A 57671-nucleotide genomic window follows, 5' to 3' on the forward strand; every position below is an offset into this window, starting at 1 on the left:
TGCATTGCTAATTGTTCAATCTCCTGCTCAAGTACGTTGAGAAACTCTCGATGTTGAAGAAGCATTTGAATATACATTTTTAGAGTAACTAAATGGCTTTGATACAGTGTTTTCTTAAATGGGTTCCGTTCTGCTGCCTCTTTTAACTTCAAAGCCTTTTCGCAAAACCAACCAAATGATCTTCTACCTCCTAGACTATGCATCTCCTTAGCTATTTCATCAGTTCGTATTTTCAATACGTCATCTGAAGTAGGGTAAATGAGTAAAGTCTTTAATGATATAGGGGAATATAAATTACTAAAAACCCCTTTATATTCAGGGAACACTTGATCAAGAATGGTTTGAAATTGTAATTTAAGTTGAACATAATTACGTGTTAATGAATCGTGTTGCCTACACAAATTTCTCAAGTTCATCGTTTGAACACTTTTTCTGTGAAAGGCTACTAAGTCTTCTTTGTAGTACAGTTCACACAAATGTTTCGCATCAGCTGGGTCTGACTTTACTTTTCGTAGGCTACTTTTTTTCGTTTCGTAAGAAACAACGGGATTAACTAAGTAGTAAGTAATCCTTCTCTCCTCAAGATACTGTAAAATCGGTTCGTGGTAATGACCTGTAGATTCAAAAATGATGACAGGTTCAGCGTCAGCGTGCCGTTCTACCTCCTTGTAAAATACATAGAAATTTCGCAGTCCATAAGTATCATGTTTAAACTTAAAGGTCTTTCCGAAGGGGCGCTTTCTTGCCAGGAAAGCTTGAACTTGGCTTTCTCCTTTTGCGACATCCAGGCCAATCACTGGATCCATAGTCTATCACATCTCCAATTATTAGATTTGTCGGTAGCCCCTGTCTATCTAATATAATCACAGGTAAAGTTCAGGACTATATTACTGAGTATGCATTAAATTTTCATACTAGTTCATAATAATTAAAAAGCTCGGAATGAATAGAGAGGGATTTAGTTATGAATACTGATATATCAAATTTAACATCAGGAGAGATGGGAAAGCTTTGGGCAACTTATAATGGGAATACTATGGCAAAATGTGTACTTAGTTATTACCTAAAAAATGTGGAAGATGAGGATATTAAAAAAGTTTTAGAATATGCTTTGGATTTGGCTAAAACTTTTGTAAAAGAAATAGGTGAGATTTTTAAACAAGAGAATTTCCCTATACCAGTAGGATTGACTGATGAAGATGTGAATTTAGATGCACCAAGACTGTTTAATGATGAATTTTACCTTTATTATTTACAATATGCAGGAAAAGCTGGAATGAGCATTTATTCTGCTGCAATCTCCATCGTAACTAGAAAAGACATCAGGGATTTTTATGTTAAAGCTCTTAGTGGTGTTGTCAAATTGATGACCGAAACATCTGACATGTTAATATCAAGAGGAAAGTTAATGAACTCTCCAACAGTTCCTAACCCAAAAGAAGTTTATTTTGTTAATAATCAAAGGTTTTTAAATGGTTATTTAGGTGATGTTAGACCACTTCATGGACTTGAAACTGCACATTTATTTGACAATATTAACAATGACATCACGAGTAAAGCACTCATTATTGGATTTAGCCAAGGAGTACAAGATAAAAAGGTAAGAAAGTTTTTAGAACGTGGTAGAAATATCAATAAAAAGCATATAGAAATGTTATCAAAAAAACTAAATGAGGATAATTTGCCGTCGCCTTCTCTTTTGGACCACATAGTAACATCATCTACCATTCCACCATTTTCTGACAAACTAATGATTTTACATAAGATAGATATGTTTTCAATGAAAATAAGACAATATGCAAATGGGGCATCATTAAATGGAAGAAGAGATATTGGAGCATTGTATGCTCGATGTTTAATGGATGTTTCTTTATATGTAGAGGACGGTGCTAATATTATGATTGAATACGGATGGATGGAACAACCGCCAATTGTGGTTAACAGAAATAAACTGTCTTCAAGAGACCAATAATTAAAGATAGATATATTTAAAAACAGATATCGTTTTAACAAACGGTGGCTTATGTAGAAATAAGAAAGACGAAAAAATAATAGAGTCATTTGCTACACAGTACAAATATACTATTCATTTAAATGAATATTCCACCATTGGGCGCGATCCAGGAACAAGGATAAGCGCTCATTTTTATGTCGGCTCTAGATTAAGAAGAAAAATGAAGGAAACTTACGGCCACGTATTGAATTTGAAATAAGTAGATTCTTTAGGAAAGAGAATGGGATACACTTTTGAGGCTATTCAAAATACGGCTGATAGAAAATAGAAGTTTATCAATTATATAAACAAAGAGTTGAAATTGGGTGAAAGGACTAGAAATCATTTTTAATATGATGATGTACTTATCTTATTCGATGGAGTAAATGCTATTGCAGCAGTTTTTTCTTAATTATTATAGAAAAGGGTATTAATAACTCTTCTTTATTTCACAATCCGGCGCGTTATGGAGGGAGATACTAAAAGAAATTGATCTAGAAATAAACTAATGCATCAAAACTTAACTTGAATCAAAATTTGAAGAGGCACCTGATATTATATCCCTACCTACCTAAATCAGAAATAATTTCCATGTCTATAAAACCTGTGTGAAAGTGGTATAGGGGGCATAAATAAAGTTTTTTTATCATCGGGAGCATTTCTAAAACAATAAATGTGCTCTTCTTATTGAAGCGGACCAATTATAAAATAGTGAAGGGTACCAACAAAGGGAGGATGAGACAAATTGACTTTACTATTAAAAAGTACGGATATAAAAGGTCTACTTTCTCCCCATGAACTAATTGCTGATTTAAAAGAGGGGTTTAAAAAGTACTCCATAATGAGAAATATTGACGGACAACGTGCAAATTCACCACTTCCGAACAATTATTCAAGTTCAATGATTCTTTTTCCTGGTTTGTTAAACGAAATACCCGCATACACAGTGAAAGTTCACGCTAAATTTCAATATCAATCACCATCAATTAAAGGGGTAATCCTTCTTCATGATTTAAATAATGGAGATTTGCTTTCAATCATGGATTCACCTTATTTAACAGCTGTTCGAACCGGTCTCTCTGGAGCACTTGGTACACATATACTTTCACATTCGAATGCTAGTATAGTTACAATCATCGGTTGTGGAGTCCAAGGAGAGTTGCAATTAAAATCATTAACATATTTTCGTAACATCTCGAGGGTGTATGCTTTTGATCTAATCCCGGAAAAAGCTCGTCTTTTCGCAGATAAAATGTGTAGGGAACTAAATATCCCTGTGTTTACTTCTGAAAGTTTAGAAGAAGCTACTAAACAAGCAGAGATTATTATTTCTGCAACCTGGTCTGAAGAACCTTTTCTTTTCCCTAAAATGATACAGCCTGGTACACATATAACTACCCTGGGGGCAGATCAACATGGGAAATGTGAAATCAGCGGCGAACTTATCAAGCAATCGGTTTTTATTTGTGATGACATTAATCTTTCCGAAAAAATGGGTGCTATTGGTGGAGCAGGTCTGACAAGAAAGGATGTAGATCCATATGAACTAGGAGATGTTCTTGCCGGAAATAGACCTGGACGCACCAGTCCCGAGCAAATAACGGTGTTTGGTTCCGTTGGTTTAGCGTTTCAAGATCTAGTTGTTGCATGGAATGTTTACCAAAAGGCAATCGAAAATGGAATAGGAGAAAACGTTGATTTTTACCTATAAAAAGTATGGACTTAATTTGGTTTGTTTTTATTATTCAGCAAAACCAGCTAATAGTTGTCTACAATTTTCATTAAAAAGATGAAAGATTAAATGATATACTAATAATGAGTATGCCAAAGAACCTTCCTATTTCTCATTATTGGAAGGTTTTGTTTTATATTCGGACGGGATCATGTCCCACGGGCGCTACGTTCTACTCAGACTACCGCAATAATAAAACTAAATAAAAAAGTTCAACTTTAGGAAATGCGTCTTTTTTCATTTAAGGGCCATATTGTTTATCAGTATATGTAGATTTAAAAGAAAGTAGTACCGATTAAAGAAAGTTATACCGTTCTTATGTCACAAACTGGGCAGTATAGTTGAATAACGGTTGAATAATTAGTTTGAAATCCTTACTTCAATGCAGTTAGGAAGTCAATAAATTGACAATTTTAAATATGTGAAGTAATATAGTTAAGTAATTTTAATTAAATATACTTAACTAATTGCAAGAAGGAGAGATTATTATGAAGTTACTTGATGAACTTCACTGTTTGACTGAATAGTATTCATTTAATCGTGAGTTTAAAGTTAAGCTATTAATTCTAATTTTATACTGTAATACTTATTAATTGAAGAAAGAGGTTGAACAATGGCTCATACAAAAAAAGAAAATATATTAATATTAGTGGAACTTGAAAATTATAGTTTTGAAGTCATTAAAAGAGGTGTTGACCTTGCAAATTTAATGAATGGTTCTTCATATATTACATTCTTTGCAAGTAAAGCTGATGAATTTAACATTAATCTTTATTTAGCCTTATCGGAATTGGAAAAAGCTGCGAATTTATATAAAGTTGAGGGTTTTTGTGTTGAGTACTATCACCATGAAAAAGGGGTTATTGAAAAAATAAAAAAACAAATCAAAGAATTCTCTATTACTCAGCTTCTTTTAGCAAGAGATATTGAGAGTAGATTTGATGAAATTGTTTATGGGTCTTATTCAAATTTGTTATTAAAAAAGATTCCAAACACTGATTTACATTTTGTTTCTGCTGATACTTCTGAATCTTTTGATGTGAATTATGAAACTGGGATTGCAGGATTTTTGAAAAAAGATATAAAAGGTAGAAATATCGTACACTTTTCAAGTACAGAGATAGGATCAACTAAGGGAATCTTTTTCAAATTAGGTTTTACAGACTTTAACAACGGTCTATTTATAGAATTTACAGATAAAGATTTGGTTTATTATGATGTTGTGGATAATATTGCGACTAAGTCCTCCCACCAAATAGAAAATTATCTTCTATAATCTAATATATTTCTAAGCAAGAAAACTCTTAGTTTTTCTAAGAGGAATAATTAAGACCAGGAAGTTGAGAATATTAATATTGACAATATCAAATATGTGGAGTATATTAGTTAAGTGTTTTTAATTAAAAACACTTAACTAATATAAAGAAGGAGAGATTATTATGAATTTACTTGATGAACTTCATCGTTTTTACTATGACATGACTTTAACAGAGTTGCGACTAATGAATGAAAATAGTTCTAATATCAGTTACCATAGCCTTTTATACCTCGACTTAATATCGTATAAGGATAACTGTACAGTAAGCTACCTCGCAGATATCCTGCATATTTCTAAATCAGCTGTAACTATTAAGGTAAATGAACTAATTAAAAGTGGGCTATTAATAAAAAAACAAAGCACAAAAGATCGTCGAGTATACTATCTTTCTATTGCTCCAAAAGTTAAGGAAGATTATAAACAGCATGATATGCGGGTATTGAATGCGTCAAAGGACTTAGAAATGAATTATACAGATTCGGAGCTAGAGTTATTTAAGAAAATGTTATCTCAAACACGGATGAGTTATCTTAATACTCCAAAATTAAAATAAAAGGGTGTGCAAAACTAGTGAGTTATTTACTTTTAGGAGTTTCAATTATATTGGAAGTATTTGGATCTTTAAATCTCAAACTTTCTAACGGTTTTAAGAAAATTGGTCCAACAGCATTCACACTTATTGGTTATTTTCTATCGTTTTACCTTGTGTCTATAGTATTGAAGACACTTCCTTTAGGACTGGTATATGCAACATGGAGCGGTGCCGGGACTATTTTGACTGCAATGGTCGGAGTAATATTGTTTAAGGAGAAATTAAATAGCAAAGGTGTAATTGGAATTGCATTACTTATAGTTGGATTAGTAATATTAAATACAGCTAAATAAGGAGGATTCATTATGAGAGGTTACTTATTTTTGACAATATCTATAATAATTGAAGCATTCGCTGCATCAATGCTAAAGGTTTCACAAGGATTTACATTAATTGTACCAACTGTTGCTTCATTATTCGGTTACTTTATTGCTTTTGTCTTCCTAGTTTTAACTTTAAAAACACTGCCTCTTTCTAAAGCATATGCAACTTGGGCTGGAGCGGGGACTGCATTAACAGTAATTATAGGTATAGCCGTATTCCAAGAGTCGACATCTTTGCTTAAACTTATGGGAGTAGCTATTATTATTATCGGACTATTCGTTTTAAACAGTTCAAAGGGTGAAGGGGAAGAAATTAAGGAAGAACCTGTTCAACAAGTAAGTTAAAATAATAAAAAGAGGAAAATGATTAGCTTTCGTTTCCTCTTTTTATTATTTTAATTATTATTTCTCATACTAATTAATCTTTTTGAGTCAGTTTACTTCTAATTACTAGGGAAGGATTGTGGAACAAAGAGTTATAAAAATAAGAGGTATTATATGAAAGGACACATCTTTTTTACTTAGTTTGATTGCTGTTTGGCTCTATTTTGATAGGTTGTTCAAATGAAACAGGCACCAAATGGAATGAAAGTGCTTTGTTTGAATCTGGTGGATACCTGATGATTGGAGAAAAGGAACAAATAGGTTTTATCTATGATGATAATGAAGTATCTCGTTTTTACCCAAACACAGAACAAAAATATATGTAGCATCTATGGGGAGACAAAGAGGAATTGACAGGTGGGTTTAAAGTAAGAAAATAATGAGTCTTTCACCTTGCTTGATACCTTAGGAGGTTCAAATAATGGTGCCGACAAACATCTCCCCTCTATGATGTCTCTTCCTGAAAAGTGGGATATGGAAATTAGATGCCTATGTTGATGATAGGTTACACGGCTCAGTTTTTGTAAAGGTTCATGAAGGTGTAAACCAAAATCACTCATCTATCTTCCATTATATAAAGCATTTGTTTAATAAGTTATTAATTGGATCTTCAACAATTGGTAAATGCGTTTATTTCATTTAAAGGGCCAAAATAGTTGAAGTGCATCTTTCATCTTCTGAATAATAGTTGTAAAATAAATATGAACTGGAAAATTGTAGCTAGGGTTCCGCTATCTAGGTAGGTCAGTGTCCGAGGGCTACATCTTTTACAAAAACGTAAAAGGCACCTATTGACATAAAAGGTCCGAGGGGAAAGGTTCAGCGTATTTGCTATGCGTTGAAATCCTATTCCCCTTGGTCCTTTTTTATTATTTTTAGGGAGGTTTATTAAATGAATAGTATTGATGAATTAAAAGCAGGTGTTGCAGTTATTATTTTGAATGGGGAAAAACAAGTTTTGTTACAGAAAAGAGCTGATGTAAAGCTATGGTGTATTCCTTCAGGACATATAGAAATTGGTGAAACAGTTTCTGAAGCAGCTATAAGAGAAGTAAAAGAGGAAACTAACTTAGATATTAAAATAAAAAAACTTATTGGCGTGTACTCTGAACCTAATTCACAGGTGTTTGCTTATCCAAATGGTAAAGTAGTACATTTTATAACAACTTGTTTTCTTGCTGAAATTACAGGTGGTGAACTTAGATGTAATTCTAATGAATCTCTTGAAATAAAATTTTTTGGTCCAAATAACCTGCCGCAAGACTTATTGAATATGCATCCTCGATGGTTAAAGGATGCACTTGCAAATAGTGAATCAGCGTTCATTCGTTAGTGAGTTTTTATTGAGGTAACGCTCATATTTTTTATAATCTTCCATAAGAAAATGCGCCTTTTTTCATTTAAGGGCGCTTATCTAGATTGATATGGGTTTGAAATAAAGTTGAACTGTTTTTAAAAAAATTAAACCGTTTTTATAAAGATGAACCGGAAAATTCTATGTCTATAAAGAAAAGGCCCGAGTGTTGAAGAAAATACATGTTAAAATAAATTTAGATTTTATAAAGTAATTATTTAATATTTCAGGTTGGTGACAATGTATGGCGGAAGAGTTGATTATACTTGTTTTAATTGTACTTGTAGCATCATTGTTACAGACAAGTACCGGCTATGGTTTTTCTATAATTGGTACTCCTTTTTTATTGTTAATTTACCCAGTACATACAGCGATCCAAATTAATATTATACTTTCCATCTGTCTCTCTGCTTTTATGATTTTTAAAATTAGAAAAGAAGTGGATAACTCATTGTTAATTAGATTGATTAAAGGTAGTATCATGGGGTTAGTATTGGGGATTTTTGTTTATCTTTATTTAGATATTCGAGTATTGAAAATGATTGTAGGTGCCCTTATTCTTGTTTTAACGGTACTTATCATTTTTAAATTAACGATGGACCGAACAAGAAATAAGGATTTTCTAACAGGTGGAATTTCAGGTTTATTAACAACAAGTATCGGTGTGCCCGGACCCCCTATGTTATTGTATTTTTCTGGGGCTGGAATAGATAAAACTACTCTCCGTAGTACGACTTTAGCCTATTATCTTTTTGTCTATTTTGCTAGCTTAGTTATGCAAATATCATTTGGTGGAACTAGTAAAGAGGCATGGGTATCCTCTTTTTTGGCTATGCTGCCTCTTTTTGCTGGAATTCTATTAGGACAATTACTTTTTAAATGGATTAGTCAAAAAACGTTTCGAATCATTACGTATGTTATTTTGATATTTACAGGGATTTATTTACTAGTAACTAGCTTTTAAATATGTATGGAATTAAAAATTATTAAGTATACAGACGTGTAAGTGAGTAAAGTTTATTAAAATGATCAAACTTTTTTAAAAATCTCATACTTATCTAAAAAGAGTAACTCCATTTTGATCAATCTATTTTCAAAATGGAGTTTTTGAAGTTGCTGTTAAATAAGGGTTGAGGGATATTTTCTAATCAGTCTTATTCCAAAGCTACATTTGGAACAAAGATAGGGATGGGAATATCAATTTTAGGTTTATTAATTTCAAATGGGAGCTGTTTTACAAAGTTTAGCAAATAGTTTATTCCATTATACCAGCTATCTTTTAAAGGATTAGCGCCATATTCGATTCAGGGTGAGCCAAAATGAAGAATGAAATAATTAAATGTAATTGGAAAAGCATTTAAGCCTAAGATGGTAAATTAGGAGGTACTAATATTTCAAAGGTTCAGCATCTTTTCTTATTTTGGCTAAAGTTAAAAGTGTACAACTTCATACATTAGAATTGTAATTCCTAAACGTATTACCTCTCCATAAAATCGTACAAGCTATCACTAATCCGACAATAGAAAAGGACAAAATGACTAATTGAATATCAAATCCTCTTGATACGAGTAAAGTTACACTTGCATAGGCAAGCGGGTCAAATCCGTTCATTGCTAAGAAGACAATACTCATGACCCTACCCATAATTCGGGGATCAGTATCTTCTTGTGCTGAAGTGAAAAATGGAATGGAAACAAAGGTCATTGTAAATCCAATGAAGAATGCTAATGCTGTCAAAACATACAGATTAGGTATTTGACTAAAAGCTACAGCTACGATTAGTGTTGCAATTAATCCAACAATCGACGTTAATCCCCTACGGCGTATTTTGACCATACCAATTATTGCTGTACTTACAAGCATTCCAACTGCTAAAGCAACATCAATGTAACTAAGATTAATAGGTGTCCCTCCATACGTTTCCACTAAAATAGGGATTGCTATGGATATCGCTCCGAAAGCAAAGAAGTTTAATGTAATTAAAATAAGGATACCTGTCATTAAAAATTTGCTTCCTTTTACATAAGAAAACCCTTCGATGAGATCTTTAAACGGTGTTTGTTTGATTGTATTGTCAACGGCACCTTCTTTTAAGAAAGGTGGAAACATGAATAAGGCAGATAAAAGAACAATAATAGAAGAGACTAAAAAACTAGTTGTCACACCAGAGAATTCCATAACACTTCCAGATATTATAGGACCAATAACAAAACCAATCTGACCTAATCCCTGAATAACGGCATTTGCTTGTTTTATTTTGTTTTTCTGAACTATTTTAGGGATTAATGATGTTCCGGCTGGTCCAGAAAAAGCATCTAATGTTCCAAAAAGGAATCCCAAAATGACTAGGTATACAAATGTTAATTGATTTGCATTGTTCAATAAAAATATGGTTACCAGTAGAATTCCTTGAATGGAACTCGTACTGAACATAATGGTAGTCTTCTTAAATTTATCAGCGAGAACCCCGCCAAATGCCATCATGAGAATACGTGGCACAGTAATGGCAATAAGTATAATGCCCAATGAACTAGCAGAGCCTAAATCAGAAATGACAAACCAAGTTGTTGTCATAAAAAACATAGTGAACCCAATAATCGCCAAGAAACTCCCAATAAATAAAAATATAAACGGGCGATTTCGAAATAATGATTGTTGTTCCATACATAATTCTTCCTCTCACATGTAGTATAGAACCTATCATAAATTGTGACGTTATGTCGTAAGCAAGCTTTTTCTAAAACAAATATTATGATATTAGATTCGTTCATTTATTACTATTGATTGTGACCTAACGTAACAGTATATAATGGAGTAAAGTGGTGTGAATATGGAAGTGACAATTGGTCAGTTTGCTAAATTAGTAGGTTCAACGGTGAGAACACTGAGGTATTACGATAAAATGGGGTTACTTAGCCCCAAAAAACTTAACAAAAATGGTCGAAAAGTATATACAAGATTAGACTGGGAACTATTTCAACAAATATTGATTTTAAAACATTTAGGTCTTTCGTTAAATGAAATTAAAGAACAACTTGCAGATCAGAAGATAAATAATCGAGAGTTATTGCTTGTACACAGGCAATTAATTGAAAAAAAACAAGCAGAATTAAATGAAAAGTTAGACGTCATTAATAGAATGGAGCGTTTGTACAACATCGAAGGTATTTCTGAGGAAGATTTAAATGAATTTGCTTTTATCATGCTTGATTTATTTAGGCGAGAAAAATCACAAATCCAAGCATTGGAAGAACATTTTAAATCTGACAAGCAGCTTATGAAAGAAATAAAGTCACTTCATGATCCAAAATATAAGGAAAAAATGGATAGAGAAACATGGAATTTAATTCAAGCGATTAAAAATGCTACTCAGTATGATAATTCTACAAGTCGAAAAAAAGTACGAGAAACCTTAAACAAAATGGATGAGATGTTTCCTGCGAGTGGGAATTTTTTAAGCCTTATTAATGATGATAACTTTTTCGCAAAGTATAATCAGGAGTTTAATAATTACTTCCCCGAAGACATTGCGACACATATTACTAAAGAATTGGAAACCTATTACGATGATAAAGAAAAAAGTAAAGGTAAAGAAAAGAATAGGAAGAAAGAGGGTAACTGAAGGATATTCTTTAGTGCAATAGATTTCAAACTGACGCTAATCCCAACAAGGGATCAGCGTCAGTTTTTTAGTGTCAGATTGTTCAAGTTCTCTGATATAGATGATTAGAGGTGTGAAGGATTTTACTTAAATGATTCAAGTTGGTAAATAATAGAGAGTTTATATTATATAAATTTTCAATATATGGTATTTTTAATAGAGGAAAAATGATAACTAGAGAATTAACAGAGAAACAAATGCTGGACATAATTGAGCTTTTAAAAAAGCATGAAAAACTAGTAAAAGCTACTATTGAAAAATACTTTTTAGGTTGTATAGAGCTTGCATACTATTTACCTAAAAGAAGGGGTTAAAGAATAGGAAAGAAACTAAGGGAAAAGGCAGAAGTGTTATCTATAGGAGGGATTGTATTGACTCTAAAAGCAGTTTGGAATAATGAAGAACAATATGGTTGCGAGTATTTGAGAATAGTGGAAACTGAGACTAATACTCTGCTAGCAGAACAGTAATTTATGTCGAGGAAAAGGTCTCTAATGCACATGAGGTGAAATATTCAGTTGAGTTAGATAAAAATTGGATTACGAGAAAGTTAAGTATTTTGGTTGATAATCAGAAAAGTTTGGAGTTACGCTCTGATGGTGAAGGAAACTGGTTCAACATGGAAGGAAATTCAATTCAATTTCTTAAGGGAGCAATTGATATAGATATATCAGCTACACCTTTTTCAAACTCTTTACCTGTAAATCGATTAAATTGGAGTGTTAATCAAATAGAGTATTTTGAAATGGTCTACATATCAGTTCCATCACTAGAAATGAGAAAGGTTCAACAATCATATAAGTACATAGGGAATAATGGAAATCAAAGATACTTCACTATTACTGTAATGATTACGAGACAACTATCACTGTAGATTCAAATGGATTCGTGATAGAGTATCCAAATGTATTTAGCAGGAAAGTTTAAGCAACTTCATTTAGTTAACTAGAGCATGTTTAACTAACGCAACATTGGAAAACAAACTTAAGTGAGGGGAGAGAATTTAATAAGAAAAAAGGCTACTTTAAGTAGCACAGTGTGTAGACAAAGGTACATTTTTATTTAAATCCATGCAATTCCCTTGTTGATCGTAGTGGAAGACGCGCAGACTCCTCGAAAATGCTGACACATTTTCTTCGTGCGATGAATGGCTGCTGAAGCCTTCCTTGTCCTGCGGGAGGAAGGGCCATGGGAAACCCCACAGGCGCAGCCCGAGGAGGTTCCCGGATCGCCCGCGGAAAGCGAAGCGTCTGCAACGAAGATCAACAGTTAAATACAAATCTAAAAATAATTTGGGTTTGTCAACAGTCTGAGCTACTTTAAGTAGCATACAGCTTGTAGACAAAGTCTAGTTAATAGACAGGTTTACAAGCATTTTTAGTCAAATAATTATTTAAGTCTGTTTAATTGGAGTTTAAGTTGCTATTGAAACAATTGTTGGAGCGGAGCTATCAGGTTTCAATGATAGCTCTTGCAAGACTCCTATGCCTATTAAAAATTGATAAACAATTAATTTTCCAAATCGACTGAGAGGAACTCAGCCAGTTGTTGTTCATGCTTGTCGAGGATAATCTGCTGCGCCTTAATACCCAGTTCACGCAGTACTTCAATATTCTGTACGAGGAATTCATCACTGCCGACAACATAGTAGAGACCATCTTTATCTACTGTAAGGTTTTTCACTTCTTCATAGTAGTCTATACGGTTATTGACAAACATTGATGTAAACTTTCTATCAGGTGCCGTTACAAAAACATCGGTAAATAAGAATTCATTTGACGATTGGATGTTTAAAGAATGAATTCCATTCACGTTGTCAGCTCGATTAAAATAGTCAAGTACAAGCGGTCTGAAGGTTGCGATTCCAACACCTGATGACAACAGATAAACGTTTTTCCCTTCTCTTTTAAGCGGTACATTTGAATGTGTCTTAAATATTGCAACTTCATTGCCAACTGTAAGATCCCGTAATATTGTTTTGAACTCAGAGCAGTGTTCTTTGATGCGTGTTGTGATCCCGATTGCTTTTTCATGTGGTAAGGTGGAGATTGACATATGGCGAATCAGGCTGCGGTTTGGTTTATCCCCGGTATTAAAACCATCCAGTGCAAAGTGGGTGTGGGAACCTTCTTCCCATGTGAAGTCTTGAGGACAATCGAGCAGGTATGTTCTAACCTCCGTCGTTTCTTGAATAATTTTATTTATTTTAGTCCAATATATTTGCATGTTACATCCTCCTCCATTATATATAGCCGCACCCTCAATTACTGCTTCTGTTTTCTGACTAATAAACAGCTATTGGCCCATAAGGACCCTCTATAATTTCAATCTTCGTTTCAAAAATATCTGTCAAAAGGTCTGGGTCCATAATCTCTTTTACTGTTCCAAATGCAGCAATTTGTCCATCTTTCATCGCACAGATTCTATCAGAATATTTGGCTGCAAAGTTTATATCATGCATAACGGTCAGAATCGTTCTTCCAAATTCATTTGCAACATGTCTCAAATACTCCATCATTTGAACAGAACGAGCAACATCAAGATTGTTAAGAGGCTCATCCAAAAGTACATATTCAGTTTCTTGGCACAAAACCATTGCCACATATGCTCGTTGTCTTTGACCGCCTGAAAGCTCATCTAAATATCGATTTTCTAGTGCAGTCAAGTCTAAAAAATCAATATATTTAGAAATTATCTCCTCATCTTCTTTAGTTAATCTCCCCTTTGAATAAGGAAATCGTCCAAACCCAGCTAGTTGTCTAACCGTAAGCCTCGTTACAAAATGATTCTCTTGCCGCAAAATCGTCACTATTTTTGCTAGGTCATTTGATTTAGAAGAAACATCCATATTTGCCACTTTAATTTGGCCTTCATCCATATCCAATAGTCTTCCAATCATTAATAGTGTCGTAGATTTTCCAGCACCATTAGGTCCAATTAAAGAAGTAAACCCAGCTTTCGGTATTTGAATATTCAAAGGGCCAATTTTTACCTTATCAGTATACATTTTTCTAGCATTCTCAATTTTTATCATAGAGACCTCTTCCTTAAAATTACAATTAAAAACACGATTCCACCAAACAGTTCTATAAAAACGGAAACAGCTTGAGCATTGAATACATGATACATTAAGAAGTATGCACTTGTTAGCACAAAGAAACCGATGGCAAGAGCCATGGGAAAAATATATCTGTGATCATAAGTTGGCGCCGCTTGATAACTCAAAATGGCAACTAAAAATCCAAAGAAAGTAAGAGGACCAACTAAAGCAGTTGAAATGGACATCAACACAGCAACTAATACAAGCGTATAAATGATACTAGTTTGGTATTTAACACCAAAGGTAGTTGAGACATCCTTTCCAAGTGATAGTATATTTAATTTCTTGGAGAAAACAAAAAGTAATAATGCAATGATGATGACCATTGGAATGACAATTGGATAATATGCAGCATCTGCATTATTGACAGAACCAATCAATCTTGTCTGCAAAAGGTCAAATTCTGAAGGTGAAAGAAGTTTTCTCATAAAGGCTGACAGAGTACTCAACCCGGTTCCAATTATTATTCCAATTAATAGCACAAGCTGTAAATTTCCGTATTTTCCTGAAAGTAGCCATCCATAAAGTATTAAACTCATTAAAACCATAAGACTAACTTGAAGAAAAAATGGCCCAATACCACTAAAGCTCACCAATGCACTAGCACCAAATAAAAACATCGTACCCGTTTGGATGGTTGAGTAAAGGGATTCGAAGCCTAACAATGATGGAGTGATAATTCTATTATTTGTAATCGATTGAAAAGCAACGGTCGACAAACTGTGGCAGATTGCAGCTATAAGCATGGCAACAACAGCTACCATTCTTCTTTCAACAACTGGGATAAACGAAGGTGAATCTACTGGAACTGGATTGTTATAAACTAAAAGACCGACCGAAAAAAGAAGGCCTAAAGCAATCAATGTACTTAGCAAAATCCAATAGCGTCTTTCATCTTTCTTAGTACGAAAAGCTCTAGCTGATCTATTTTTGTTATGAGGGTTAAGTTCTATTTTTACGTTTTCTTTTTTTCCATATTCTAAAGCATTCATCTTTGCCTCCTTGGTTTTCTTTGTCTCAATAAAATGGCAATAAATACGACAGAGCCTACTGATCCAAGGATTAAAGAAACAGGAACCTCAAAAGGTATAATAATGGTTCGAGAAATGATGTCGCAAAGCGTAATAGTACCCATTCCGATTAAACATACCCAAGGCAAATTACTTCTAAGATCATCTCCTCTAAACATTGAAACAATATTTGGGACAATTAATCCTAGAAAGGGCAAGTTTCCAATAACAGCTGCAACAATACCAACAGCAACAGCAATAAGACCATTAGCGACAAGAATGAGCGTATTAAAATTTACCCCAAGACTTTTTGCAACATCTTCTCCCAGACCAGCTAAAGTCAACCTATTAGCATAAATAAAAATTAAAAATGTAACGACCACAATAATCCATAAATATTCATATCTTCCAGCTTGAACAGATGAAAAGGAACCAACAAACCAGCCTTCAATAACTTGTGACATTTGGAAAAAGAGGCCCATAAAAGTAGAAACTGCAGAAATGACTGCGCCAAGCATCAAACCAATGATTGGGACAATTAAAGAGGAACGAAGTCTAACCCTTTTTATGAATAAAAAGAAAATCATCGTACCGATAAAAGAAAAAATGATTGCACCAGTCATTCTGAGCACTAAAGTGGGGCCAGGAAATAATAAATAGACAAAAAGGAGACCCAAGCCTGCCCACTCAATAGTACCCGTTGTAGTAGGTTCAACTAAACGATTCTGTGTAATGAGCTGCATAACAAGTCCTGTCATTGCCATAGCAGCTCCGGTAAGCATGAGTGCAACTGTTCTTGGAACACGAGTGATGAAAAACATATCCATGCCATCCTCTTGTCCACGTATATCATAAACTCCAGTAAATAGTGAGACTATCCCTAAACTAATGACAACGATAATGGCTAAAATAAAAGGTTTTGTCCATATTTTATTTTGGTTATAAATCCGGTATTGAGATCCATTCTCAATACCGGGGATGAAATTTTTTTGCACTATGTTAAACTCCTTTATTTACTTAGCTAAAGAATTAGCAATGCTTTCAAATAACTCTATAAAAGTTTGTACTGATTCATTTAAATAAGTATCCATAGGTGCATAAACAATCTGTCCTTTCGAAACAGCCGTTGTATTTTGAAGGGCAGGTGAACTATCAATAACATCTTGCGCAGGAACTTTATCCGTTTCACCAGATATTGGAGCGTCACGGTCTAATACTAAAATCCAATCAGGATTACTCTGTGCAATAGCTTCAATTGAAATTTCATCACCTTGATGATCTGTAGTAGTATTGTCGACTTCTAATGCCGAAGTCCATCCAAAAATATCATATAAAGGTCCCCAAACACGTCCAGAGTGAGGAGCTGAAAAACCAATATCTCCACCAGAAACGATAACACTCATCATTGTATCCGTCCCATTGTAAGCAGACTTTGCTTTTTCAATAGCTTGATCTAGGTCAGTTACGAGCTGCTCAGCCGCTTCATTTTTATCAAAAATTTGCCCCAAAGTAAGTGTCGTTTCTTTAAAACCATTCACTAAATTTTCTCCTGGTGCACTAGTTTCTTCAGAAACATCAACATTTAAATCAATAACAGCAGCATTGGGAACTAATTTTTTTATATCATCGTAATAACCTGAAAATCTTTGACCGATAATAACAAGTTCAGGGTCTACAGCTGCAATTATTTCAAGGTTTGGTTCACGATGATTCCCAACATCTTGAACATTTTCATCCGTTACGTATGGTGAATCTGCTACCATTACTGCCTTTGGAACAGCTGCTAACTCAATGTTCCAATCAGCTAAAGTTTCAAATGTTCTATTATCCAGAGCAACTACATTTTTAGGATTTACAGGTACCGTAACAGTTCCATGAGCATCAGTGACTTCTACTGTTTTAGATTCCGTAGAATTCTCTGTTTGACCACTAGTTTCGGTTTCACTCGTTACATTATTCGAATTTGAACAAGCCACCAAAAGTAAAACAAAAATACCTAAAATGATAGTTAATTTAAAATTCCCCATTCTCTCCTACCTCTTTCCTTATGTATTATAAATTTTAAAAACTAAGTGCTTATTGAATATTGATAAACGAATTATCTCTGGTTTGATTAAATGCTGTTTCATAGTCTTCTATATTTCTTTTTAACATAGTGCAAAACTAAAACGAAACCATTGATAACGATTATCAATATCAATTACAAACAAAAGTATATCAAATATCCAAAAAATATCAACAATAATCTTTATTAATTTTTTTTCATCATTTATGAATTTTAAATAGAAAGGGATTTTTTTGACTACAGAGAAGACCATAGTTACAGTAATTGAGTTAATAAAAATAGAGGGAAGAAGATTGATACTTAGGAAATTTTGAAAGTGATTTTGCTAATTACGGAATAATAATCTTATACAACTGATGGTATCCAATAACTGCCGAGATTACGAATTACATGTTGTAGTAATTGTTAAATGATGAATAATAATTAGTATTAGGTGGACAAAAAGGAAAATTAAAAATAAAAAGCCTGATTTCTTCATTTCTTTGAAGAAATCAGGCTTTTTATATTGCAAAAAAATTAATCTCAAGGTGTAAGCAACTTCCATTTCCCCTCGGAGATAACTTTTACTTCACCATCAATCACTTTAATAGCCGTCTGATCGTCAATTGCGTAACCTGGCACCGAGACTCCGGCTGCCCACTTTTTAGCATTGACCAAGGTATTATCCGGTAACAACTCATGATCTAAGTGTGGAAATATCGCAAAATCCACTAGACCTAATGCTTTATCTTCTCCTGTTGGTGGACGCCATCCTACGAATTCTTCCCCAATTTTAGGAGCCATCACCATGCTTCCAGCGCTCATTCCCACATAAACTGCATCCAGTGATGGCAAGAGTTTTGCTAGACCAGATTCTCGCATCCAATGATACAAGTAGAGGGCGTCGCCACCCGAAACCAATAGGACATCCGACTCTTGAACAAGAGGTACCCAACGATTTTCGTCGATGCTTGGAAGGGCTGTGAGCTCTAAAATACCAACAGATTTCCAGTCCAGGTCGACCATGGGATTATCGGATTTTCAACTAATGAACTGCCATGCTTTGTCGCCGGGACCGACCCAAGGGTGTCCATACATTGCAGTAGGAATGCACAGAGCATTGCATTCAGAAATCGGCTTACCAAGCATGTCAACCAAAGCATTGTGGATAGTGGAGTTATTGACTCCTGCGGAAGTTAGCAAAATTTTCATACCTATATTCAAAGAGGACCTGGAATCCTCCATTGAATGTTGCGACATATGTATTCCTCCTTAGTGTCTAAAGTTCAGTGTTATTTGAATGGTAAGGCATTTTTTTTGATTCACTTCATCGGTGGATAAATCTCTTCTATTTATTTTATCACGTTTTATTAGTGTGAATAGGAAGATGTTTTATGCTGATTATAAGCAATAATTTGTATTTGAAATAATTGATTTATGCACTTTTAATTTTTATATTTTTACTATTCTGGGGGATGTTATTCATGAAGGATAGTATAGGAGGATGTAAAATGAAATATAAAAAGTTTTCAAAGGCATCATTGTTTATCATCATGATTCTACCTTGGTTTTCGCTTCCTCTGCTAGGGAAAGATGCTTTCAAGCGATATTTCCCATCAGGTATATTTATTTCTATCATAGTATTAATTGTGAATTTCATCGCCAAAAAGCGAAGATGGTGGCGGTGGCATGATTTTCTTTCTCCAAAGATAACGTGGGTATATCCCTTTACGTGGGGACAATTCATAGTTGGTTCTATGTGGATTTTAAAATGGACATATGGAAATTTTTTTCGATATATGCTGGTTAATTTAATTGTTGATGGAATGTTTACTTATGGATTATTATATATTTTGAAAAAATTTAACATATTCACTTTAGTTCGAATGGAGAAAATGAAATTAATGTATGTATTTATGTTTGATGCCTTGCTTTTATATGGTTTTCAATATTTAAAAGAAAAGTTATTAGTGAATAAAGGATAGATGCAATTTGGCCATTATCTGTAACATGATAAGCTTCTTTTTTTGTAATATATGGTATGCATTTGAAATAATTTGTCTAAGTAATAGGGCAGGACAGTTTAATAAACTGCCATTAGAAATAAAAAAACTATATGGTATAATTTTCAATAATACTCGGAAGCGAATATTATGTTTAAGGTAAGATTTAAAGAGAAGAAGCACCTAAATTTTCCTTTTGTACTAACAACATATGCTGCGGAGGAACTCCTGATCTATACGGACCTAATATTTTTATTAACTTAGCATTTTTTGATAAAATTTTTCCACTTAAGTTATTTAGAATACAAAAAGAGAGATTCTTGAGTAATAAATATGCTAAATTAAATTTGCAATAATGTACTATATGCCATTTAACTTAATGATGTAATATTCATGGAAAAGCTTGAAAGGAGCTCTCATCATGGATATTACATCTTTTTTATTGTATTGTTTTATCGTTACATTTACGCCGGGTCCAACGAATATCGTCATATTATCCATTGTTCATAACTATGGACCCAACAAGGCAATAGAATATACGTATGGAGCAACAATTGCTTTCGGTTTGTTACTTGGCATATCTGCTATATTAAATGCAGCACTGTTAACGGTTATCCCTAAAGTATTAATAGGTATGAAATTAATTGGAACGATTTATATGTTGTATCTCGCCTATCAAATCTTTAAAATGAATTCATCCAACTCAACAGACTATAAAACTGGCACTTTTATTTCAGGCTTCCTTATGCAGTTTTTAAATCCCAAGGTAGTAATTTTTACATTGACAGTGATACCTAGCTTTGTTTTACCTAACTACACTGACACTTTTGCTGTGACAATTAGTGTTATAGTTATTACTATCATTGGATTACTCGGCTTTGTTAGCTGGGTACTTTTTGGTACATTTCTTAAAAAATTATTACAAAAGCATTCAAGGATCGTTAATTTAATAATGGCTGTAGGTATGGTTTATGCCACACTCATGATCTGGATATAGTGTAGTGATTAAAGAGGTGAGTCAAATGGAAAAATTTATTTATAAAAAATCTGCAGGTATTACTGCTTTATCTGCAAGTATCATGGATTTTAAGTATAAAAAACACGCTCATCAAGAGTATGCAATTGGTGTAACATTACGTGGAATTCAACACTATCACTTGGATGGTAGTTTACAATTATCACACAAAAATGGTGTAATGCTTTTTAATCCTGAACAGGCTCACGATGGAATGGCACATGATAAGGCTGGTCTTGACTATGTGATGCTCTATATTAAGCCACAATTACTATTAGAGGTTACCCAAAAAAAAGATATCGTACGTTTTTCAACGCCTATTGTTTATGATTATAGACTGGAACAAAAAATATTAAGTCTCGCTAATGCAATATTAAGCGATAAAGATGAAGCTTTGTGTAGTGAATTATTCATATCCCTAACAGATAACCTTACTGAAACAGATTATTCAATAGATAACAAGAGTGATAACCTACAAATAAAAAAGGCACGGGATTTAATTCAAGGCAACTTAGAAAGTGTGCTTAAGCTTGACGAGATAGGTAAAGAGTTTAATTTGTCAAAATTTCAGTTTATCAGATGGTTCAAGTCCTACACTGGTATTACACCATACCAATACTTTCTAAACTGCAAGATTGAACATGCAAAGCAATTACTAGAAAAAAACAGGGATATATATGTAGCTGTAGCCGAATGTGGATTTGTTGATTTAACCAATTTAAATAAACATTTTAAAAGTGTATATGGCACAACAGCATTTGAATATATGTCATATTTAAAGAGTACTACCAAATAGTGTTAGTATTGCAAGATTAATAAATATTAAGTCTAACTAAATGGCGCAATCCTAGTATTGATATGCTCCCCTTACGGTAGACAGATTAAAAAATTAAAAATCTGGCTACTTTAAGGGGAGTATTTTTATGTCTACAAGTTCTTACTCTGCGGAGGATAAATACAAGATAATCAAGATGTATGAGGATGGGATATATTCATTAAAGGAAATTAAGTCTAAGTACAAGGTTGCCATTACTACTATTATGAAATGGAAGTATGATTTTGAAAAATATGGTGTAGAAGGTCTCAGGAAGTCCTCGACTTGGAAAAGATACTCGAGGGAATTAAAACTTTCTGCCATAAGAGATTATTTGTCTGGTAGTTATTCCCTTAGAGAAGTTGCTAGAAAGTATGAAATACCGTCTGATACTACACTCAGAAGGTGGATTAAAAAGTATAATAGTCATAGAGAAATCAAGGATACTGCCAAGGGGATGAGCCGATCTATGACTAAAGGAAGAACTACGACCTGGGAAGAACGAATTCAAGTGGTTTTGTATTGTATAGAAAACGGTAAAGATTTTCAGAAAGCAGCTGAAAGTTATGAAGTCTCTTATCATCAAGTATATCTATGGGTTAAGAAGTATGAAAATGGTGGATATGAAGCACTTAAAGATAAGCGCGGAAAAAATAAAACTGAAATAGAACTTTCTCCGGAGGAGAAAGTTAAGCTTGAGATGAAGAGACTTGAAAGAGAAAATGAACGTTTACGTGCTGAGAACGCGTTCTTAAAAAAGTTAGAGGAGATCGAAAGGAGGCGAAGATAAGTCAAATACGATTTGAGGATACGTATATGGCTATACAGGAAATGCACCAGAAAGATGGTTTCTCCATTACGATGCTTTGTTCGATTGCGGGGATTGTTCGTTCTGCTTATTATAAGTGGCTGAAGCGAACCCCATCATTGCGTGAACGTCAAAATGAGGAGATTATGAAAGAAATGATCATTCTTCATGAAAAAGTTAACGGTATTTTTGGGTATCGGCGAATGACTTTAACTATAAATCGCAAATTGGAAAACGACTACAACCATAAGCGAATCTATAGGCTGATGAAGATAGCTGGAATCGAAAGTGTTATTCGAAAAAAGAAAAATCGTTATAAACAGTCCACTCCTCATCACATCGCAGAAAATATATTGAACCGTGAATTCAAGGCTGCCAAACCGAATGAGAAATGGGTTACAGATGTCACGGAACTTAAGTATTGCGGGTTTAAAAAGGCTTATTTAAGTGCAATTCGTGATTTATACGATGGTTCCATAGTTAGCTATGTTTTAGGGCACTCAAACAATAATGAATTAGTATTTAAGACAATGGATCTGGCTATATCTTTTTTAGATACAGATCGTCCTATAATCCATAGTGATCGTGGATTTCAATATACCCATCGAGGGTTTAAACGAAGAATAGAGAAGGCAAAGATGACTCAAAGTATGTCCAGGGTTGGAAGATGTATTGACAATGGCCCAATGGAATCTTTTTGGGGAACGCTCAAAAGTGAAAAGTATTACTTAGAAAAATACAAAACATATGAAGAATTATCAAACGCGATAGATGAGTATATACGTTTCTATAATTATGATCGATATCAAGAAAGACTAAACGGCTTTAGCCCTATGGAATATAGAGCTAAAGCCGCTTAAGTCATTTAATTATTTCCACTGTCTACTTGACAGGGGGCAGTTCATATAAGGATTAGCGCTTAATTTATTGTAAGAGAGAATGAAATATAAATAATTGTAGTATTTTATATATTATGAAATAATTGGTATTAACAGAAAGTTTAAAAAATATGGAGGGAGATAACTATTAAAAGATATGGATTTATCATTATTGTGGCTGTTTTTCTTGTTGGGTGTAACAATGAAAGTGCTTTAGTAAAGAATTTCTTTACCCGATAAGGCACCTGTTAGTGAGGATATAAAGTATGGTCAAAAAATGCTACAAGAAAAAGCTTTGGCTGCGATATCTTTTAAACCTAGACAACTTAGTAAGGATGATTCTCCATTTCCCATTAGAAAGAAATCGGCAGTTCTAAGAAAGTCCGATAAACCCAGTGAAATTATTGAGCTGGATATGGGAGTCACGGTCACAGCATTACCTTGATTGTAGAAAATGTAACAGAATGAAATAAACACCTTCCAGCAAAGTGGGACATCGATACGTGGGAAAATGAAGAAATTGATGCAGAGGAAAAAGGGACAGGTCGTAAATGGCATACAGATTCATATTCTGTTAGGGAGGTTTATAGGTGGGGAATATTGACAATAGAGGACGACTAGATGAAGACCCTTTCAGTTACAGGGTTACCAAAGATAATACGGTTCTTATCGAATATAAAGGAAAACAGGTAAAAATATTGAAGGGTAAAGATGCTGAAAAAATATTAGGAAAAATAAATATTGCTGAAGATGATAAAGCAGTGCAACTGATATTGGCAAAGATTACAGGAAATTTTAAAAGAGGGAATGAACGAATTGTGAACTCAAAAAGAAATGGGAGTTCGTAAATAGATTCTCCAGCAATCCAGTGGAATGTGGAAAATAGATACGTAAGTGAATGATAGATTACAATTCCGACTCGAATCTATGGCGCTTTTCTAAATAAGGAAAGGGTCTATTATTGTATTAAAGTAATAATGGAAAGCGGTAATTAGTAGTTGACCTTTACCCACAGCCCCAACCAACAAGAAGCAGTAGGAAAAACTCCTACCGCTTCCTAATCTCTTCTAACGCTCCAGATCCAAGCAACACTCCTGTCACAATAAAGAACAATCCGACAATGTGTAACGAAGTAATGGTTTCACCAAGCATCATGGCAGATCCGATTAATGTAATAAAAGGTGGTAAATTGAGAAATACAGATGCTTCAGCAGGGCCGATTTTCCCTATGATGAAGTTGTAAGTCATGTGACCGACTGCCGTCGCTAATATAGCAGAAGAAAGAAAGTATAACCAAACTTCTGTTGGTGCTTTTACAAATGTAGATAATCCATTTGGTTCAAGGATGAAACCGATGATGATTAATATAGAGGATCCAATTACTAGCATATAACCAGTTAATAAACGAGGATCAATTGTACGAGCAGCTTTGCTAATGAGTACAAAACTGAATGCTTGCGTTAGGATTGATAGAAACACTAAGATATTTCCTAAAGATACTCCTGAAACACCTTTACTTCCAATCAGGATGGTTAAAGAGACTCCAATACAGCCAAGGACAAATCCAATCCATTTCCACACACTTATTTTTCTACCAATTAGAAAAGTAGCTATTAATGCTGTTAAAATAGGGCCTGAACCTAGAATTAGACCAGCGTTTGTACTATTTGTTCCCTTTAGTCCTATTGTTAAAAAGAAATGGTGGAGAACGACATTAAATAAAGATGCGAATAAGATGAACATCCATTCTTTTTTAGTAGGTAATCTTACTAATTTTAAGTAGGAGAGAATGATGAAAACAGTTAAGCCAGCAATTAATATTCTAAAAGCTGTCATGGTGACTGGGCTTAAACTGTCGACAAGGATTTTTAAGACAGGTACATTCAAACCCCAGATGATCATAATGATGATTAGTAACATGTAATACTTTACGTTTTTCAATCTAGCTCTCCTCTTTTCACTGTAACTAAAACAACAAGAACCTGGGGTTAGGTTCTTGTTGTTCCATGAGACCAATTAGCCTACTCTTGCTTCTGCCACTGCTTCTACATACTGTTTTGCAAGGTCGGTGAGTTTCTCCCATTGGTTGTTTTCGATATAGTCTTTATTGAGGAGAGAGCCTCCAACACCAGCTGCGACTGCACCTGCTTTGACAAATTCGCCAATATTATTGAGATCAATTCCACCAGTTGGCATCATAGGGATATGCCCAAGTGGCCCCCTGACGTCTTTGATAAATTTACTTCCTAAGACACTAGCAGGGAACACTTTTACAATGTCAGCTCCCCATTCGTAAGCTTGCAGTATTTCTGTTGGTGTGAACACACCTGGAATGGCTATTTTTCCATAACGGTTTGCAACTTTAATAGTTTCTTGACTTAATGTAGGGGCAAAAAGAAATTCTGCACCTGCATGAATGGCTAGAGTTGCGGCACCTCCGTCAAGTACTGTACCTGCGCCAATCACTGCATGGTCACTATAATTTAATTTTGCTTGTTGGATCGTTTCTAACACGTTGTCTGAATCCATGGTCATTTCTATACCAGTGACTCCACCTTCAACAAGGGCATCAATTACATACATCACTTTTTCCTTGTCGACTTTTCTTACGACCGCAACGACTCCAGATTCTTCAATTTTATTTAAAAGCTGTCGTTTCATTTATTTCTCTCCTATCTTAGTACGTCTTTTTCAGCGTCATGGAATGTTTCGATATCTTTTTTACACGGTAGACCTTCGATATCGCCTTTAACGGTTACGACCATTGCACCAACTGTTGCCCCTAGTTTTACACACTCACTTAACTCTTTCTTTTCCAGTAGACCGGAAAGAATTCCAGCAGCAAAACCGTCACCAGCACCAACTGGATCAATGACACGATCTACTTTATAGCTAGGTAAGAAACCAGATTCTCCATCTTTAGTAGAATAATAGGTTCCGACACTCCCATTTTTAATGCAAATTTTTGAACCGCCATTTTGATGAAAACGATAAGCGATTTCTTCATAATCTGAAGTGCCAAATAAGTATTCCGCCTCATCAAGACCAGGCATAAAAACGTCTGCTTGGCTCACTAACTCTAGTAAAATATCTTTGGCATCTGGATTTTCAGAAATTAATTTAAAGCGTAGATTCGGATCAAAGGACAAGGTAATGTCATTTTCTTTGGCAAATTTGGCTACCTGCCTTGTCGCTTCTAAACAACTCTCACTCAGTAGGGGAGTGATACCGGTTAAATGAATGATTTTTGCATTTTTTATATAATCCCAATTAAAATCAAGATAGTTTAACTGACTAGCAGCTGATCCTTTTCTATAATAATAGACTTGAGTGGATCCTTCACGAAGTCTTTCTTTCAAGTATATACTAGTTGGATAATTGTTATCATAGGTCACGTAAGTAGTATCGACACCTTCACCGCGAATAGAAGAAACGAGATACTTTCCTAACTCATCATCTCCTACTCTACTTATCCACCCAGCAGTATGTCCAAGTCTTGTGACGCCAATTGCCACATTTGACTCTGCACCTCCATGCCTTTTGTAGAATTTATTTACGTAGCGTAAAGGGCCGTCTAAATCGGCTTCAAACACTACCATCGTTTCACCTAGTGTAACAACTTCAGGGTACATTGATAAATTCCTCTCCATTTCACTGTAAGACTTTATGCTGCTTTTCTATTTTTTAAATGACCGAGGATAATCGGTAAGAATAATGAAAGAACTGCTAAAATTATTAATGTTAGAGAAATCGGACGTGTAAAGAAGATACTATAGCTACCGTCAGACATAATTAAAGCACGTCTCATTTCGCTTTCTGCCATTGGTCCTAAAATAAGGGCTAAGACAATTGGAGATGCTGGGAAATCGAACTTTTTCATGAAATACCCGATAACTCCTGCCACTAACATGACAAATACATCGAAGTAATTGTTACTAATCGCATATGCGCCAATGGTAGAAAAAACAATAATAATTGGAGCTAAGAATGATTTAGGTACCTTTAACACTTTTGTAAATAGCCTAATTCCTCTAAGCCCGAATGCAAGCATAACAAGGTTAGCGATGATCATTCCTGCGAATAAGGTATAAACTAATGCGCCACTAGTGACAAATAATTGCGGACCTGGCTGGATACCTTGTACGACTAACGCTCCTAGTAAAACTGCTGTTACAGCATCTCCAGGGATACCTAATGTTAATAGCGGTACCATGGCTCCGCCGGTTAATCCACTGTTCGCAGCTTCAGCAGCAGCTACTCCTTTTGGATTTCCTTTTCCGAACGAATCCTTTTCATCTTTCTTCGCAAAACGTTTCGCTTCGTTATAGGATACAAATGCTGCGATATCAGCTCCCGCCCCTGGAACGATTCCGATGAAGGTACCAATAAATCCAGAACGAATGATTGTCCCCCATAAAATGCGAAGCTCTCTCCATTTCGGTAACACGTAATTAGCAACAATTTTATCTAAACGATTCTTTTTTCCTATTTCATCTTCCATCGTAATTAATGCTTCTGAAACAGCAAATAGACCAATCATAACAGGGATAAAGGAAACCCCATTAAGTAATGAAAGTTGATCAAATGTAAAACGAGGATAACTTGTCATTGGATCCATACCGACAGTTGCGATTAATAGTCCTACCATCCCTACGATGAGCCCTTTAATGACGGATTTTCCTGCAATACTTGATATAATACTAAGTCCAAAAATGGCTAGGCCGAACATTTCTGGTGCACTAAATACTAATGCTACTTGCGCAAGCTGTGGGGCAATTAAAATGAGTGATATAACACTAATTAATCCACCAGTTGTAGACGCAATTGCAGCTATACCTAGTGCTTTTCCAGCTTTTCCGGCTTTCGTCAATGGATAGCCATCAAGTGAAGTTGCTGCTGATGCTGGAGTTCCAGGAGTATTTAATAGAATAGCTGTAATCGATCCTCCATAAATAGAACCGAAATAAATTCCAATTAATAATAGAATTCCCGAAACAGCTTCCATACCGAATGTAATAGGTAAAAATAAAGCAACACCCATTGTCGCTGTTAGTCCTGGTAGGGAACCGATGATAATACCTGCAAGAACACCACAAACTATTAATATTAGTATGCTAGGCTGAAGCACATTACCTAGACCTTGTAGGAGCAATTCCATTTATCTGTCCTCCTTAATAAAGCAATCCATGTGGAATAGGAACATTTAATAGATATTCAAAAACTAATGTGATAGAAATTCCGACAATAACGGAAGTCAGAATGATTGTTTTTACCTTCCTTACTTCCATTAGCCACATCCAGACAGATGAAAATAAAACAGTCATTACTAAGAAACCGATAAGTTCAACTAATACAACATATATAAGTAATGAAAAGATTCCTAAACCAAAAATGAGCGCTTTTTTTCCTGTTAAAAACGTGACGGAACTTTCGTCTTCTCTTTTTAAAAGGAGAGCAATAGATAAAAAGCCTAAAACTGCTGCAATTAATTGTGGAAAGAATCCAGAACCAGGTACTGCACCCTTTGCCTCTGGAAATGTATTTGCGTATAGCCAAACTGCGATAGAAAACAACAACAAGCAACTACCAATGATTCTATTTGCTAATGTCATTTGGACACCTCTTATTAATAGACATGATTTAATTTGGTGTAGATAAGCGAAAAGACTAGAATAGCTAGTCTTTTCGCTTTTGATAATTTAGTTTAGATCTAATGAAGGGATCAGCTCACTAAAGATGTCATCTTGAGATTTTAATAACTCAGAGAAACCTTCACTATTCTCATAACGGTAACCTAAACCAAACTTATCTAGAGTAGATTTGAACTCGTCACTTTGTGCAGCAACAGCAAATGCTTCTTCTAACTTTTTCGCCTCAGCGTCTGGAATATCTTTTGGTGCTGCTACACCTCTCCAAGTACCAATGGATAAATCAATTCCACCTTCTTTTAATGTAGGAACATCTGGTAAAGAATCGACTCTGTTATCCGTCATTACTGCAAGAACTTTTAAATCTCCCGCTTCTACTTGAGTATGAACCTCAGCTGGACTTACTGCTACAGCATCAATATGACCACCTAATAGAGCTGTTACTGCAGGGGCAGCACCATCAAATGGAACATGGTTTAATTCCACACCAACTTCTCTTTCAAAGGCAGAAGCAGCTAAATGCCAGATTGCGCCTGTTCCGGAGTTACCAACTTTTAAGCTTTTGTTCTTTGCATCTTCAATAAATTCTTCTACTGTATCCCAAGGTGCATCAGAACGAACTGTGATAGCTGCTGGATCTTCGTTTAATAGTGCAATAGGCTTTAAATCTTCATGAGAAAATTGTGCCAAGCCTGAATGAGGTAAAGTTAATAATTCTACAGTGACAACAGTTAGCGTGTATCCGTCAGCTTTAGAGTTTATCCCTGTTTGCATCCCCACGGCACCACCGCCACCTTCTCTATTAACTACTGCAATCGCTCTTCCTAATTCATCTTTAGCAATGTCTGCAAAAGAACGAGCTACTGCATCTGTTCCACCACCAGCAGAATAAGGAACAATTAATTCTAAGGACTTTGTAGGAAAATTAGTACCTGAAGCGCTTTCATTATTGCCGCCACCACATGCTGCTAATATAAGTATCATTACTAAAAAGAAACTAGTAATCTTTAATTTTTTCATTTTGAAATATCCCCTTTGTTTTTTTAATTTCTGACCGTATACTCTATTTTCTGTATCCAAGCTGTCGGGAAATGTTATCTGCCGTCTCTGTAAGTTTTGGAATATATGTTTCTAAGTGCTGATCTATCATCCTAGAAACAGGACCAGTAATACTAATTCCGTATTTTGCTTTCCTACTGCTATCAAAGACTGCAGCAGCAACACACCTAATGCCTATTTCATGCTCTTGATTATCAAAGGCAAATCCGTTATTCCTAACTTCCTTTAATGTAGTTTTCAATTCTTCAGGAGTTGTTAGAGTGTATTCTGTATATTTATGAAACGAATTATGGTTGATGTAATCATCTAACTGTTCCTCATCATACTTCGCTAAAATGGCCTTTCCTACTCCAGTACAATAAAGTGCTGCTCTTTTCCCTATTTGAGAATAGATTCTAATAGTTGATGAGTTTTCGACTTTATCGATATACAATAGTTCATTTCCATCTAACATGACGAGATGGACTATTTCTCCTGATTCCTTACTTAATTTCTCTAAATGTGGTCTTGCAATTTCCACTACATTTAAGCTATCTACTACCACTTGATTCATCTCAAGAAATTTTAACCCTAAGCAATACAAACTATCTTTACCGACTTTACGGACATATGAACCACTTTCTAATGTCATAAGTAATCGGTGAGCAGTACTTTTAGCGACACCTAATTGGTTAGCAATCTCAGAAACACCCATTCCTTTAGGTGAACCTTTCAAAATCTCAAGAATCTCCATTGCTCTTTCTACAGATTGAATCAATATATATTTTCAACTCCTTTCCACTTAGGTGAATTAACGTTGTTCCGCATTAAGGAACGGTGTTCTTTATTATGGGTTTATTATATTTCTATCTGAAAGCGTTGTCAATCAATTTTGAGGGATAATCCGACAGATTTTTTGGATTTGTCGAGAAACTGCGTGGTGTGACAAGCATTGTATTTGAGCAGTAACTGTTTCTACGATTGCTGAGATATTGTTTTTCAAGTTTGCAGGTGAAAAATTAGTAATAGGGCCTAGTGTTTGTATAAAGAATGATGAAATAATTTCTACACAAAAAGTAGTAGAATTAATTAATAATTACCAAAAACAATGCCGCTATTATATTATTAAACTAGAAGGTAAACACAACAAATATAAAAATGGGGTCATAAGATGTCAAAATCTAAGCCGATTTATGTAGAGACTTTAATAGATAGTGAACTAGAAAAGGTTTGGGAACACACACAAGATCCTGAAATACATCAGCAATGGGATTTGCGCTTTTCTAATATTCAATATTTCCCAAAAGAAAAGAAAGAAGATCCGCAGAGGTTTCTTTACAAAACAAATATTGGTTTTGGGATTAGTATTGCAGGTGAGGGAGAGAGTGTAGGAGAGTCACTTAAAGATCAAGAAAGAATATCTTCTCTGAAATTTTGGACCGATCATCCATTGTCTTTAATTGATGAGGGAAGTGGATATTGGAAATATGTTCAAACCGAAAATGGTATAAAATTCTTCACACAGTATGATTACAAAACTAAATTTGGCTATTTAGGTAGACTGCTTGATTTTCTTTTTAAACCACTTATGGGCTGGGCGACTGCTTGGAGTTTTGACTGTTTGCGATTGTGGTTAGAAAAAGAAATCCCTCCTGGTATTTCCTTTATGAGAAGTATTTTCCATTATATACTGAGCTTTATTTTAGCGTTTATTTGGATATATCAAGGACTTGTTCCTAAAGTGCTGTATCAAGAAGCTGGAGAATTAACTTTGTTTAAGGGAATTGGATGGTTCCAAGGTCACGAGGAGCTATTTTTATATTCTTTAGGAACGGTACAAATCGTCTTTGGGTTACTTTTTCTTCTATTTAGTATGACAAGGTGGCTTCATTTCATGAACATTTTTGCACTTTTGTGTTTAGGGGTTGGGGCTTTGATGAGTCAAGGAATTTTATTTGCAGCTCCTTTTAATCCAACTACTATCACTATTGCAATGATTGGTTATTCTGTAATTGCTTTATTAAATTTACGAGATTTACCAAAGGCCTCAAACTGTAAAAGAAAACGAGCAAGTAGAAGGTGAAAACAATGCTTTCCATATATGAACAAGCATTAGGGGAAAATTACAAACAGCTCCATCCTCAGTTACAGAAAAAATTTGGCCTAACAAGTGAAATGAAAATAGCAAGTATTTGTCACGGAGTGATGGAAGAAATATGGGGTGGCCGTTTCTATATGTACCCATTTCTCCAGTTAGGTACTTTAAAAAATATTACTTTTCCAGAAAGGGGTAAAGATATCCCCTTCACTTTGGAAAATTATGCGTATCAAAACTCATTTGGTCAAGAATGTATGGCATGGATTCGAAGATTTCATTTTAACAAAACGAGAAGTTTTGATGCCACAATGATATACAAATCCAATAGGAGGCGAATCGTGGACTACTTGGGTATTGATCAAGATTTGATTACCGATATTGATATATCAGTTTTAGATAATGGAGGAATTAGGCTTCTGTCAGCGCCTTTAGTGCTTTATAAACATGGATTGAAAGTAAGTATTCCACGTTTTTTCTCTGGTACAGCTGAAGCTTTGGAATGGTATGACGATGAAAAAGAACAGTTTCATATTCAAGTTGAGGTTAAGAATAGATATTTTGGAACGATTTTTGGCTATAGAGGGACATTTACAATAGAGTATTTTAGTTTTGATAGTTTTCCTGAATATGTAATACCAAGAAAAGAAACAAATCTATGATCAATCTAACACCTAGGGAGAATACTATGAAGAAAATAATAATTACACAAGCATTACTAGGACTTGGTTTATGGTTACTATCCTTTTACATCCTTCATGTGCCGCAAATAGAGAGGCTGCTTCTTTTTGGCATGCTAGTAATTCTTCCAGTAACGCTTTATTTAACAGAAACGAAAGATCGCAATGGAAATTTCTTTAAAACTTATTTGTTATCCATCCATCTTTATCCTATTGCTGCACTTCTAGCATTTGCATCTTATTTCTATCCTATTGGCTTAACGGCAGGATTACTTTCCAGTGGGTGGTTGCTTTGGACTGCTATGGTTTGTTGTTACGGGTTGTTTAGATTATTAGCTAGAGGAATGAAACGTATTGAGGAGATAAGCATAGATATTGGACTGATTTATCTTATCCTTGGAGGAATATGGTTTTCTATTTTCCAATTTGGGATAGATGTGATGGAGTTTGGACCAGTCATCACCTTATTGACGGCCATCCATTTTCATTTCTCTGCTCTTATTACTCCTATTTTTATAGGTCTTTTAGGAAGGGTGATAAGACAACATAATGGTTACTTACCTCCACTCTTTCGAATTATTGCGGTAGGTGTGATGCTTAGTTCGCTTGGTATTGCGATCGGTATTACATACTCTAGAGTAATAGAATTGATGTTTGTGGTCATTTATGTGGGTTGTTTATGGATATATGCTTATTTTACAATCGTTACCATACGAAGAGTCATCAAGAATAAGTATGGCTATATTCTATTACTTTCTTCTTCTGCTACCTTAATCATAACAATGGGATTAGCTTTTTATTATGGATTAGGCAGGCTTCTACATATTGAATTTATCTCCATTCCCGATATGGTTTCCCTTCATGGGATTGGTAATGCCTTTGGTTTTGTTTTTCTAGGTGTTATGGGGTGGGTGTTAGTTAATCCAAAAGTGAAAGAGAATCCATATGGTATCCCATTTAGTAATTACTATGGGAAATGGAAAATTGGAGCAGATTTTTTCCAAGAGGACAAGAATAGTGGTCCATATAAGGGATTAGTGGATGATATAACAACCTTTCAACAACCTGGATTTAATACAAATAAAGTTCATCCTGAAATTAGAAGCTTTTACGAAAATACTAAAGATTATCAATTAATTTCAAGTGTACTTTGGCAAAAAGGTTTTCATCTTTTATCACGTTTATATAAAGTGTGGAGTTCCCAAGTAGAGCAAATTAACTTACCGCTGAATAATGAAGGCATTGAGCAAAATGTAGAAAGTAAGATTATCGCTGTGGATAATAATAAAGATGGAAGGGAAAAAGTACGTGCATGGATCAGAACATCCAAAGAAACAAAAAAGGCTGTATTTGTTGCAGCCTACTCCTATCATAAATATCAAAATAATGTGTATGTAAATATTGCGCTACCCCTTCCTTTAGGACAAATGACGGGTATACTCCGATTTAAAAATCCACAAAGTGAAAACAAAAATAATGGTTTCATCCTTACTAGTAAAGGAGAACAAGATGAAGGAATTTACTACGTTACGAAGTGGTTTTCTATCCGATTACCAATTAATGAGCGCTTTCTAGTATGGATGCCAACTGATACAAATGTAATCAAGGCAACTCATGAGATGTGGATGATGGGTAAAAAATTTCTTACTATTGATTACGAGATAGAGAAAAGAAAGTAATAGGCTTCAAAAAGACCTCAAATAGGAGGTCTTTATATTATTTAAAAAGGTTATTGAAATACTAAAATTTTACAGTTAATATTATCTTGAACACTAAAATTTTTTGTATATAAATCTCGAATTCGAGATAATCAGAGGGGATTTGCCGTATGGGTGATTTTACGCAAATAGTGAAGGAAAGACATCTGCAAGTAATTTTGTGGAAGGGTAGCTTATTACAAAGAACGAATTAGATGCCATATTTGAACTTGTAAAGCTTGTTCCATCAGTTTTTAATCTACAGCATACGAAATATTTAGTTGTAACAGACCCAGAGAAAAATGAAGAAATTAAACAGGCTGCAAATGGGTAATCTAAGGTCCATAGTGCTTCGGCCGTGATTCTAGTTATAGGAAACAAAGAAGCTCACAAACAAGCAGCTGATATAAATGAAGGTTTGCTAATGTTAGGAATCTTAAATAAACAAGAATATGATTTAATAGTTAATGAAACAATGTCCCTATATAAAGAGAGAGGACCAATCTTCCAAAAAGATGAGGCAATAAGAAATGCTTCTCTATCCTCTATGCAATTTATGCTAGCAGCAAAAAATACAGGGTGGGATACTTGTCCGATGATAGGATTTGATCCTGATGAAATAAGAAAAATTTTGAGTATTGAAGATAAATATGAAATTGGTTTAATGATTACTTTAGGTAAAGAAAAAGTAGAAAGCAGGAAGCAACAGGGCTATCGTAAGCCTGTAAATGAATTTGTTACTATCATTTAATAGGAAAAGTAAATTAAAGCACAAAAGGAGCGGGGAAAATGAGTAAAAAAACAATGGGAATTCACCATATTACGGCGATTGTGGGACATCCACAAGAGAATATCGACTTTTATGCTGGGGTATTAGGATTACGTTTAGTAAAACAAACTGTCAATTTTGATGATCCAGGAACCTATCATCTTTATTTTGGAAATGAAGGGGGAAAACCAGGTTCCATCATTACTTTCTTTCCATGGACAGGGGCACGTCAAGGAATCATTGGTGATGGGCAAGTAGGAGTAACCTCTTACGTTGTTCCGAAGGGTTCTTTCTCATTTTGGGAAGAGAGATTAGCAAGGTTTCAAATTGCATTTTCCAAAGTTGTGCGTTTTGGGGAGCAGTATTTAACATTCGATGATACCCATGGTCTTCATTTAGAGTTGGTGGAACGAGAAGAAGGAGAAGAGAATACTTGGACTTTTGGAGAAGTAACACCAAAAGTTGCGATAAAAGGCTTTGGTGGAGCCACTCTCTATTCTGCTCAGCCTAATAGAACAGCAGAACTGTTAGAGAATGTAATGGGCTTAGAGATTGTTGGTGAACAAGGAGGTTATATACGTTTCCGTTCTACGGCCGACATTGGAAATATCATTGACTTAAAAGCTACTTCAAATAATAAGGGGTCAATGGGTGTGGGAACTATTCATCATATAGCATGGAGAGCCATTGACGATAATGATCAGTTAGAGTGGCAAGAGTATGTTGAGGAAAATGGTTATGGTGTGACACCTGTTAAAGATAGAAATTACTTTAATGCCATTTATTTTAGAGAGCATGGAGAGATTTTATTTGAGATTGCAACAGATCCTCCAGGATTTGCGCATGATGAAACCTTTGAAACGATGGGAGAAAAATTAATGTTACCTACTCAATACGAACAGTACAGAAAAAAGCTTGAGAGCAAATTAATACCGATTGAAATAAAAAAATTAGACTAAGTAACTGAATAGGAATCACGACCATGCTATCACAAGAACATCCTTCTCCAACGACAAAAATTATTATTGAAAGTATCCTTTTTGGCTGATTCAATCTTAACAGAAGTCGGAGAAATTTTAATAGAACAATCTAAATGATTCATTTTAGATGAAGAGAGAGGAAAGGTAGGAGCAGCTGCAAAATGGTACCATACCATTTAAAAACTAATAAGAAAGAATGATATTGAAAAAAGATAGAAATAATAGGTGGTGGGTAATTAATGGGGTTTTTATCCAAGTTATTTAGAAGTTCTACAAAAAAGGAGATGGAAACAATGTCAAAGGTTAAATTAGCGGTTATTTTTTACAGTATGGGTGGTACTAACTATCAATTAGCAAGGTGGGCTGAGGAAGGAGCCAATGAAATTGGGGCTTTGGTAAAGGTACTTAAAGTACAAGAACTCGCTCCAGATTCAGTTATTGAAGGAAACGATATCTGGAAAGCAACAGTTGAAGCAACTAAAAATGTACCTGTAGCAACCTCAGCTGATATTGAGTGGGCAGATGCCATTATTTTTAGTGTCCCAACTAGATTTGGTAATATGCCATCACAAATGAAGCAGTTTCTGGATATTCAAGGTGGTTTATGGGCAAGTGGAAAAACAATAAACAAAGTAGTTAGTGCGATGACTTCTGCTCAAAATCCTCATGGAGGTCAGGAGGCAACTATTCTGTCTCTCTATACATCCATGATGCACTGGGGTGCCATTATAGCAACTCCAGGTTACACAGATCCAGTCATATTTGGAGCAGGAGGTAATCCATACGGAACAAGTGTCACGGTTGGACAGGATGGAAAAATGATAGAGGATGTTCAAGCAGCTGTGAAACACCAAGCTAAACGGACCGTTACTGTTGCTGAGTGGGTAAAAAACGCAAATCAATAAAAAGTGTGAAAGAGCTAATCGATACAATCGATTAGCTCTTTTGGCTCATAGCAAAGCATGAAATGTAAGGAATAAGACTAGTGTAATAATGACTTGTACCACAAATAAAGTGTAGTACCCTAAAAGCAGATTTTTGTGCTGCTTTTTTTGATAATATTTGATAAGACGGTATTCATTACAAGAACAAGCTACGTTAACAAGTAGTAGGAAAATAACAGTCATTAATATAGGATTAACCTTACCTGAAAAAGAGGTTGAAAAAGTAATAGTGTACTTAAGAGATTAAAAAAGGAATACCTGAATTTCCCTAAGGTTTTAGTCATGTCATTTCTGTAAAAGGTCCGTGTCATAATTCGAAAAATTGGCTTTATATCCACATCTAAAATTGATGGAAAAGTCCTTTCCCTATTTTTTGGAGTTTGTTTCCATTTCAATAAAGAATAATTCCATTAAAAATGGTATGATTTTTCTTAATGACATGTTGAGGTGAACTTTATGAAACAACACATAATAGAAGTTTTAAAGCAAATAGAAGTAGACTACGAAGTGAAGGTATTATACGCATGTGAATCAGGAAGCAGAGCATGGGGATTTCCTTCTAAAGACAGTGATTATGATGTGAGATTTATTTATATACATCAACCAAAATGGTATCTTTCTATTGATCAAAAAAGAGATGTTATTGAAATATCTGCTAGAGATTCTATATCAATCCCGATTGATCCATTACTAGATCTAAGTGGCTGGGAGCTGACCAAGGCGCTAAAATTATTCCGAAAATCAAATCCTCCTCTTTTAGAATGGCTCAAATCAAGCATTATTTATTATCAGTCCTATTCTACTATAGATAAAATAAGAGAATTAGATAAAGCTATATTTTCACCAGCTTCCTGTTTATATCATTATCTAAACATGGCAAAGGGAAACTTCCGTGATTATTTACAAGGAAATGAAGTGAGAATCAAAAAATACTTTTATGTCCTTCGTCCAATCTTAGCTGCTAAATGGATTGAAAAGTATAACAGCATTCCACCATTGGAGTTCCAGGTATTAGTGGATGACATTTTGGAAGCTGGAGCATTAAAGGATTCTGTTTTAACATTATTAAAAAGAAAAATTGCTGGAGAAGAGTTAAATCTTGAACCGAAAGTGGATAGTATAAACGAGTATTTGAACAAGGAAATCCAACATTTAGAAGCGTATGTAAAAAGCATTAATTTAGAAGTGGCAGATCCAACAGCAGAGCTTGATCAGTTATTTAGAATTACGCTGAAGGAAGTTTGGCAGGATGAGTTGGTAGAGTTGTTTAGAGATTAGTGGGCAGAATAAGAAAGTAACTTTCAAGAAATTTTTTAGTAGAAAATAAAGATTTTAAATTTTTTAGAAAATTTAGTATATTAGTAGTAGGAAAAAATGGAAAAAAGGAGAGGTTTAAAATGTTTACATTTAACTTTAAGTCAATATTAAATACGACGGTTTTTACCTCTTCATTTTAGAAATATTTAAATAGAAATGTTATTGCAGACCTTCGTATTTGTTAAACGAAGGTCTTTATTATTGTTTTTTCCGAACTGCCTATTACAGAATATTATTTTGAATTCTAGGTACTTATTCCACAAGGCTTTCCTTGTGTTAATATAAATATCCTTTATATGAAAGGTTGTGAATTTTATGAAATTCATCTATACCAATAAAAAAATACGGAGAGTGACTATATTTTAGCTCTCTGTTAAAAAGGAGAGTATTATGATTCATAAAGAAGTAGTGAAAATAGCAGATGATTATTTGCTTTCAATAATAACAAAGTTGTATGGATTAAATAGCTACCAAATCAATTCTATTAATGCTCATGATGGTGGTAGAAATGTCGCATACTCCTGTGAGAATCAGGGTGAAAACGATAAAATCATCAGAATAGCTTTCTTGCCTGACAGAAAGCGAGAAGACTTTATCAGTGAATTAGAGTATGTCAGATTTCTTTATGATGGTGGCGGTAGTGTCTCAAATGTAGTTAATTCTCGCAATGGGAATTTATTAGAAGAAGTTGTTTATGATGGTCACCGTTATTTTGTTTGTGTATTTGAAAAAGCTAGAGGGAAATTATTTTGGGAAAATGGCTATAGGTATCGAGAAGGAGTTCCTTTGACAGAGTATTTTTATAACTGTGGTCAAACACTTGGTAAACTCCATAAACTCTCAAAAGAATATACACCTGTTCATAAACGTTATAGTTTTTTTGAAAAGTACAATGCTGACTATATCAATCAACTAATACCTGGTTCGTTAACCTTACTTAAGGAAAAGATGATAGACCTTTTGAAAACCTTAGAGGGAATGGATAGAGCTCGAGAATCTTTCGGTATGGTACACTTCGATTACAATGATGGAAATTACATGATTGATTTTACGACAGGACAAATAACCGTATTTGATTTTGATAATTCATGTTTCTTTTGGTATCTCTACGACCTTGCAAATGTCTGGGCTAACGGGTGCGGCTGGATACGGTTTGAGAAAGATGTGGAAAAGCGTCAAAAGTTTATGAAAAATTACTTTGAAACTGTCCTTGCAGGGTACAAATCAGAAACAGAGATTGATGAAGCTATGCTAGAAAAGTTGCCACTGTTTATCAAAGTAACAGTCATGGAAAACATCATTGATACATTTGAAGTAATGCATAACAGTGGTGAAAAACCAGAATGCGATGAGGAGTTGGCCTATCTCATAAAATGTATGGAAGATGATATTCCACACAAAGGTTTTTTTGATGAAATCTACTCCTCCATTGAACCTTTTGTGTATAAGAAAAGAAACATTTAGCACTTTCGGATAATAGCTTCTTATAAATAAATATTATTCACTCTGTCGATTTTCTCCTCTCTTGTTCGTTGTATTTATAAGCACGAATCCATAATCCATATTAAGGAGGAATCTTTATGCTATTTATGTTGATTGTCAAAGCCTCGAAGAATTCGGAAGCTGGAAATCGCCCAAACCAGGATCTAAATGAAGCGATGGACAAGTATAACGAGGAACTAATGAAGGCAGGAGTAAGAGTGATGGCAAAAGGTCTTCATCCAAGTTCAAATGGAATGCGCATTTCGTTTCCAAACCCAGGAGAAAAGCCTGTAGTAACGGATGGACCATTTACGGAAACAAAAGAAGTGATTGCCGGGTTTATTCTAATTGATGTGAAATCGAAAGAAGAAGCCATCGAGTGGGCAATGCGAATGCCAGACCCACAAGGCTTTGGGGAAGGTCAAATTGAATTACGTCAAGTATTTGAATGAAAAAAGCTGAGATCAAAGTTAAAAGTCTTAGAGTTTGGCTGGCAAAATTCAGTATATTAGAAGAGTAGTATTTAATTCTAGATACGTTAAGTATACTCTTGTTTAATGTAGCTATTTACAATTATTACTGTTCTAGTTGTTTATTGTAGAAAAAGGCGAAGACTCCAGCGGAAAGTAGCGGAAATCTTGAGACCCCCTAGAGGAAGCTCAAGACCGCCCCGCGGAAAGCGAAGCCTTTTGCGGAGATAAACAGCGTAGTTATAAGAGAGATGCTAAATAATTTGGACTGGCAACAGAAAGTGTGACAGTCCTTTTTGTATTGGTCAGCAATGGAACAATGGAGGATTAATCCAAAGATTTACACTTCTACTTATAAAATCTAATGTATACTGTAACTAATAATCTTTTCTAGGAGACCCGAAATGAAAATAGATTGTTTAATCGTAGATGATGAGGTTGCTTTAGCTGAAACAACCTGTGAGTATTTTAATATGTTTGAAGTGAAAACAGAGTTTGTGACTGGAGCGGAGGAGTGCGAAAGATTTTTAGAGAAGCATGAACCGTCCGTGATACTTCTTGATATTAATCTAGGAGATTCTTCGGGATTTGATTTATGTAAAAAACTGCGTCAAACTACGCAAATTCCGATTCTTTTTATTAGCGCACGCTCCAGTGATGACGATATATTGATTGCATTAAACATTGGTGGTGACGATTATATTCGGAAGCCATATACGCTGAGTATTTTATTAGCAAAAGTGAAAGCAGTACTTAAAAGATATGGAAACAGTTCGAGTAGCCAACAAGAAATGATAGCGTTTGGGGATATCCAAATTGATACAAAGTTGCAACGGGTAGTAGTGAATGGGGCAATGATTCCACTGAAAACGATGGAATATAAACTTCTATACTATTTGGCCCAAAATAAAAATCGAATCATTACAAAAGGTGAATTGTTTCAACAGGTCTGGGGAGATTCCTTTGTAGGAGACGGGACGCTTAATGTACATATTCGCCATTTGCGGGAGAAAATTGAAAGAGATCCAAAAGAACCTCAATATATCAAAACAGTTTGGGGTACAGGGTACGTCTTAGAGGATATCACCTAATGAGAATAAAATTACTAATAGTAACACTATTGATTGTAAGTAGTGCTGGTATTGTACTCTCCATTATGAGTATACATAATAAAAATCTAGCAGAAGTAGATCTTGTAGTGATAAATGATGTAGTGAAAACTGCCGAAAAAAATTGGGGAGCAATTAATGAAGGGACCTTTCAAAACAGTATCTTAAAACAACCCTTTACTATTGTTGATAAAAGTGAAAATGTGATTTATGAAACACAAGGCAATCATTTTATTACATTATACGATTCTATAAAAAATAGAGATCTATTGATAGATTTGAAGGAAAATAACGAAATTATAGGAAAGATAATTATTCACAATAACCACCAAGAAGTTTTGCAGCAAATGAAGCGGGAACTGGTCATCACAATAAGTTTAATAGTTGGAATAGTAATGCTGGTGAGTATGCTGTATATTATCTATATTTACAGAACGTTATTGTCGCCATTTCAGCAGCTTCAAAAGTTTGCAGCGAATGTCGCTAGAGGTAATTTTGATGTCCCTTTAAATATGGGTAAAGACAATTACTTTGGTGCTTTTACGGAAAGTTTTGATCTATTGCGTGAGGAGCTTGAAGCGGCACGACAAAGAGAGTATGAATCCAACCGCAGTAAAAAAGAGCTAGTGGCCACACTAAGTCATGATATTAAAACGCCTGTTGCTTCCATCAAAGCGGTTAGTGAATTAATGCTGATGCAAACGAAAGAAGAGAAGTTAAAAAAGAAAGTGAATACAATCTATTCAAAAGTAGATCAAATTGACTTACTTGTTACAGATATGTTTCACGCTACTTTAGAGGAATTGCAGCAATTAAAAGTTACTGTTACAGAAGTATCAAGTGATTTACTTGTTGAAATGATAGAGAATGTTAATGATGAAAATCAAATATCCTATGAACAGATTCCACCATGTCTTATTCTTGCGGATCCAATGCGTTTGCAGCAAGTAATAGACAATGTAATAAGTAATGCTTATAAATATGCCGATACAAAGGTTCATATAAAAGCTCATATACAACAGAATTACCTTGAACTACATATCATGGACTTTGGAGAAGGAATGAGTGAGGACGAACTACCTCTACTGTTTAACAAATATTATCGTGGCAGAAACGTTGAAAGTAAGAGTGGTTCAGGGCTTGGTTTATACATATCTAAATACTTCATGGAAAATATGGAAGGTCAAATCTCCTGTTATAACCGATCAGATGGTTTTACAGTAGTCCTAAAAATCAAGCTTGCATCATAATTAAGAATCTATTAAGAATTGCACAAAGACTTAATAAGAATTGATTTTGTATGATTAGACTGTAATCTTCTTTACGGTCTTTTTTAATTACAAAATTTATTTAGGGAGATGCAAACTAATCATGACAAAGACAATTATTAAAACGAATAAATTGTGTAAAACCTTTTCAAGCGGGGGAATCCAACAGCATGTTTTAAAGAACCTTGATATCAGTTTAGTAGAAGGGGATTTCACCATTATAATGGGTAGCTCAGGTTCTGGGAAGTCCACTCTGCTTTACGCGATTAGTGGTATGGATAAACCTACTATAGGTGAAATAGATTTTGCAGGGAATAATTTATCCAAATTAAATAACGATCAACTTGCTATTTTTAGAAGAAACCATTGTGGATTTGTATTCCAGCAAATTCATTTGTTGGACAATATGAGTGTACTAGATAATATATTGGCAAGTGGCCTTTTAGTCCATAAGAATAGGAAGGAACTTGTGAAAAGGACGAAAGAATTGTTAGTACAAGTGGGCATCCAAGAAAATTCTTGGTCCAAATTTCCGACACAGCTTTCCGGTGGGGAAGCACAGAGAGTTGGAATAGTTAGGGCTATCATTAACAATCCAAAAGTATTGTTTGCAGATGAACCAACTGGAGCATTAAATTCTGCATCCAGTGATAGTGTTTTAGATGTCATTACCAATGTTAATCGCAATGGACAAAGCGTAGTTTTGGTTACACATGATATAAAAACGGCGTTGCGTGGAAATCGAATTCTCTATTTGCGAGATGGCGTCATTTGTGGTGACTTGCAGTTAGGTGATTATAGTGAAGTAGAGAATGTGGACCGTTCTGAAAAGCTCAAACATTTCCTTACAGAAATGGGGTGGTAAGATGAATGTTTTGCATCTTGCCCTAGCGAATATTCGAAAGAGTAAATCTGCAGCGATTTCATTATTTATATTCATATTAGTTGCGGCACTGCTCCTTAATGTTGGTCTCACAGTTATTAGTCAAATCCATGCATTTTTTGATGATAAAGTGGCGCAACTAAAGGACCCCCATGTTTCCATTGTAATGGATAAGTCAAATTATGATTCCACTTATGAGGATTATTTTACGGATTATCCTGGGGTCACCGAGGTAGAAGCAGAAGAAATTGTAAGCATGGAAATGGCGAAATTTAATTACGGAAATAGTGATTTATCAAGTAGTGTCATTATTCTCAATGCTGATACAGATCGAAAAATAGGACCATTAACATTTGTAGAAAAAATAAACACACCAAGTGCACAAGATATTTTTGTGCCTTATAGCTTTAAAACAAATGGTGGCAATAAACTAAATGATGAAATAACCATTACTTTTCAAGACAATGACTACACATATCGTATTGCTGGGTTCTTCGAAACAACGATGATGGGAACAAATAACATGGGTGTAATGAAATTTATGTTACCCCAAACCCCCTATGAAAGGTTAACAAAAGAACTAAATGAGCTAACAGATGGAGTAATCCTGTCCGCAGTGATGGAGGACGTAACACAATCAGCAAAGTTGGAAAGGGATTTTATTCAAACCTATCAACAAGCTACAGAAGGAGTAGCAAATGCTTATATTCGTGGATTGAATGTGGAGCTAGTTAAAGCCGTTAATACTTTGACCATTAACATCATTGCAACTATACTAGTAGCCTTTGCAGCTATAATAGTCCTCGTTTCACTTATTGTTATAGGTTTCCGTGTTTCTAATAGTATTGAGGATGGTATGACGAATATAGGAGTATTTAAAGCAATCGGCTATACAAGCAGGCAAATTATTTCCTCTTATATTCTGCAATTTATCATTATTGCTTTTTGTGCGAGTATAGTTGGAATCGCGTTGTCATATGTATTCATGCCCTTTTTTGGAAATTTAATTTCTACCTTATCTGGACTAATTTGGCAACAAAATTTTGATTTCTTCATTAATATAATTTGTATTTTCCTTATTATGTTTTGTGTGACAGTCGTTACACTATTATCCTCCGGCCGTGTTAAAGGAATTCTGCCTGTTGCAGCCCTTCGTGGAGGTGTTTTGACCCATAGCTTCAAAAAAAATTATTTTCCACTGGAGACGTCGAGAGGTGGGCTTCATTTTTTACTTGGTAGTAAGTCACTTGTCATAAATGCTAAGCAAAATATAATGATACTACTCATCATCATAGCGTTAACCTTTGCTTCGGTATTCTCAGTTGTCCTTTATTACAATATTGCTTCAGATAAAACTGCCTTTATTAACCTCTCAGGAACGGAACCTGCAAACGTGTATATCTCTGTACAGCAGGATTCAGATATAGGGCTACTGAAAGAAAATATAGAAAAGATGGATCATGTATCAAAGGTAAGAGTAATAGATTTAATTGAAACAACTATTGAAGGACAATCGGTCTATACAAACGTTACGGATGATTACAGTTTATTAGAAAGTAATACTGTGTATGAAGGTCGTCAGCCAAATCACGAAAATGAAATATCTATCTCCTGGGTCGTATCAAACCAAACAGGTAAAGAAATTGGCGATATGGTTGAAGTAGAGTATGGCAACGAATCGAAAAGCTATTTAGTAACTGGACTTAGTCAATCCTTTGGAAATGAAGGGACTGTAGCATCAGTAACATTTGAAGGAATTCAACAATTAAAACCAGATTATGAAGGCTTCACCCTCTATGTATATCTAGATGGGATATCGAACAAAGAATTTATTAGCAACATTCAATCAGAATATGGAGAGCATATTTTTGGAACGATAGATATCGATGAAAATATTGAAAGCCAAACAGGCATGTTTACTACAGCAGTATTAACTGTAATGATAATAGTCCTAATCATTACCGTTCTAGTAGTAGTAATGATTCTATATTTAGTAATCAAAACGATGATTATTAAACGTAGGAAAGAGTTCGGAGTAATGAAAGCTATCGGCTACTCTACCATCCAACTAATGAATCAAATCTCCATTAGCTTTCTCCCAGTAATTATTTCAGGAACTGTCATTGGAGGTGTGCTAGGCTATTTCTTCACAAACCCCATGCTCTCGGTATTACTATCAAGCGCAGGAGTTAAAAGCTTGGATTTTACAATCAGTCTTCCAATTATTCTTTTACCTTGTGTAGGGATACTTGTTTTAGCCTATCTAGTCTCGATGTTAGTTTCTCGACGAATTAAGAAAATTTCTGCTTATAGTTTGATTACGGAGTAGGATAAATTACTTGAAAACTAGTAATTGTTAATATACGTTATCAACCAAAGGGACTGCCCAAAAAGTACTTTCATCGAGCAGTCCCTTTTAGCAGGATATTTCTGCTGTTTATCTCTGCTATTAGTCTCGCTTTCCAAGGGCCTTGAGCCTTCACTCTTCGTTTGGGGACTTAAGACTACTGCTACTTTAGAAACTTCGGCAGCATTTCATCACACTCAGGAAATTCTTGCATTTTCAAGGAGCCTTCGCATTTTGTTCTGATAATGAGCTAAAACGGCTTAGTCAGAAAGAAAACATCGTCTGTATTTTTAAAAAGACGATGTCGTTTATCCTAGCCTATTCCTATTAATGATAGTTTCTTATAGTACATCCTATTCTGGTTTTAAAAAGGTTTGCGATGTTGACTTGAACTGTCTATCCTAACCTGAATTCTTGAGACATAGATTTATAATGTAGAAATATTTAGATTTGTAGAAGCTTTAAATATTTTTTTAACTATCTTCTTTTAGTGTCTCAACAAACTCATCTTTTGTTAATCCAAACAAAATAAAATCTAATATTGTCCGTTTATATATACTACTTGTCGGCGAACACCTTCTTGTACACAACCGAGTTTTTTCATCATCTTAGCGGAACCAACATTTCCTTCAAGAACATAATCATTGAATTTATTAAGTCTTCGTTCAAGGAACGCATATTTTAAAAGGATTCTCATTGCGCTTAAGCCGTAACCCTTTCCCCGATATTCTTTATCAACAACTATTCCAATACTAAACGTCCCATTTCTTTCATCAATACTATTTAAATTAATTCCACCAATACTCGTTCCATCAATATTTTCAATAGTAAACATTATTCTTCCATTTGTTGAAGTGAAATCAGCATTATCCTCTGTGAACTTTTTAGAACCTGGTATTGTAGGAGGAAGCTCAATGGCACATTCCAATAGACGTCGAGCAGGTGTATCAAACTTACTAGTATAGTCTTCTTTCCAATCTTCAGGCTGAATAGCACGCAATCTAACTTTATCATCTTGCCAAAAATAATTACTATAATCTATTTTTCTCTTCATATCTTCCATATTCATTAAGCTCCTTAGTTAATATGTGTATTTTTTACATGCCTTAATGTTCGACACTGTAATAAAAGTCCTTTAAATTCCATTGAACTATGAGATTGAACATCTAAAGAAAAGTTAAGAGTAGATTATAAAATAAAACCAATCCTACATACTCACCATATCTATCTTTGTGATAAACTGATATTAACATTTTATGAAAAATATGGAGGAAGATAATTTGGAAAATAACATTGAAATACAAGTAAGTGGGACTATAACATTAGAGGATTTTAAACAGCATAATACATATCACATTGAGAGATTTATTAAAATTAGTTATTTTGTACTCTTTTTTATTTTCTTTGCTCTATTTTCTAGCCTACTATTTTTAATTGAGGATTTTCTAATTAATTTTATACTATTTATAGTAAATACAATTGTAGCCTTAATACTGTCTAGTTTATTAATATTATATACCTAATTTATCCATAGATGGAAAGTAGTCAAAGAATTTAAAAGCGATAAACTAATACAACAGCCAATTATCTATACTTTTAATGATGATTCCATTATTCAAAAAAGAGGTAAATCTAGAAACTTCATTGAATGGTCTGAAATTTTAGTAGTTCACGAGAGGAAAGAGATGTTTCAATTATATATTTCCAAGAATAAAGCAATATTGTTAAACAAAGGTTTTTTTTCGTCCCTTAATGATAAAACACAATTTAAAAAAATTATGACTGAACACATTAACCCTGATAAGATAAAGTTCTTATAGAATGATAAAACAAATAAAAACATTAAAAACCCACGAAAATGTCAAATTAACTAACATTTTCGAGTTTTTTTTATTTTACTATTACTTAATATGATAAAATTATAATATGGAATATAATTCTATATTTGTTATTATATTGTGGTTCTGAAGAAAGTCACATTGTCTGCGGGAGAGTGTTTATGAGCAAAACTAATATAGCCATAAACGGTTTACCGGAATTTTTGTAACCGTTTTTTGTAGCATGTTATATGGAATTAGTGGAATACGAGAAGGTTCTACAAATGATGCGTTCATACTAATTTGGTTATTTGTTTGGGGACTTGGGTTAATCGTCCAATTTATGAAGATAAACAAGGTTATAGGGTTGGTTATTACCTTTATTCCTGTGGTTTATTTTATATATATTTATGTAATGGCAATGTCATTATGAGCTGCCTTTGTTAGTTTAAGTTTTGTAAAAGCTCCCAGCTTTTCGGAGGATAGGATTAAAGATGGAGAAAATGAATCAAATTGTAGATCTGTTAAGGAATAATGATTTATTAGAGGATGGAAGTATCGAGTTAAAACGGTTAAAAAGCGGTACAACCAATGGGGTTTTGTATACGATCATAGTAAATAAAAAACCAACATATGTGGTAAAAATAGATGACCCAAAAATTATCATTCCAACTCAGGAGTTTTTCCATGCATACAAAGAAGTAAAATTGTTACCTAATGTGCTGTATGCAGATGAAACAAAAGAATATATTGTATATACGCATATTCCAGGACAAACACATGTTAATCGAGGGTCTAAAGTAGCATGGATGACTATTTTAATAAAACAATTATTTAATAACTACAAAAGAATAGAAAAGGATATCCCATGGGGAAGAGTGAATGGAATACCTAGAAAATCCTGGTCAGATTTTAATCAATCTAGTTTAGAGATTGCCAAAGAGAACATTGGCAATTTATTTCCTGAAAAAGAGCATAAAAGAGTAGAAGGCCTAGTAAATGAAATGAAAAAATATCATTCTTATGATGAGAAGTTTTATTTACACGGAGATGCGGGAGTTCATAATTTAGTCTACTAGGAAAATCAATTACAAGGAATTATTGACCCATCACCATTGATTGGTCCCATAGTTTATGATTTTACCTATGCGTTTTGTTCTTCTCCAGATAGTCTTGATATTAACACATTAATGTCTCTATTTGAGCTCTGGGATGGCCATACTTCTTTTTCGAAGGAGCAAATAATCAATGAAGTAATTTTCCAGTTGTATACACGAATTGGAGTATGTATGAAAGTACATCCTCATGACCTTGATGATTATTTGGAGGCGTTCTAATTTTTGAATAAGGGGAAAACACGTGAAATTTTATAGGATAAAACAGTCATTGGTATTTTTAGTATTAATTATTTTTGCTATAGTGGCAGACTTTAATATAGATAATTAGTTACTGACAATGGAAGATAGCATCCTAAAAACACTAGTGGTTGTCGTTTCTATCTCTATCGTTTTGTTTGCTTGTAATCAACTGTTGTATAATTACGCCAAGAAAGAAAAATCCTTCATGAAGCACCGTAAATGGGACAAGATGTTTATCGTCATATTTATTTGGTTAATCTTTTCTTTTTCTCTGTTTATCCTGCTCTTTATAATGACACCGTTAGAAGGGTCAATTCTTCAACATGCTTGGTTGATGTTTATAGTTGTCTATTATTTCTTATTTTTCATTCATCTATTTGTTCTATCGATTGTTCACAAAATAAATTCTTCAGCCTTAATAAATAACCACCCATTGGATACATGTGGGTGGTTATTTGATGAGCTATTACAGTAATATACATATTTCTCTCTCAAAACTTTGCTTTAAAGAATTGGATAATATGCTTACCAGCGTTGGTTCGAAATATAATAGCTATTATGTATGCAACTGCCCCATAAAAAATACCACCTACAATGAACCCCCAGAATAGTTCTCGGCCTGCTCTTTCCTCATAACCATCCCAAGGACTTTCACCATCTAAGATTTCGAATAAACCTATGCCATATTTAAAATAGGCTAATACCAATCCTAAAAAGCCTCCAATAATCATCCCAATAATAATAAATCTAAATAACGTATTAAACCTAGACATATTTAAAATCTCCCTATATAGATTAAATATTATTTTCTTAATTATTTTATCGGTACTTGATGTTAGATCTTTACTTTTTAGTAAAACAAACACTCACTGGGAGGTTAATACAACGTAAAGATATTGTATAGGTATTAGACTTAATCAAATGTTTTCGGTTAATATTTGGCTATTTTCTTGAACATTGCTTAATATATCCGTTAAATATTTTTCGAAAACAGGGAGAAGGTTAAGATTGACCATAGGAATAGGTATACTGATAATGTTGCAGGAATCTCATGTAATTAGACAAAAAAGCCTCCTAAAATCAAAAGAAAACATTAGGAGGCGTTGAAAAATAATTTTAATAGTAAAAAAGTGTGAGAGCTACCTGTTCTTAATTCTTAGCAACATCAACAGATACGACTGTCTTACAATTATGAGCTGGATAACAATCCATTGCGGGATGTAAGTAGATTACACGCCATTGTCCTATCGGCTGATACCCTCGTTTATGCATTTCACTTTTCATAGTTTCATAAACTTTTTCCACATCCTTATAGTGACCAACATGAAGCTTTTGTGCAGTCAAGGTAGGAGGGCGCTTCACAAATGAAATCGTAGGTAAATCCTTTACACGCAATTTTTTCTTTACTTTTTCTTTTGCTCGTTCATACATTTCTTCGGTAGCGCGATCTGATACTAACATCATTTGATCTACCACCCACTTACCATCGGTAGTCTTTTCATGCCAAATATATTCTGGTGGCATTAGTTTGAATTTATATTCAAGCTCTACTTTAGAGATTTGTTTTATCTGATTGACAACTTTCCAAGCTAGCCATCTTTCGTCGATAGGTTCCGGTCTCCCATCCCAATCCATATTGTAAGAGGTGACCATTCGCTGTGAAACATATTTCAGCTCTGGTAGTGGCTGAATCACTAGCTCTTCTTTTTTAGGTAAGTAAGTTTCTGGATATTTCTTCCGATAGTCATACGTTTTTAACATGTAACACTCCACTCCCCTTTAGTTTTGAGATACTACATTTATGTTGAATTTCTTTTGTTGAGCAACCTTTTTAAATATGGGACCAGTTAATTCTTGGATTTTTAAAATCAAAAATATGTAAAGTTGTTTAACATATTTTAACATATAATTACAAAATAAGAGAAGGACGAAATTGACTCTGCTTGAAAGCTAATTGAAAAAATAGTTTATAAAAAGAGAAACTTTATGATTTACGTACCGTATAGTAAGTGAGTGGAAATAAAATACAGGAGGCCTGTGATGAGAAAATTTATTACGTATTTTTTCTGGACGTTATTTATTGGGAGTGTTTTCTATTTTGGTTTAATGTATCAAGATCATTTAATAAATGAGGCACGAATGAACTTCAATATGTTACCTGCAGTTATCTATGCCACATTATTTCCAATATTGCTTGGGATATTGCTGCGCTTACCAAAATTGTTAAAAGAAATAAAAGAGCAAAAAGAATGGTCAGTTAATTGGATAAAGTTATTAACAATCGGTCTCCCTACTCTATATATTGCAATTGTTCCACCACTTTCCTTTTCAACTTCAAGTTTCTACCTCCCGTTTACAATGCAAATAGTACATTTAGATGTAACAACAGTAGTAGGTTTGATTTTCGGTTATGTGTTACTCGATAGTTTAAAGAAAGAATAACATTTGTAGCAAACTTTTCGACGAAGAACAAAAGCCCTTATGTAAAAGAGGCATCTTTAAGCCTATAGGCTTTGGGACTCTGTTGTTATGTACCTCTTTTTATTTTTGGCATAGTGTTAATAACAAATTGCTAGGTTGTTAGTGAAGGGTCCATGATAATGAAAAAAAACCTTTTGAAAAAACAAAAAAGGGACAACCATTGTCATCCCTAAAAACTTAGCTCCAATTTACTGGTGGTTTTACTAATTGTACCTTTAATCCAAGTTCTTCTGCTGCAGCTAAAATAAATTCTTTTCTGAAGAAATAACTTTTATGACTTACTATTTTTCCATTTTCAATCTCTTGCATTTGAATGTCATGTAGTTCAAGACCATGATCACCATTCGTTAGCACAATAATTACTGGTTTGCCCCATAGAATGATTTCTTTAGCTTTATGGCCAGGCAAACCAAATCTTAGAGACCCTTTCAGCATTTCATTTTTAGAAAATTCTTGGAAACCAAAAAACGCTTCATTTTGTGCTTGCTCACTAAATAATTTTAACATGCTATTTAAATCTCCATTATTAAAGGCTTCTAAGTAGGCTTGGATGGTTACGTTATGACCTGGAGTATTTATTTTCGTTTTGTTTATCGAAAAATCCACAGAAGCTATTTTTCTTCGGGCACGTTGCACGGCTGAATACACACCTCCAGGAGTGCTTTTGACAATCCCAGCTACTTCTTCTGCACTAAATTGAAAAATATCCAATAATAGGAATGCTGCTGTTTGTTTAGGGGTTAAATTCGATTCTAACGATGTTAGGATTTCTTCTAGAAATAAACGATCCGAAAAATCAAGATTTGGTTCAGGTACTTCATCTAATGTTCCTATTTCTCTTTTTAGCTTTCTACACTGATCGAGCCAAGTATTTGTTGCGACTCTGAATAAGTAGAATTTTTTGTCTGTAATATCACTCCATCGTTGGGGAAGTAATCCAAAAGCTTTTATCATAGTTTCTTGATAAAGATCTTCTCCATCCCAAGGGGAACTAGTGACGTATTTACAATAATTCCATAGATCTGATGAATAAACTGAAACTATTTCTGCAAATTCATTTCTTAACTTTCGAGCTTCCTCTACTAAAAACTTGTTAATATTATTTATTTGATCCATATTATTTTCCTCCTAATGTACTGTACTTTCGATAAAAAGACGTTTGAAAATAAAGAAATTATACGGCTAAGTAATAAAAAATACCAAAATTGCTATTTTGGCAAAAAAGAGACAGTATTACATGATATTTAAGTAATGGGCGGTAATATGGAATCACTAATGAATTCAAAAGAATTCATTAAGAATATCCATATATATACTGTTGCATCACAGGCGTAAAAGCTAAAGGGTGTGGAGGGTCTCTGAGCAGGTAGTTAAGAGAATTGCTGTGGAGAAAATGGTTTCCTTAAATAAAGAAAGGAAATGAAGGGAGCAGTGGGGACTTTTCTAACTGCTTCCTTATTTATTGAAGAACCGCCTGATTTATGTGTGAAAAGAAAAGTTATTCCAATCTATTTTGATTATCCTGATACCATTGCACAATCTTAGGCATCTTTTCTTCAAATCCACCTGGTATAAAAATATTGAGAACACTTTTATTCGTAAAATCGTGGATTGTTTTTGCAGGTATACGAAGGAATGAACCTTTAGGAGCTTCAAACGTGTTGTCTCCAATGAGAAAAGTCATCACACCTTCTAGGACATAAAACAACTCTTCATTTTCCTCGTGAGAATGCGGACCAGGTCCATCGCTATGTGCATCTAACCACCATTCAGAAACGCTGTACCGATTATTCGTTTCCTCACCATCTGCAAAAAACACACTTGACAAAGAACCCATATTATACGTGCGACCTGAGCCATTCGGGACAAATAAAATATCCTCGTTATTTTTCATTAAAGTACACCTCACCTTATTATTTTTGCGCTACTACCTAGTTCTACGTGAGTAACTGTAAAATCCTTTTTGATAATACCAGATTTTTAAAAGTTGGTGCGAAACTTCCACAAGTTGATGCGAAAACACGCGGAATTGATGCCAAACTATGGACTCTCATTGCTGGAGGACCAATAAATAGGAGAATAAATCCGAAATAAGGAATATTAAATCCGAAATGCACGATAATTAATCCGAAGAGGTAATTAATCCCAATTAACTAATATTAAATCCCAAACCCCAATTAATAAATCCTAGCCACTATCAAAGCTCTCGGTTGCTATGTGAGTTCGCACGCCTTTTCTGTTAGAATGATAAAAGCGACATTTAATTAAAGGAGTAAAATTATGACAAACAATGACATTCTAATTAGACTAAGATATGCACTTGACCTAAAGGACAAGGAAATGGTGGAGATTTTCGAGCTTGGTGGCGTGGAAGTAACTCTCGAGGAAGTCCGAAAAATCCTTACAAATACAAGAGATTTTGAGTCGGAAGAAGAGTATGAGGATGCAGTGGAAGCAGGGGACATTATCCCAGTTAATAACAAAAGGCTGGAGTCATTCTTGAATGGTTTTATTACGTTCAAGAGGGGGAAACAGGAGCCGAAGCCTGGACAGCCAGAGAGACCAGCTTTCTCTGATGAGCCTGCTAACAATATTCTTTTGAAAAAGGTGAAAATAGCTTTAGCCTATACGACCGATGATATTATCGATATTTTAGGTGAAGCTGGTGTAGGGATTACGAAAAGCGAGCTTGGAGCGCTTTTAAGAAAAAAAGGTCATAAGAATTATAAAGAATGTGGAGATAAATTTGCTAGAAACTTTTTAAAAGGGATGGCATTGAAGTACCGCGACTAAAAGTAAAAGAAAAGCCTGTGCATCTTATGAAACTTCTGATGCGCAGGTTTTTTATTTGATTAGTTCCTTCATCGTTTGTTTTGCTACTTGATTTTTTGGATCGATGGCAAGTATTTTCGTTGCTATTTCCTTCGCTTCCGCATCTCTCAAAACTTTGTCAGGAACGCTATGAAGAAACAAGAGGTTTTCCATAAATCCAACGTCTTGATAGTCGGTTAACTCCGCTGCCTTTTTGGCATGATGCAAAGCTGATTGATAAGCTCCTTCGATATGACAAAGTGGCTGAGACAATAGTAAGTAAGCCAGATCATGAAGTTGTTCATTTTCGTTTTCCGATAGGAGGGATACAACAAATGAATAGTTCGTAATACTTAACGTATCAAAAGTGAATTCAACTAACTTATCAAAGGATTCCTCCTCAGTCATGTTATGAAAAATGTCTTTTGCTTCAGAAAATCTCCCGGTAATAATAAGCGATTCTAATGGATGTTCCATCTGTTTATTCACCCTCGAAATAATAGTTTTTTATCTTATCAACAGTTTAAACCAAAAAGGACAAAGGAAATGGTAGAAGTTTGTCGAAATTAAACAAGGAATTGATGTAAAGGGGTATGATCATGAGCAAAATTAAAGTCGGTATTATTGGTACGGGTTTTGGAGCTAAAGTACATGCTCCTGTTATGCAAAGCCATCCGGGTTTTGATGTAGTCGCTATTGCGAGTGTAGCAAGAGGACGTTTGGACGATATAAAAGAAGAAACAGGAGTCACGAATGTTTATGGCAACTGGCAGGACATGCTGGAGAAGGAAGAGCTCGATCTTGTTTCTGTTGCGTCTGCTCCATTGTTACATCATGAGATGGTAGTAAAGTCGTTGGAAAAAGGCAGTCATGTATTGTGTGAAAAACCAATGTCCTTTGATTCCAATGAAGCGGAAAATATGATAGAAGCGAGAAATATAGCTGGGAAATTGGGCTTTATTAATTTTGAATATCGCTTTTTACCTGCTAGACAAGTAGTGAAACAGTTGATAGACAGTGGAAAAATAGGCAGATTAATGCATGTGGATTTTTCCCTGAATATTGCAGGTTACGAAAGATATGCTACTAGTAAACGTGGCTGGTTAAGTCAGAAGGATCAAGCAGGAGGAATGCTTGGCGCAGTCGGATCTCATCTAATTGATTCTTTATTGTGGTGGACAAATGATAAAGTAGCGTCTATTTCGGGTCAGTTGAGTACACATGTACCAGAATTTACAGATGAAAATGGAGAGATAGAAATTCGTACGGCAGACGATGCATTCCAAGCTATTGGAAATTTTGTTGGTGGCGGGACGTTTTCAATCGGTTCCAACATTGTTGTCCGTCACGCAGAAGGCTGGGAACTTGCCGTGTATGGGACAGAGGGTACGATAAAGATGTCTCAGGACAATAAAGTATTGATGGGTCTCGGAAACGAACCATTAGAGGAAGTAGCACTAGAGGCAGAGTTGCCAATTCCAGAAGGCATGAATCCTGTTGCAGCTGGGTATTACAATGCGTTTTATCGTTCACTAAATGAAGTCCATCAAGCAATTTCAGAAAACAATATTAATCCTGATTTACCTCTATTTGAAGAAGGGCATGGGGTTCAAAGAGTCCTTGATGCTATTAGACAGTCACATGAAGAGAAGAGAGTTATTGAAATAGAGCAATAAGCGAAAAGGGTATTTTATAAAGTCCCTAAAATTGAATAGTGATAATTACCCTGCCTTTATGGATACTTTATTTGTGTAAAGTGGACAGAAAGGCAGTTTTTTGATTGTAGCAACAGACGAAGCCTCCTTGAAATGCAAGTATATTCTAAGTTTCCAAGGTTTCCCTGGTCCAATGGTGTAGAAAACGAACATGCCTTTATACACAACAATTTTTTTAGGGGCTGTAAATTATCCATTAATCATGACTTTTTGAACCGTCCTTTGTTGTATGTGAAAGAAATTAGGTAATATTTTGGTTTTCTTATTATAAATTGTATATAGGGAAAATGGATCTTTATAAAAGGAGACGGGCATAGATGGCACCATATAAAGTTGTAATGTTTCGTCACGCAGAAAAAGCTGATAATGATGGTTTAAGCCCAATAGGAAAATATAGAGCTTGTATGCTTTCCAATTTATTAATACAGAGATATCCAAGTATGAAAGGAATTTATGCTGCTGGGGTAGGTCCAGGAGATAGTAGTGTCCGTAAGGTTCAAACGGTGGCCCCGTTAATAAGTGAAATGGTGTACTTGAATCCAAGTATTGCAATGAATACAGTTTATTTGAAATACGAGTATGTGAAGGCAGCAGAAGAAATTAAAACGAATCCTACTTTTAACAATCAGATAGTCCTTGTTTGTTGGTCTCATGCCACCTTACCGCTTTTCGCAAAAGAGCTTGGTGCTAGGAATGTCCCAAAAATTTGGCCGATTTACCGCTTCGATATGTTATGGGAAATCCATATGAAAACAGGGATTTTAACACAGATTCCGCAGCTTTTGCTATGCGGCGATAGTTGTGTACCCATTATCAACCTGGAGAGGAGGGAGCGGAATGGAAGAAAGCTCAATACAGATGATACTTGAAAAAATAAGATATTACTTATTGGAGCATTTACCAAAAGGAAGAATGACTGAAAATAAAGTGAAAAGCTATGAGAACCTTTTAGCATATTTAGTTTGTAGAAAATATGGAATGGAAGAATGGAAAAAGGTACTACTGAAAGGAGGTATTACATTAAATCATAAAGCAGTTATGTATAGTTTGCGGCAAATAATAGCCAGACAGGAAAAAGCATTGGAACAGAAGCCCATTACTCCTCAAGAAGCAGATAAACAATTAGACACAAATAAAAAGAAGGTTCATTTTCATCAGGAAAACGGCTTCTTTCCAGTAATGGTCACCTTAGATGTCAGCATGCTGAAAAACCGTGAAATCTTTAGGAAACTAATGGAAGCAGGTATGAATATAGCCCGAATAAATTGTGCACATGACGACTCTGCAGTTTGGGAGGAATTTATTAAAGAAATAAAGCTGTTGAATACACAAGTCACTCATTCTTGTAAAATATATATGGATTTGGCTGGACCTAAAATTCGCTTAGGAAAGTTTAGGCGGGAGCAAAAGCAATTGAAGATTAAAATTAAAAATAGTGTGAGCCAAGTGGGACTGATTACGAAAAGTGATGAGATAACGACAGTTAGAAAAGGAAAGTACCCTTTTGTTTTGGCGGTTGATACAACCATTGATTTTTTACAATATAAAATAGGAGAACAGCTGGAGCTAAATGATGTAACTTTTATTATTGTGAAGATAGTAGATGATGAGAGTTTCCTAGCTTCCATTCATGAATCTGTTTCAATCGATGAGAATTCAAAAATCACTTCCAGATTAGGTTCTTTATTAGTAAAAAATATAGAAATGGTCCCGGTTGAGCTAAGAGTTCGCTA

The 57671-nt window shown here is 34.6% G+C and carries 59 protein-coding genes and 2 pseudogenes (1 of these 61 running past the window's edge); 40 read left to right on the top strand and 21 right to left on the bottom strand.

The window, feature by feature from the left end; all coding sequences use genetic code 11:
* A partial coding sequence (locus LRP81_RS15170; RefSeq protein WP_230502558.1) for an IS110 family transposase occupies window positions 1–806 on the bottom strand: 806 nt, incomplete at its 3' end.
* Between the two features lie 158 nt (window positions 807–964).
* Between LRP81_RS15170 and LRP81_RS15175 the strand changes: the two genes are divergently transcribed.
* The 9 genes from LRP81_RS15175 to LRP81_RS15215 all read left to right on the top strand — a co-directional run bounded on the left by LRP81_RS15175 (window position 965) and on the right by LRP81_RS15215 (window position 8660).
* Entirely contained in the window at window positions 965–1972 is a 1008-nt protein-coding gene (locus tag LRP81_RS15175; RefSeq protein ID WP_230502560.1) for a DUF3231 family protein, read from the top strand.
* Window positions 1973–2738: 766 nt separating this feature from the next.
* Window positions 2739–3704, top strand: coding sequence for an ornithine cyclodeaminase family protein (locus LRP81_RS15180; RefSeq protein ID WP_230502562.1), 966 nt, complete (start codon window positions 2739–2741; stop codon window positions 3702–3704).
* Between the two features lie 634 nt (window positions 3705–4338).
* Window positions 4339–5001, top strand: coding sequence for a hypothetical protein (locus LRP81_RS15185; RefSeq protein ID WP_230502564.1), 663 nt, complete (start codon window positions 4339–4341; stop codon window positions 4999–5001).
* A 163-nt stretch (window positions 5002–5164) separates the two neighbouring features.
* Window positions 5165–5596: a MarR family winged helix-turn-helix transcriptional regulator gene (locus LRP81_RS15190; RefSeq protein WP_230502566.1), complete on the top strand. Its 432-nt coding sequence runs from the start codon at window positions 5165–5167 to the stop codon at window positions 5594–5596.
* Window positions 5593–5928, top strand: a complete 336-nt coding sequence (locus LRP81_RS15195; protein ID WP_230502676.1) for a DMT family transporter — start codon at window positions 5593–5595, stop codon at window positions 5926–5928. Before LRP81_RS15190 ends, LRP81_RS15195 begins: the two co-directional genes overlap by 4 nt.
* Window positions 5929–5940: 12 nt before the next feature.
* Complete coding sequence (locus LRP81_RS15200) at window positions 5941–6303, top strand: DMT family transporter (RefSeq protein WP_230502568.1); 363 nt, start codon at window positions 5941–5943, stop codon at window positions 6301–6303.
* 185 nt (window positions 6304–6488) lie between these two features.
* Window positions 6489–6668: a hypothetical protein gene (locus LRP81_RS15205; RefSeq protein WP_230502570.1), complete on the top strand. Its 180-nt coding sequence runs from the start codon at window positions 6489–6491 to the stop codon at window positions 6666–6668.
* 566 nt (window positions 6669–7234) lie between these two features.
* Complete coding sequence (locus tag LRP81_RS15210; RefSeq protein WP_230502572.1) at window positions 7235–7675, top strand: NUDIX domain-containing protein; 441 nt, start codon at window positions 7235–7237, stop codon at window positions 7673–7675.
* A 265-nt stretch (window positions 7676–7940) separates the two neighbouring features.
* Complete coding sequence (locus tag LRP81_RS15215; RefSeq protein ID WP_230502573.1) at window positions 7941–8660, top strand: sulfite exporter TauE/SafE family protein; 720 nt, start codon at window positions 7941–7943, stop codon at window positions 8658–8660.
* A gap of 482 nt (window positions 8661–9142) precedes the next feature.
* Here LRP81_RS15215 and LRP81_RS15220 read toward each other — a convergent pair whose 3' ends face one another.
* Entirely contained in the window at window positions 9143–10360 is a 1218-nt protein-coding gene (locus tag LRP81_RS15220; RefSeq protein WP_230502575.1) for an MFS transporter, read from the bottom strand.
* A gap of 166 nt (window positions 10361–10526) precedes the next feature.
* On the opposite strand from LRP81_RS15220, the gene LRP81_RS15225 reads away from it, so the two are divergent.
* The 4 genes from LRP81_RS15225 (at window position 10527) to LRP81_RS23475 (ending at window position 12284) form a co-directional block, all read left to right on the top strand.
* The gene (locus LRP81_RS15225; RefSeq protein WP_230502679.1) at window positions 10527–11318 is read left to right on the top strand and encodes a MerR family transcriptional regulator; all 792 of its coding nucleotides are present in this window, start codon (window positions 10527–10529) and stop codon (window positions 11316–11318) included.
* A 140-nt stretch (window positions 11319–11458) separates the two neighbouring features.
* Window positions 11459–11671 (top strand): hypothetical protein, encoded by a 213-nt coding sequence (locus tag LRP81_RS15230; RefSeq protein ID WP_230502577.1) that lies wholly within the window; start codon window positions 11459–11461, stop codon window positions 11669–11671.
* Between the two features lie 191 nt (window positions 11672–11862).
* Complete coding sequence (locus LRP81_RS15235; RefSeq protein ID WP_230502579.1) at window positions 11863–12231, top strand: putative glycolipid-binding domain-containing protein; 369 nt, start codon at window positions 11863–11865, stop codon at window positions 12229–12231.
* The gene (locus LRP81_RS23475; RefSeq protein WP_399207850.1) at window positions 12222–12284 is read left to right on the top strand and encodes a hypothetical protein; all 63 of its coding nucleotides are present in this window, start codon (window positions 12222–12224) and stop codon (window positions 12282–12284) included. The genes LRP81_RS15235 and LRP81_RS23475 overlap by 10 nt, the downstream gene beginning before the upstream one ends.
* Before the next feature lie 582 nt (window positions 12285–12866).
* Here the strand turns inward: LRP81_RS23475 and LRP81_RS15240 are convergent.
* The 6 genes and pseudogenes from LRP81_RS15240 to LRP81_RS15265 all read right to left on the bottom strand — a co-directional run bounded on the left by LRP81_RS15240 (window position 12867) and on the right by LRP81_RS15265 (window position 18723).
* A complete protein-coding gene (locus LRP81_RS15240) occupies window positions 12867–13583 on the bottom strand; it encodes a ferredoxin reductase domain-containing protein (RefSeq protein ID WP_230502581.1) in 717 nt (238 codons plus the stop codon).
* A 58-nt stretch (window positions 13584–13641) separates the two neighbouring features.
* Window positions 13642–14391, bottom strand: a complete 750-nt coding sequence (locus tag LRP81_RS15245) for an iron ABC transporter ATP-binding protein (RefSeq protein ID WP_230502583.1) — start codon at window positions 14389–14391, stop codon at window positions 13642–13644.
* Complete coding sequence (locus LRP81_RS15250; protein WP_230502584.1) at window positions 14388–15449, bottom strand: iron chelate uptake ABC transporter family permease subunit; 1062 nt, start codon at window positions 15447–15449, stop codon at window positions 14388–14390. Before LRP81_RS15250 ends, LRP81_RS15245 begins: the two co-directional genes overlap by 4 nt.
* The gene (locus LRP81_RS15255) at window positions 15446–16462 is read right to left on the bottom strand and encodes an ABC transporter permease (protein ID WP_230502586.1); all 1017 of its coding nucleotides are present in this window, start codon (window positions 16460–16462) and stop codon (window positions 15446–15448) included. Before LRP81_RS15255 ends, LRP81_RS15250 begins: the two co-directional genes overlap by 4 nt.
* Before the next feature lie 18 nt (window positions 16463–16480).
* On the bottom strand, window positions 16481–17494 hold the full coding sequence (locus tag LRP81_RS15260; protein WP_230502588.1) for a siderophore ABC transporter substrate-binding protein: 1014 nt from the start codon (window positions 17492–17494) through the stop codon (window positions 16481–16483).
* A 560-nt stretch (window positions 17495–18054) separates the two neighbouring features.
* Window positions 18055–18723: pseudogene (locus LRP81_RS15265) on the bottom strand (Type 1 glutamine amidotransferase-like domain-containing protein).
* A gap of 299 nt (window positions 18724–19022) precedes the next feature.
* Between LRP81_RS15265 and LRP81_RS15270 the strand changes: the two are divergent.
* From LRP81_RS15270 to LRP81_RS15290, 5 genes are all read left to right on the top strand, one after another.
* Window positions 19023–19496 carry a hypothetical protein gene (locus LRP81_RS15270; protein WP_230502590.1) on the top strand — a complete coding sequence of 158 codons (474 nt, stop codon included), beginning with the start codon at window positions 19023–19025 and terminating at the stop codon, window positions 19494–19496.
* Between the two features lie 439 nt (window positions 19497–19935).
* Window positions 19936–20511, top strand: coding sequence for a LysE family translocator (locus tag LRP81_RS15275; protein ID WP_230502592.1), 576 nt, complete (start codon window positions 19936–19938; stop codon window positions 20509–20511).
* Window positions 20512–20536: 25 nt separating this feature from the next.
* Window positions 20537–21325, top strand: a complete 789-nt coding sequence (locus tag LRP81_RS15280; protein ID WP_230502594.1) for a helix-turn-helix domain-containing protein — start codon at window positions 20537–20539, stop codon at window positions 21323–21325.
* A gap of 127 nt (window positions 21326–21452) precedes the next feature.
* A protein-coding gene (locus tag LRP81_RS15285) for an IS3 family transposase (RefSeq protein WP_230502596.1) occupies window positions 21453–23011 on the top strand; the annotation gives its coding sequence in 2 pieces (ribosomal slippage) (window positions 21453–22095 and window positions 22095–23011; 1560 coding nt in all).
* A 608-nt stretch (window positions 23012–23619) separates the two neighbouring features.
* Complete coding sequence (locus LRP81_RS15290) at window positions 23620–23877, top strand: hypothetical protein (protein WP_230502598.1); 258 nt, start codon at window positions 23620–23622, stop codon at window positions 23875–23877.
* Window positions 23878–24076: 199 nt separating this feature from the next.
* On the opposite strand, the gene LRP81_RS15295 is transcribed toward LRP81_RS15290, so the two are convergent.
* The 7 genes from LRP81_RS15295 to LRP81_RS15325 form a co-directional block, all read right to left on the bottom strand.
* Window positions 24077–24970, bottom strand: a complete 894-nt coding sequence (locus tag LRP81_RS15295; protein ID WP_230502600.1) for a DMT family transporter — start codon at window positions 24968–24970, stop codon at window positions 24077–24079.
* A 75-nt stretch (window positions 24971–25045) separates the two neighbouring features.
* The gene (locus LRP81_RS15300) at window positions 25046–25690 is read right to left on the bottom strand and encodes a bifunctional 4-hydroxy-2-oxoglutarate aldolase/2-dehydro-3-deoxy-phosphogluconate aldolase (RefSeq protein ID WP_230502602.1); all 645 of its coding nucleotides are present in this window, start codon (window positions 25688–25690) and stop codon (window positions 25046–25048) included.
* Window positions 25691–25701: 11 nt separating this feature from the next.
* Complete coding sequence (locus tag LRP81_RS15305; protein ID WP_230502604.1) at window positions 25702–26679, bottom strand: sugar kinase; 978 nt, start codon at window positions 26677–26679, stop codon at window positions 25702–25704.
* Between the two features lie 14 nt (window positions 26680–26693).
* A complete protein-coding gene (locus LRP81_RS15310; RefSeq protein WP_230502606.1) occupies window positions 26694–28187 on the bottom strand; it encodes a tripartite tricarboxylate transporter permease in 1494 nt (497 codons plus the stop codon).
* Between the two features lie 13 nt (window positions 28188–28200).
* Entirely contained in the window at window positions 28201–28641 is a 441-nt protein-coding gene (locus LRP81_RS15315) for a tripartite tricarboxylate transporter TctB family protein (RefSeq protein WP_230502608.1), read from the bottom strand.
* A gap of 87 nt (window positions 28642–28728) precedes the next feature.
* Window positions 28729–29697, bottom strand: a complete 969-nt coding sequence (locus LRP81_RS15320) for a tripartite tricarboxylate transporter substrate binding protein (protein WP_230502609.1) — start codon at window positions 29695–29697, stop codon at window positions 28729–28731.
* Window positions 29698–29740: 43 nt separating this feature from the next.
* Window positions 29741–30493 carry an IclR family transcriptional regulator gene (locus tag LRP81_RS15325; RefSeq protein WP_230502611.1) on the bottom strand — a complete coding sequence of 251 codons (753 nt, stop codon included), beginning with the start codon at window positions 30491–30493 and terminating at the stop codon, window positions 29741–29743.
* 393 nt (window positions 30494–30886) lie between these two features.
* Between LRP81_RS15325 and LRP81_RS15330 the strand changes: the two genes are divergently transcribed.
* The 13 genes and pseudogenes from LRP81_RS15330 to LRP81_RS15390 all read left to right on the top strand — a co-directional run bounded on the left by LRP81_RS15330 (window position 30887) and on the right by LRP81_RS15390 (window position 45738).
* Entirely contained in the window at window positions 30887–31798 is a 912-nt protein-coding gene (locus tag LRP81_RS15330; RefSeq protein ID WP_230502613.1) for a DoxX-like family protein, read from the top strand.
* Window positions 31799–31803: 5 nt separating this feature from the next.
* Window positions 31804–32472 (top strand): DUF4166 domain-containing protein, encoded by a 669-nt coding sequence (locus tag LRP81_RS15335; RefSeq protein WP_230502682.1) that lies wholly within the window; start codon window positions 31804–31806, stop codon window positions 32470–32472.
* Between the two features lie 26 nt (window positions 32473–32498).
* Entirely contained in the window at window positions 32499–34169 is a 1671-nt protein-coding gene (locus LRP81_RS15340) for a YndJ family protein (RefSeq protein ID WP_230502615.1), read from the top strand.
* Window positions 34170–34318: 149 nt separating this feature from the next.
* Window positions 34319–34938, top strand: a pseudogene (locus LRP81_RS15345) (nitroreductase family protein).
* 38 nt (window positions 34939–34976) lie between these two features.
* Window positions 34977–35915, top strand: coding sequence for a ring-cleaving dioxygenase (locus tag LRP81_RS15350; RefSeq protein ID WP_230502617.1), 939 nt, complete (start codon window positions 34977–34979; stop codon window positions 35913–35915).
* Between the two features lie 314 nt (window positions 35916–36229).
* Window positions 36230–36841, top strand: a complete 612-nt coding sequence (wrbA, locus tag LRP81_RS15355) for an NAD(P)H:quinone oxidoreductase (RefSeq protein WP_230502619.1) — start codon at window positions 36230–36232, stop codon at window positions 36839–36841.
* A gap of 495 nt (window positions 36842–37336) precedes the next feature.
* Window positions 37337–38158 (top strand): nucleotidyltransferase domain-containing protein, encoded by an 822-nt coding sequence (locus tag LRP81_RS15360; protein ID WP_230502621.1) that lies wholly within the window; start codon window positions 37337–37339, stop codon window positions 38156–38158.
* A 429-nt stretch (window positions 38159–38587) separates the two neighbouring features.
* Window positions 38588–39661, top strand: a complete 1074-nt coding sequence (locus tag LRP81_RS15365) for a phosphotransferase enzyme family protein (RefSeq protein WP_230502623.1) — start codon at window positions 38588–38590, stop codon at window positions 39659–39661.
* A 116-nt stretch (window positions 39662–39777) separates the two neighbouring features.
* Window positions 39778–40131, top strand: coding sequence for a YciI family protein (locus LRP81_RS15370; protein ID WP_230502625.1), 354 nt, complete (start codon window positions 39778–39780; stop codon window positions 40129–40131).
* 422 nt (window positions 40132–40553) lie between these two features.
* Entirely contained in the window at window positions 40554–41240 is a 687-nt protein-coding gene (locus tag LRP81_RS15375; RefSeq protein WP_230502627.1) for a response regulator transcription factor, read from the top strand.
* Complete coding sequence (locus LRP81_RS15380) at window positions 41240–42508, top strand: sensor histidine kinase (RefSeq protein WP_230502629.1); 1269 nt, start codon at window positions 41240–41242, stop codon at window positions 42506–42508. The genes LRP81_RS15375 and LRP81_RS15380 overlap by 1 nt, the downstream gene beginning before the upstream one ends.
* Before the next feature lie 121 nt (window positions 42509–42629).
* Window positions 42630–43391, top strand: a complete 762-nt coding sequence (locus tag LRP81_RS15385; protein WP_230502631.1) for an ABC transporter ATP-binding protein — start codon at window positions 42630–42632, stop codon at window positions 43389–43391.
* A gap of 1 nt (window position 43392) precedes the next feature.
* The gene (locus tag LRP81_RS15390) at window positions 43393–45738 is read left to right on the top strand and encodes an ABC transporter permease (RefSeq protein WP_230502633.1); all 2346 of its coding nucleotides are present in this window, start codon (window positions 43393–43395) and stop codon (window positions 45736–45738) included.
* Window positions 45739–46291: 553 nt separating this feature from the next.
* On the opposite strand, the gene LRP81_RS15395 is transcribed toward LRP81_RS15390, so the two are convergent.
* Entirely contained in the window at window positions 46292–46819 is a 528-nt protein-coding gene (locus tag LRP81_RS15395; RefSeq protein ID WP_230502635.1) for a GNAT family N-acetyltransferase, read from the bottom strand.
* A gap of 523 nt (window positions 46820–47342) precedes the next feature.
* Here LRP81_RS15395 and LRP81_RS23480 point away from each other — a divergent pair.
* The 4 genes from LRP81_RS23480 to LRP81_RS15410 all read left to right on the top strand — a co-directional run bounded on the left by LRP81_RS23480 (window position 47343) and on the right by LRP81_RS15410 (window position 49406).
* Window positions 47343–47576: a YcxB family protein gene (locus LRP81_RS23480; protein ID WP_399207852.1), complete on the top strand. Its 234-nt coding sequence runs from the start codon at window positions 47343–47345 to the stop codon at window positions 47574–47576.
* A gap of 491 nt (window positions 47577–48067) precedes the next feature.
* Window positions 48068–48652 (top strand): hypothetical protein, encoded by a 585-nt coding sequence (locus LRP81_RS15400; RefSeq protein WP_230502637.1) that lies wholly within the window; start codon window positions 48068–48070, stop codon window positions 48650–48652.
* Between the two features lie 36 nt (window positions 48653–48688).
* On the top strand, window positions 48689–48910 hold the full coding sequence (locus LRP81_RS15405) for a hypothetical protein (RefSeq protein ID WP_230502639.1): 222 nt from the start codon (window positions 48689–48691) through the stop codon (window positions 48908–48910).
* Window positions 48911–49028: 118 nt separating this feature from the next.
* Complete coding sequence (locus LRP81_RS15410) at window positions 49029–49406, top strand: hypothetical protein (RefSeq protein ID WP_230502641.1); 378 nt, start codon at window positions 49029–49031, stop codon at window positions 49404–49406.
* 16 nt (window positions 49407–49422) lie between these two features.
* On the opposite strand, the gene LRP81_RS15415 is transcribed toward LRP81_RS15410, so the two are convergent.
* Window positions 49423–49704 (bottom strand): hypothetical protein, encoded by a 282-nt coding sequence (locus tag LRP81_RS15415; protein WP_230502643.1) that lies wholly within the window; start codon window positions 49702–49704, stop codon window positions 49423–49425.
* 376 nt (window positions 49705–50080) lie between these two features.
* The gene (locus LRP81_RS15420; RefSeq protein ID WP_230502645.1) at window positions 50081–50692 is read right to left on the bottom strand and encodes a hypothetical protein; all 612 of its coding nucleotides are present in this window, start codon (window positions 50690–50692) and stop codon (window positions 50081–50083) included.
* Window positions 50693–50971: 279 nt separating this feature from the next.
* Here LRP81_RS15420 and LRP81_RS15425 point away from each other — a divergent pair, with 279 nt between their 5' ends.
* Entirely contained in the window at window positions 50972–51373 is a 402-nt protein-coding gene (locus LRP81_RS15425) for a hypothetical protein (RefSeq protein WP_230502646.1), read from the top strand.
* Window positions 51374–51589: 216 nt separating this feature from the next.
* Here the strand turns inward: LRP81_RS15425 and LRP81_RS15430 are convergent, their stop codons facing one another.
* Complete coding sequence (locus LRP81_RS15430) at window positions 51590–52528, bottom strand: RNA polymerase sigma factor (protein WP_230502648.1); 939 nt, start codon at window positions 52526–52528, stop codon at window positions 51590–51592.
* Window positions 52529–52910: 382 nt separating this feature from the next.
* On the bottom strand, window positions 52911–53306 hold the full coding sequence (locus LRP81_RS15435) for a cupin domain-containing protein (protein ID WP_230502650.1): 396 nt from the start codon (window positions 53304–53306) through the stop codon (window positions 52911–52913).
* 386 nt (window positions 53307–53692) lie between these two features.
* On the opposite strand from LRP81_RS15435, the gene LRP81_RS15440 reads away from it, so the two are divergent.
* Window positions 53693–54205 carry a YehS family protein gene (locus tag LRP81_RS15440; RefSeq protein ID WP_230502652.1) on the top strand — a complete coding sequence of 171 codons (513 nt, stop codon included), beginning with the start codon at window positions 53693–53695 and terminating at the stop codon, window positions 54203–54205.
* Window positions 54206–54256: 51 nt separating this feature from the next.
* Here the strand turns inward: LRP81_RS15440 and LRP81_RS15445 are convergent, their stop codons facing one another.
* A complete protein-coding gene (locus LRP81_RS15445; RefSeq protein ID WP_230502654.1) occupies window positions 54257–54700 on the bottom strand; it encodes a hypothetical protein in 444 nt (147 codons plus the stop codon).
* Between the two features lie 122 nt (window positions 54701–54822).
* On the opposite strand from LRP81_RS15445, the gene LRP81_RS15450 reads away from it, so the two are divergent.
* The 3 genes from LRP81_RS15450 to LRP81_RS15460 all read left to right on the top strand — a co-directional run.
* The gene (locus LRP81_RS15450; RefSeq protein WP_230502656.1) at window positions 54823–55899 is read left to right on the top strand and encodes a Gfo/Idh/MocA family protein; all 1077 of its coding nucleotides are present in this window, start codon (window positions 54823–54825) and stop codon (window positions 55897–55899) included.
* Between the two features lie 356 nt (window positions 55900–56255).
* A complete protein-coding gene (locus tag LRP81_RS15455; RefSeq protein ID WP_230502657.1) occupies window positions 56256–56807 on the top strand; it encodes a histidine phosphatase family protein in 552 nt (183 codons plus the stop codon).
* On the top strand, window positions 56776–57671 hold the 5' portion of the coding sequence (locus LRP81_RS15460) for a pyruvate kinase (protein ID WP_230502659.1). Its footprint extends 817 nt past the window's final position; 896 of the gene's 1713 nt are visible here — the first part of the coding sequence; its start codon is at window positions 56776–56778; the stop codon falls past the right edge of the window. Before LRP81_RS15455 ends, LRP81_RS15460 begins: the two co-directional genes overlap by 32 nt.

Origin of the sequence: Sutcliffiella rhizosphaerae, from assembly GCF_917563925.1 — a bacterium.
Classification (GTDB): Bacteria; Bacillota; Bacilli; order Bacillales; family Bacillaceae_I; genus Sutcliffiella_A; species Sutcliffiella_A rhizosphaerae.

What these genes read in the sequence shown, in the direction of transcription:
- LRP81_RS15280 (WP_230502594.1), top strand. Translation starts at nt 20,537, where the DNA reads ATGGAAAAATTTATTTATAAAAAATCTGCAGGTATTACTGCTTTATCT.
- LRP81_RS15445 (WP_230502654.1), bottom strand. Translation starts at nt 54,700, where the DNA reads ATGGAACATCCATTAGAATCGCTTATTATTACCGGGAGATTTTCTGAA.
- LRP81_RS15440 (WP_230502652.1), top strand. Translation starts at nt 53,693, where the DNA reads ATGACAAACAATGACATTCTAATTAGACTAAGATATGCACTTGACCTA.
- wrbA (WP_230502619.1), top strand. Translation starts at nt 36,230, where the DNA reads ATGTCAAAGGTTAAATTAGCGGTTATTTTTTACAGTATGGGTGGTACT.
- LRP81_RS15455 (WP_230502657.1), top strand. Translation starts at nt 56,256, where the DNA reads ATGGCACCATATAAAGTTGTAATGTTTCGTCACGCAGAAAAAGCTGAT.
- LRP81_RS15375 (WP_230502627.1), top strand. Translation starts at nt 40,554, where the DNA reads ATGAAAATAGATTGTTTAATCGTAGATGATGAGGTTGCTTTAGCTGAA.
- LRP81_RS15340 (WP_230502615.1), top strand. Translation starts at nt 32,499, where the DNA reads ATGAAGAAAATAATAATTACACAAGCATTACTAGGACTTGGTTTATGG.
- LRP81_RS15365 (WP_230502623.1), top strand. Translation starts at nt 38,588, where the DNA reads ATGATTCATAAAGAAGTAGTGAAAATAGCAGATGATTATTTGCTTTCA.
- LRP81_RS15350 (WP_230502617.1), top strand. Translation starts at nt 34,977, where the DNA reads ATGAGTAAAAAAACAATGGGAATTCACCATATTACGGCGATTGTGGGA.
- LRP81_RS15250 (WP_230502584.1), bottom strand. Translation starts at nt 15,449, where the DNA reads ATGAATGCTTTAGAATATGGAAAAAAAGAAAACGTAAAAATAGAACTT.
- LRP81_RS15315 (WP_230502608.1), bottom strand. Translation starts at nt 28,641, where the DNA reads ATGACATTAGCAAATAGAATCATTGGTAGTTGCTTGTTGTTGTTTTCT.
- LRP81_RS15410 (WP_230502641.1), top strand. Translation starts at nt 49,029, where the DNA reads ATGGAAGATAGCATCCTAAAAACACTAGTGGTTGTCGTTTCTATCTCT.
- LRP81_RS15330 (WP_230502613.1), top strand. Translation starts at nt 30,887, where the DNA reads ATGTCAAAATCTAAGCCGATTTATGTAGAGACTTTAATAGATAGTGAA.
- LRP81_RS15185 (WP_230502564.1), top strand. Translation starts at nt 4,339, where the DNA reads ATGGCTCATACAAAAAAAGAAAATATATTAATATTAGTGGAACTTGAA.
- LRP81_RS15245 (WP_230502583.1), bottom strand. Translation starts at nt 14,391, where the DNA reads ATGATAAAAATTGAGAATGCTAGAAAAATGTATACTGATAAGGTAAAA.
- LRP81_RS15220 (WP_230502575.1), bottom strand. Translation starts at nt 10,360, where the DNA reads ATGGAACAACAATCATTATTTCGAAATCGCCCGTTTATATTTTTATTT.
- LRP81_RS15260 (WP_230502588.1), bottom strand. Translation starts at nt 17,494, where the DNA reads ATGGGGAATTTTAAATTAACTATCATTTTAGGTATTTTTGTTTTACTT.
- LRP81_RS15210 (WP_230502572.1), top strand. Translation starts at nt 7,235, where the DNA reads ATGAATAGTATTGATGAATTAAAAGCAGGTGTTGCAGTTATTATTTTG.
- LRP81_RS15335 (WP_230502682.1), top strand. Translation starts at nt 31,804, where the DNA reads ATGCTTTCCATATATGAACAAGCATTAGGGGAAAATTACAAACAGCTC.
- LRP81_RS15380 (WP_230502629.1), top strand. Translation starts at nt 41,240, where the DNA reads ATGAGAATAAAATTACTAATAGTAACACTATTGATTGTAAGTAGTGCT.
- LRP81_RS15385 (WP_230502631.1), top strand. Translation starts at nt 42,630, where the DNA reads ATGACAAAGACAATTATTAAAACGAATAAATTGTGTAAAACCTTTTCA.
- LRP81_RS15275 (WP_230502592.1), top strand. Translation starts at nt 19,936, where the DNA reads ATGGATATTACATCTTTTTTATTGTATTGTTTTATCGTTACATTTACG.
- LRP81_RS15425 (WP_230502646.1), top strand. Translation starts at nt 50,972, where the DNA reads ATGAGAAAATTTATTACGTATTTTTTCTGGACGTTATTTATTGGGAGT.
- LRP81_RS15270 (WP_230502590.1), top strand. Translation starts at nt 19,023, where the DNA reads ATGAAATATAAAAAGTTTTCAAAGGCATCATTGTTTATCATCATGATT.
- LRP81_RS15370 (WP_230502625.1), top strand. Translation starts at nt 39,778, where the DNA reads ATGCTATTTATGTTGATTGTCAAAGCCTCGAAGAATTCGGAAGCTGGA.
- LRP81_RS15395 (WP_230502635.1), bottom strand. Translation starts at nt 46,819, where the DNA reads ATGGAAGATATGAAGAGAAAAATAGATTATAGTAATTATTTTTGGCAA.
- LRP81_RS15435 (WP_230502650.1), bottom strand. Translation starts at nt 53,306, where the DNA reads ATGAAAAATAACGAGGATATTTTATTTGTCCCGAATGGCTCAGGTCGC.
- LRP81_RS15240 (WP_230502581.1), bottom strand. Translation starts at nt 13,583, where the DNA reads ATGCAAATATATTGGACTAAAATAAATAAAATTATTCAAGAAACGACG.
- LRP81_RS15420 (WP_230502645.1), bottom strand. Translation starts at nt 50,692, where the DNA reads ATGTTAAAAACGTATGACTATCGGAAGAAATATCCAGAAACTTACTTA.
- LRP81_RS15400 (WP_230502637.1), top strand. Translation starts at nt 48,068, where the DNA reads ATGGAGAAAATGAATCAAATTGTAGATCTGTTAAGGAATAATGATTTA.
- LRP81_RS15310 (WP_230502606.1), bottom strand. Translation starts at nt 28,187, where the DNA reads ATGGAATTGCTCCTACAAGGTCTAGGTAATGTGCTTCAGCCTAGCATA.
- LRP81_RS15175 (WP_230502560.1), top strand. Translation starts at nt 965, where the DNA reads ATGAATACTGATATATCAAATTTAACATCAGGAGAGATGGGAAAGCTT.
- LRP81_RS15430 (WP_230502648.1), bottom strand. Translation starts at nt 52,528, where the DNA reads ATGGATCAAATAAATAATATTAACAAGTTTTTAGTAGAGGAAGCTCGA.
- LRP81_RS15415 (WP_230502643.1), bottom strand. Translation starts at nt 49,704, where the DNA reads ATGTCTAGGTTTAATACGTTATTTAGATTTATTATTATTGGGATGATT.
- LRP81_RS15300 (WP_230502602.1), bottom strand. Translation starts at nt 25,690, where the DNA reads ATGAAACGACAGCTTTTAAATAAAATTGAAGAATCTGGAGTCGTTGCG.
- LRP81_RS15190 (WP_230502566.1), top strand. Translation starts at nt 5,165, where the DNA reads ATGAATTTACTTGATGAACTTCATCGTTTTTACTATGACATGACTTTA.
- LRP81_RS15215 (WP_230502573.1), top strand. Translation starts at nt 7,941, where the DNA reads ATGGCGGAAGAGTTGATTATACTTGTTTTAATTGTACTTGTAGCATCA.
- LRP81_RS15305 (WP_230502604.1), bottom strand. Translation starts at nt 26,679, where the DNA reads ATGGAGAGGAATTTATCAATGTACCCTGAAGTTGTTACACTAGGTGAA.
- LRP81_RS15360 (WP_230502621.1), top strand. Translation starts at nt 37,337, where the DNA reads ATGAAACAACACATAATAGAAGTTTTAAAGCAAATAGAAGTAGACTAC.
- LRP81_RS15225 (WP_230502679.1), top strand. Translation starts at nt 10,527, where the DNA reads ATGGAAGTGACAATTGGTCAGTTTGCTAAATTAGTAGGTTCAACGGTG.
- LRP81_RS15320 (WP_230502609.1), bottom strand. Translation starts at nt 29,697, where the DNA reads ATGAAAAAATTAAAGATTACTAGTTTCTTTTTAGTAATGATACTTATA.
- LRP81_RS15450 (WP_230502656.1), top strand. Translation starts at nt 54,823, where the DNA reads ATGAGCAAAATTAAAGTCGGTATTATTGGTACGGGTTTTGGAGCTAAA.
- LRP81_RS15390 (WP_230502633.1), top strand. Translation starts at nt 43,393, where the DNA reads ATGAATGTTTTGCATCTTGCCCTAGCGAATATTCGAAAGAGTAAATCT.
- LRP81_RS15200 (WP_230502568.1), top strand. Translation starts at nt 5,941, where the DNA reads ATGAGAGGTTACTTATTTTTGACAATATCTATAATAATTGAAGCATTC.